This window comes from Microtetraspora malaysiensis (genome assembly GCF_001528665.1).
GTDB classification, from domain to species: domain Bacteria; phylum Actinomycetota; class Actinomycetes; order Streptosporangiales; family Streptosporangiaceae; genus Microtetraspora_A; species Microtetraspora_A malaysiensis.
In genome coordinates this window covers 56684-114354 of sequence record NZ_BBYJ01000006.1, presented here as the reverse complement: position 1 = coordinate 114354, position 57671 = coordinate 56684, and the positions used below count along the sequence as shown (strand labels likewise).

Sequence of the window (57671 nt, the reverse complement as noted above, 5' to 3'; positions counted from 1 at the left end):
CGTGCAGCAGCGCGGCGAGGACGGCGTCAGGCGTGTTGCTGACGTCGGTGCGCAACTCGTCGTCGCGGCCGACCATGAGCATGAGGTCGTAGAGACTGTGCGGGAACGCCTTGTCGATCGCGACGATCCGCTCCACATGACCCGGGACCGGGAACTCGCGGAGGATGAACCGCTGGTAGTGGTCCCGGTATCCGGTCAGGTTGCACTGTTCCTCGGGCGGCGCGGGCAGCCGAGGCGCGGGAAGCGCGGCGTTCACCGGCAGGTCCCATGCGTCGGCCGGGTAGAGGCTGTCGAGCGTGGCGGACTGGGAGCGAACCCAGTGGGATGTGGCGACGCTCATCGTGGTCACACCCCCGCAAAGTCGGCGCTGTTGATGGCGCGGCCTGCGGCGATACCCATCATCGCGGCCTGCACGATCCCCTGGGCGATACCGGCGGAGTCGCCGACCACGTACACCGGCAGGTCCGGCACCTTGCAGTCGGCGTCGATCTCCGGCTTCTCCCAGAGGAACTCCATCTCCGGGCCAACGACGAGAACCTCGTCCAGCACGTCGTCCACCGTCAGGCCCACCCCGGAGTGGGTGAGGATCGCGCCCATGAACCGGCGGAATCCGGCGGTGAGGCTGGCGTGCTCGGCGTTGGTGAACAGCCGGTCGACCCGGCCGGCGGACAGGTCCTGGATGGACGGCTGGAAGGGCATCCGGGCGTCCAGCGTCCGCCAGGTGCCGGGATCGCCTGTCCGGTCCAGGAACGCCCGAAGACTCTGGGCGAACGGTCGGCCCCGGTTCCTCTCCCGGTAGGTGGCGATGAACGAGTCTCGCGCCTCCAGCGCGTTACCGCGTCCCTGCACCTGGCACAGCAGGCCGAAGTTCGACGCCAGGGGCCGGCCGCCGCATGGCCGCTCCGTGGTCTCGTGCCCGTCGAGGGTGATCACGGGCTCTCCGAAGGCCGACTGGTAGTTCGTCAGCTTGATCCTTCCGCCGTTCGGACCGCCGCAGAAGCAGAACGACTTGATCTTCTGCGCGTGGTCGAGCTGGCTGACCTTCAGATCGGGGTGTTCCTCCCCGATGGCGGCGAGCAAGTCGACCGCCATCTCCAGCCGCACTCCGACCGAGATATCGGGCAGCTCCGTGCGCACCCCGAGGCTTTGCAGCAGGGAGGTGGTGGAGGTGACGCCGCGACGCCCGGTGGCGAGGACCAGGTGGTCGGTGGTGATGTGCTGCTCTCGGCGAGCAGTCCGCACCGTCAGCCGGAGCCCGCTACCGTGCGGCTCGGCACCGACCAGTTCGGCGGTGTGCCACAGGTTCAGCGCGGGCACCAGGTCGCTGTACCAGCCTTCGATGACGGCGCGGAGATCGCTCTCGCCCAGGACCGCGACCGGGTACTCGCGGATCTGGAGCTTGTTGGTGGCGAACGCGTTCAGCGCGTCCTCGGACAGGTGCTCCCCCTGCAGGACCGGCTTGGCGGGAAGCGGAGCGGTCAGCCACTCGAACGCGGTGGCGCACAGCTCCTGGGCGTTCTCCTCTCCCAGGTGCGGAACCAGCCGACGCCCGGAGGGAAGCAGGCTCAGCTTGGCGCCATCCCCCCAGTGCATCGATCCGCCGAAGCCGCTGACGACGTTGCAGACACCAGCGCAGCCCGTGCATCTGAGGCCACGGTCCACGGGGCAGGGGCGGCGCCGGTACGGGCGGCCGGCCTCCAGAAGGAGGACGTTCAGGTCGGGCCGCTCGTTCAGGATGGCTCGGGCGCAGGCGAGCCCGGCCGGGCCTGCGCCTGCGATGACGACGTGCGGGTGCATCGGAACCCCCAAGGTGAAGTGATCGTTCCGGCCGTCATCAGCACACCGTGCGAAGGAGATCTCCGGAAGGACATGGGCGTTGCCTTGCGTTGCCGCTTCGTTGCTTCGTGTTGCCTTCTCGCACGTCGTCGTTCACAGCGCGCGGTTGATGGATCACACTGAGGTCCAACCCTTTGGATCAGAGGGGGACGCGTGGATACCGCAACCGAGCGCCATCCGCTCAGCATTTTGCTCGCCCGGCAAGGCTGGACCGCCGAGGGTTTCTTGTGCCGCGTCGCCGCCCGCCACCGCGACCTCGGGTACGGCACTATCGCTACGCGGCGCGAGAAGGTCTCCCGCTGGATAGCACGAACCGCCGTGCCGGGGTACACCACCCAGCTCGCTATAGCTGCCCTGGTCGGAGTCCAGGCCGAGGAGGTCCGTCATCGTGCCTGGCCCGATTGGCTATTGCTCGCCATTCGGGACGACTGCACCGTTTTGGAATCACCCTGGACGCCGATGGGTACGGTCAAGGCACTGCAAGATGTGGGAGGGCCAGTGGACCGACGCGGCTTCTTGATCGCATCGACGAGCGCTCTGGCTGCCATCGCCTCCCAATGGGCCACCGCCGCGCATGCGACAGCCACCTTGTCCGCAGGCCGCCGCATCGGCGAACACGTCGCAGACCTCTGCGACGCCCGCCTGGACGCTCTGCGCCACCTCGACGATGAGGTCGGCTCTGCGCAGACCTACGATGCCGCCACGGTCGAACTTCGTCTCATAACGCGCCTGCTGTCTGACGCCTCCTACACGGAACGCGTCGGCCGCCGCTTGTACGCCTCCGCGGCCGAGGCAGCACGGCTCGCGGGCTGGTGCGCCTACGATGCTGGCCACCACGCCGCTGCCGAGCGGCACTTCGTCGCCGCGCTCCGCGCCGCCGCAAGCGCAGGCGATCACACCACAGGTGCGACGGTTCTCGCGTTCTGGGCCAACCTCCGGTATGCGGCTCCTGGGTGCGACACAGCCGGCGCTCTCGGGCTCATCGACGCGGCGCTGGCGGACTCGCACAGGATCGGATCGCCGCGTGTGCTGGCCATGCTGCACGTCCGGCGTGCCCGCGCCCATTCCATGGCCAGGGAACCGGCGGCCGCCTACCGGGCGATGGACGACGCCTTCCGCGCCTACGACCGTTCCGGCCCCGTCACCGAGGACAGGCCCGGCATGTACTGGCTGACCGCGGGCGAGCTGCATCAGTCCACAGCCAGCGCGGCCCTCACCATCGGCGAGCCTCGACGAGCACTCCAGCACTTCGACGCCGCGATCCGCCATCACGACCCCTACGACGTCGACAAAGAAGCACGAGGGGCGGTCATCTATCTCGCGCGCCGAGCCGAGGCGCATCTCGCCCTCGGAGATGTCGACGCCGCAGTGGGGACCGCGCACGAGGTCCTGGTTCGCATGGGCGGTGTCGAGTCAGCGCGAGCCACCGGCACGATCGCCGAGCTGCGTAGCCGCCTCAATGCTCACCAGCAGGTGCCTGCCGTGCGGGACTTCCTTGAAATGACCGTCTGAACGACGAAAACTCCCGCTCCTTCCCGGAGGAGGAAGGAGCTGGGGCTCTCATGAACACGGATTCCGCGCGCCTGTACCCAGCCGCGGCGCAACGGTCCGCGGGCCGAGAAGGAGAACCGGCCCAGAGCGGGCAGTGCTCCCCCGGCTCGACGGCGGACCACCGTTCCACGACGCGCGACGGCCCGTGACCGCCCCGCTCTCGCGGGGGCCACGGGCCGTCGGACGTGGGTCGCCGCGCCGCGGACTCAGCCGCGCGGAACGATCCAGGTGGCCTTGGCGGCCGCGACCAGGGTGCCGTCGACCTCGTAGACGGCGCTCTCACCGAAGAGCTTGCGGCCGTCGCGGCCGGAGACGCGGCCGACCACGGAGTAGCGGCCGAGCGGGTAGACCCGGCGGTAGACCTGCGCGGTCAGCCGGCCGAGAAGCGCGGACTGGCCGGGCTGCGGCTGCGGCTCGGCGGGCGCGCCGGGGCCGCCGAAGTGCGCCCAGAAGGTCACGCAGTCGAGTGCGGCCCAGACGATCGACTCGGGGACGACGCCGTCCTCGTCGGTCACGTTGGCCGGGACCCGCCAGCCCGCCGCCACCGCGCCCGCCTCCGGCACCGGGCCGGGGAAGATGCGCAGGCCGTCGCCCGGCTCGCGCAGGCCGCACGCGAAGCACCCGGCGATCGCGTGCCCGCGCAGGCCCGCGAACCCGGCCTCGGCCCGCGCGGCGTCCGTGAACGGCACGAACGGGGGCGGGGTCAGGGACTCGGCGACCGGGATGGCCTCGGCGAGATGCCGATCGCCGTCGCCGAGAGCGAGGGTGTTGCCGACGTGGGCGACCCCCAGCTCCTTCTCCAGCGGGACGGGTTTATGCAGGGTGACTTCGACGGCCGAACCGTCACTCGCACCGGTCAGAACGCCGGCCAGTGTGCCCGAGATCCACCCGCCGTTGGCGGTTCCCTCGGGCCCCCGGAAGCGCTCCGGAACGGTCAGAACGGTCTGCAGCCCGGCAGCCGTCGTCATGCAACACCCTCCAACGTCACGCCCAATTGCGGCCCATCCGCATCAGTCGTAACCAACCCTCCGATTTTACGCTTCTCCGCTTAAGGGAAGTTAAACAGACCCGGATGTCAGCCATTCTCACTATGTGTAACGGAGCAATTACATTCCTCACGGGCCGGAACGGCCCGCCCCGAGCCAGACGTGAGCGCCATCGATCGCTACGACGCCGAGCCGCGCGAGCGGAGCGAGCGCAAATAGACACGGGTCACAGGATCGGGAGGTAGCGCCCCAGCTCGAACTCGGTGACCTGGCGACGGTACTCGCGCCACTCGGTCCGCTTGTTGCGCAGGAAGAAGTCGAAGACGTGCTCGCCCAGCGTCTCGGCGACCAGCTCGCTGCGCTCCATCACGCTTATCGCCTCGTCGAGCGACTGCGGCAGCGGCTGGATGCCGAGCGCCCGGCGCTCCCCGCTGGTCAGCGCCCAGACGTCGTCCTCCGCGCCGGGCGGCATCTCGTACCCCTGCTCGATGCCCTTCAGACCGGCGGCGAGGATCACCGCGAACGCGAGGTAGGGGTTGCACGAGGAGTCCAGCGAACGGAACTCGATGCGGGTCGAGCCGCCCTTGTGCGGCTTGTACATCGGGACCCGGACCAGCGCGGATCGGTTGTTGTGGCCCCAGCAGATGTAGGAGGGGGCCTCGCCGCCCTGCCCGGCGATCGCCTCGGCGCCGCCCCACAGCCGCTTGTACGAGTTCACCCACTGGTTGCAGACCGCCGTGATCTCGGCGGCGTGCCGCAGCAGGCCGCCGATGAACGACCGGCCGACCTTGGAGAGCTGGTAGTCGGCGCCCGGCTCGTAGAAGGCGTTCCGGTCGCCCTCGAAGAGCGACATGTGGGTGTGCATGCCCGAGCCGGGGTACTCGGTGAACGGCTTGGGCATGAAGGACGCCCAGATGCCCTGCTCCAGGGCGACCTCCTTCATCACCAGCCGGAAGGTCATGATGTTGTCGGCGGTCGTCAGCGCGTCGGCGTAGCGCAGGTCGATCTCCTGCTGGCCGGGGGCGCCCTCGTGGTGGCTGTACTCCACCGAGATGCCCATCGACTCCAGCATCATGATCGCCTGTCGGCGGAAGTCGTGGCCCGCGCTGTGCGGCGTGTGGTCGAAGTAGCCGCCCTCGTCGATCGGGCTGGGCCGCTCCCCGCGCTCGGGCCGGTCACGCAGCAGGAAGAACTCCACCTCGGGGTGGGTGTAGAAGGTGAACCCCATCTCCGCCGCCCTGGCCAGGGTGCGCTTGAGCACCCAGCGCGGGTCGGCGTGCGACGGCGAGCCGTCCGGCATGAGGATGTCGCAGAACATGCGGGCCGCGCCCGGCGACTCGCTGCGCCACGGCAGGATCTGGAACGTGGACGGGTCCGGCTTGGCCAGCATGTCGGACTCGTAGACGCGGGAGAAGCCCTCGATCGCCGACCCGTCGAACCCGATGCCTTCGGCGAAGGCCCCTTCGAGCTCCGCGGGCGCCACGGCCACCGACTTGAGGAAGCCGAGTACGTCGGTGAACCACAGCCGGATGAACCGGATGTCGCGCTCTTCGAGCGTTCGGAGAACGAATTCCTGCTGGCGGTCCACGGCGTACCTCTCGGGAACTACACGTCTGGTCTCGTACCAGTGTGCCCTCTGCGTGTTTCACCTGCATTACGAGGGAACGCGTCCTCCGTGACCGGACAGGGACGGCCGTCACGCCCCGCTGACCAGCGCGTCCCCCATGGAGGTGCGCCGGTAGAGCACCTCCCTGCCCATCCGCTGCCGGGCGACGAGCCCGCCGCCGGACAGCACGGTCAGATGCTGGCTCACCGCTCCCGGGGTGAGATCCATCCGGCGGGCCAGCCCGGAGGTCGAGGCGGGCTCCTCCAGCGCGGTGAGGATGCCCGCCCTGGTACGGCCGATGAGCGCGCTGAGCCCGCCGGAGGTGCACGGCCGTCCCGTCGTCCACAGCGTGCCGACGCCGTGCGCCGGATAGCACAGCAGCGGCTGGTACGGCTCGCACACGACCGCGACGTCGGGCCAGTGGAACGCGCTGGGCACGAGCAGCAGGCCGTCCCCCGTGATCGGTCCGGAGTGGTTCCACTCCTTGGCCGTGACGAGCCGGTCTCCGTGCCAGGTCACGGAGTCGTGCAGGTCGGTGAACACCGCCTGCACTCCTCCGGTCGCGAGGATGCGGGAACGCCGCATGACGTCGGCCTCCAGCACGCCGTAGACCTGCGGCCAGAACTCTTCCATGGCGACGGTCCACAGGTTCCACAGCGTGTCGGACACGCGGCGGATGCCGGCCTCCGGGTCGTCGGCGAACCTGCGCTGCGCCTCCGGGTCGGGGGAGCGCACGTGAGCCGCCTCTTCCCGCGCCGTCTCGGGCCGTGTGTGCCGCACTCTTTCCAGCTCGGCCGCGAAGTCCGGAAGCGTCGTGTCCGGCGGCGGCGTCAGGAAGTCGGGGAGGTAACCCCGCATCGGGACGAGCGCGTACAGCTCGGCGAGGTCGAGCCCGGCCACCCGGGGCCGCACGGCGCGCAGCCATGGCAGGTGGACCGAGTGCCGCCCGGGCTGCCGCAGCACGCGCAGGCTCGACACCAGCTCCCACAGCGGCGAGAACGCGAACCGCAGCCGGGCCACGTCACCGGGGGCGAACCACCACTCGATGCTCACCGGCCCTCCTTTCCCCGCAGGAGCTTTTAGCGACAGCTAAATCGTTCGCATCGTAGCGAACACCTGTCCGAAGCTTTCCCCGTGACAAGCACGACCATCGCCAGAACTGGCTTCCTCCGGTCACGGATCGGCGGCCTCCCCCGCCCCTTCTGGGCCCTCTTCGGCGGCACCCTCGTCAACCGTCTCGGCACCATGGTGGACCCGTTCATCGGCGTCTACCTGACCCAGTCGCGCGGGATGTCGCTCGCGGCGACCGGCCTGGTGCTCACCGTCTACGGCGCGGGGTCGCTGGCGTCCCAGCCGGTCGCGGGCTGGATGGCCGACCGCTTCGGGCGACGGGTGACGCTGGCCGGATCGATGCTCTTGACGGCGGTCGCGTTCATCGCGCTCGGGTATACGACGAGCATCCCGGGGATCGTCGTCGGCATGTTCGTGCTCGGGATCGTGATCGACGCCTACCGCCCCGCCTCCCATGCGCTGGTGGCCGACCTGGTCTCCCCCGAGGATCGGCCCCGCGCGTACGGCCTGATCTACTGGGCGCTCAACCTGGGCTTCTCCGTCGCGATGATCGCCGGCGGCTGGCTGGCCAAGGGCGGCTTCACCACGCTGTTCTGGATCGACGCGATCACCTGCGCCGCCTTCGCCGTCCTGGTGTGGCGGGCGATCCCCGAGACCCGCCCGGCCAAGAGCGAGGTGTCCGAGGGCGGGTTCGGCGACGTGCTGCGCGACCGGCTGATGGTCGCCTTCACGCTGGTCAACCTCGTGTACGCGTTCGTCTACCTCCAGGGGTTCACCACGCTGCCGCTGGCGATGGCCGGTCAGGGCCTCCCGACCAGCGCGTACGGCAGCGCGATGGCGGTGAACGGCGTGCTGATCGTGGTCATCCAGCCGCTGACGAACGCATGGCTCGCCCACCGCGACCCGAGCCGCCTGCTGGCCCTCGGCTTCGTCGTCGTGGGCGGAGGGTTCGCGCTCACCACCCTGATGTCGTCGGCCCTCGGCCACGGCGCCGCGATCGCCGTCTGGACGCTCGGCGAGATCGCCCTGGCGGGCATCCCCGGCACGATCGTCGCCGCGCTCGCCCCGCCCCACCTGCGGGGCCGCTACGCCGGCCTGAACGGCTTCGCCTGGTCGGCCGCCTCGCTGCTCGCGCCGCTGCTCGGCACCCGGCTGCTGGATGTGGGCGCGCCGGTGCTGTGGATCACCTGCGGCGTGCTGGGAGCGCTGGCCGCCGCGGCGATGCTCGCCATCGCCCCGGCGATCCGCCGCCGGGCTGGCGCCGAGGCCCCCTTGCCGACATAATCCCCATTCACTATGAACGAACGACGCGGCCAGGCGGTCGCCGCCGTCATGGCGGTCGCGTCGGTCGCCCTGACGGCAATCGGCCTGCTGGTCCAGCTCCGGCTCCCTCCTGACTGGCAGCCCGGCTTCCCGGTCTCCCCGGACCTCGGCGTCGGCCTCGCCTTCGCGCCCGTCGGCGCCTTCCTGGTCGCGCAGCGCCCGCGGCTGAGCCTCGCCTGGCTGATGTGCGCGGGCGGGCTGCTCGGCGCGGGCAACGTGATCGGCGGCGCGCTGCTCCTTCACACCGCCTCGCGGGGCGACCTCGACGTCGCCGGGGTGCTGCGCTGGCTGGAGGTGACGTGCTGGGCCGTCGCGGGGCTGCTGCTCGCGATCGTGCTGCCCCTCTACTCGCCGACCGGCCGGCTGCCCTCGCGCCGGTGGCGGCCGGTGGTCGTGGCCGGCGTCCTGGCGACGCTCGCGGAGATCGTTGTGATCGTCGCCCGCCCCACTCCGGACCCGGCGCGCTACCGCCTGCCCGCCGTCATCCCCAACCCGCTGGCGATCGAGGCGCTCGCGCCGTACTACGACCAGGTCGTCTCGGCGCTGGCGTACGCCATCGCGGTGTGCGTGGTCGCCGCGCTGCTCTCGCTGGTGCTGCGGCTGCGCGGGGCCGACCCGGTCACCCGGCGGCAGATCGCCTGGCCGCTCATCGCCTTCGCCGGATATGTCGTCTTCTATCTGTCGGGCCCGTCCATGGTGGTGCCGGCGTCGGCGTGGACGGCCGCCATCCCCATCGCAATCCTCTTCTCGGCGCTGCGCTACCGGCTGTACGGCATCGACACGGTCATCAGCAGGACCTTCGTGGCGGCGGGCCTGCTCGCCGTGGTCGGCGGCGTCTACTTCGGGGCGAGCGGGCTGGCCGGCCTGCTGGCGTCGGGATACCACCAGGTCGCCGGGGTCGCGGCGGCGGTGCTGTCCGGCGCGTTCTTCCAGCCGCTGCGCGGCGCCCTCCAGCGCGCGATCGACCGGATGCTCTACGGCCCGGTCGGCGATCCCGCGGTCCTCGCCGACCGGCTCACCCAGGAGGTGCGCCTGGCCGGTCCCGCCGACGCGCTCGCCTCCGTCGTCGCGGTCGTGCGGGACGGCCTGGCCGTCGGTGGCGCCGCCGTCGAGGTGACCGGCGGGCGGCCCGGCTACGTCGCGCGCGGCGACGTCGGCGGCTCCCCCAGGAAGATCGCCCTGGTCTGGCACGGCGAGCCGGTGGGCCGCCTGCTGATCGGCGAGCCGGGGCCACGGCGGTTCGCCGCCGCTCACGACGAGCGGGTCATCGCCACGCTGCTGCCCCACGTCGCCGACGTGGCGCACGCCGTGCGCATGGCCTCGGACCTGCAGCGGTCCCGGGAGCGGATCCTCGCCGCCCGTGAGGAGGAGCGCCGCCGGCTGCGCCGCGACCTGCACGACGGCCTCGGCCAGACCCTGTCCGCCATGGCGATGACCGTCAACATGGCGCGGTACAGCCTCACGCGCTCCCGCTCCACGGCCGACGAACTACTCCGCGACCTGCACGCCGGCATGGACGCCGTCACCGGCGACATCCGCCGGCTCGTGTACGGCCTGCGGCCCCCGGCGCTCGACGACCTCGGCCTGGCGGGAGCCGTACGGGCCCTGGCGGAGGAGGCGCCGCCGCCCGCGGAGGTCGTCGTCGAGGGCGAGGCGTCGGGGCTGCCCGCCGCGGTGGAGGTGGCGGCGTACCGCATCGTGCAGGAGGCGCTGACCAACGTCCGCAGGCACGCCCGAGCCGAGCGCGTGAGCGTGACGCTCTCCCGGGACGCCGAGCTGCGGGTCACCGTCACCGACGACGGGATCGGCCTGCCGGAGGACCGACGGGCCGGGGTCGGGACGTCGTCGATGCGGGAACGCGCCGCCGAGCTGGGCGGGAGCTGCGTCATCGCCGCCGCTCCCGGCGGGGGCACCACGGTGGAGGCCCGGTTCCCGCTCGCCTCCCCCGGCGAGCCGCCCGCGCCGGACGACTCCGCGGCCGGGTCCACCCCGGCCATCCCGACCGGCCCCGCTCCGGATTCCCCCACCGACTCCGCCACGAGCGCCTCCCCCGACCCCGCTCCCGGCCGCTGACCCTCTCCCGCCGGTCCCGGCCCGCACCGCGCCGGTCGCCCGGCGGGGAAGAACGCGGCGAGGACGGACGGCGGGAGACAGCTCGGATCGGGCACTGCTCTGGCGCATCGGATAGCCCTACGCTTACCAGTGCGATGGTGAAATTTCGTGCTCTCGGACCGTTCCAGGCGGAATCGGATGGTCAGGTCCTCGACCTGGGAGGTCAGCGGCAGCAGGCCGTGCTGGCCCGGCTGGTCGTCGCGGGCGGCCGGGCCGTACCCGTCGGCGTGCTCATCGACGAGCTGTGGCCGGGCGAGCCGCCCGGCCAGGCGCTCTCGACCATCCAGGGATACGTGTCGCGGCTGCGCCGCGCGCTCGAACCGCGCCGCGCGCCCCGCGAGCAGGCCGGGATCCTGGTCTCGGCTCCCCCGGGGTACGCGCTGCGCGCCACGGTGGAGCAGGTCGACTCCTGGTGGTTCGAGAAGCTCGTCAAGAGCGACCAGGACGACGATCCGGCACACACGCTGGAGCGGATGGAGACCGCGCTCGGCCTGTGGCGCGGTCCCGCGCTGGCCGAGTTCCTCGACCTGCCGTGGGCGGTGGCCGAGGGGCTGCGGCTGGAGGAGCTGCGCCTGCTCGCGGTCGAACGCCGAGGTGACGCGGCCATCCGGCTGGGCCGGGCCGGCGCGCTGGTCCCCGATCTGGAGGCCCACGCGTCGACGTACCCGCTGCGTGAGGAGGCCTGGCGGCTGCTCGCACTGGCGCTGTACCGGGAGGGACGGCAGGGGGACGCGCTCGGCGCCCTGCGGCGGGCGCGCGAGGCCCTCCGCGAGGAGCTGGGCCTGGACCTGGGGCCCGCCCTGCAGCGGCTGGAGCAGGACATCTTCTCGCAGGCGCCGCACCTGGACGGCCCGAAGCCCCGCGGCTCGGGCGCGCCGACGGCCGGGCCGGCGTCGTACGCCCCTCCGGCGGCGATCCGCGTCCTGGTCGCCGATGATCAGGCGCTGGTACGCGCCGGCCTGAAGATGGTCCTGGACTCGGAGCCCGGCCTGGAGTTCGCCGGCGCGGCCGAGAACGGCGAGCAGGCGATCGCCCTCGTCCGGGCGGCGCGGCCGGACGTGGTCCTGATGGACATCCAGATGCCCCGGCTCGACGGCCTGGCCGCGGCGCGGCGGATCCTCGCGGACGGCGACCCGCCGAAGGTGATCATGATGACGACCTTCGGGACCGACGAGAACCTCTACGCCGCGCTGCGCGCGGGGGTGAGCGGCTTCGTGCTCAAGACCTCCCCGCCGGAGCAGCTCATCGCGGCGATCCGGGCCGCGGTCGCGGGCGACGCCCTGCTCGACCCGGCGGTCACCACGCATCTGATCGCGGCTTTCGCCGGGCGGCGCGACCCGGCCGCCCCCGCCGGGCTCTCGGACTCCGACCTCGACCTGGTCAAGCTGGTGGCGCGCGGCTTCACCAACCGGCAGATCGCCGTCACCCTGGCCGTGCCGGAAAGCGAGGTGGCCGAGGAGGTGGCCGCGCTGCTCGACCGGCTGGAGCTGCTCGACCGGGCGCAGCTCGTGGTCCTCGCGTACGAGAGCGGCCTGGTCAGTCCCGGGTCCTCCGAACGATGACTTATCGTCGCTTTGACGACAAATAACGCGGGGTTCTACGCTGGGCCTGTGGCACAACTGCGTATCGCCCTGGCCCAGACCAACCCCGTCGTCGGCGACCTCGCCGGGAACGCGAACCGGCTCGTCGAGTGGACCCACCGCGCCGCCCACGAGGGCGCGCACCTGGTGGTCTTCACGGAGATGTTCCTGACCGGATATCCCGTCGAGGACCTGGTGCTCCGCTCCTCGTTCGTGGACGCCTCCATCGCGACCCTCGAGGCCGTGGCGCGCCGTCTCGCCGACGAGGGGCTCGGCGAGCTTCCCGTCATCACCGGCTACGTCGACCGGGCCGACCTCGAACCCCGGGCCGGCCAGCCGAAGGGCGCGCCCCTCGACGCCGTGGCCGTGCTGTACGGCGGGCGCGTGGTCGCACGCAGCGCCAAGCACCACCTGCCCAACTACGGCGTCTTCGACGAGTACCGCTACTTCGTACGCGGCGACCGGATGCCCATCGTGCGGGTGCGCGGCGTGGACGTCGCCATCGCCGTCTGCGAGGACCTCTGGCAGGACGGCGGGCCGGTCTCCACGGTCGCCCGGGCCGGCGCCGGCCTGCTCGTCGTCCCCAACGCCTCGCCGTACGAGGTGGAGAAGGACGACGTGCGACGGGAGCTGGTCGAGAGGCGGGCCCGGGAAGCGGGCTGCGCCCTCGCCTACGTCAACCAGGTCGGCGGGCAGGACGAGCTCGTCTTCGACGGCGACTCGATCGTGGTGGACGCCTCCGGCGCCCTGATCGCGCGCGCCTCGCAGTTCAAGGAGGAGCTGCTCGTCACCGACCTCGACCTGCCGCTCGGCACCGGCGAGCCCGGCGAGTTCCCCGTGGACGCACAGGACGGCACCACCATCACCGTCGAACGGCTGGAGCTCACGGGCGGGCCGGTCGAGCCGTACGCGCCCGTGCCGCCCGTCATGGCCCCGCGGCTGGACGACCTCGCCGAGATCTACCACGCCCTCGTCCTCGGCGTGCGCGACTACGTCACCAAGAACGGCTTCCGCTCGGTGATCCTCGGCCTGTCCGGCGGCATCGACTCCGCCCTCGCCACGACGATCGCGTCCGACGCCATCGGGCCGGAGCGGGTGAACGTCGTGCTGATGCCCTCGCGCTACTCGTCCGAGCACTCGGTCGGTGACGCGGAGGAGCTGGTACGGCGGCAGGGCGTCACCGCGCGGACCGTCCCGATCGCCGACATCGTCACCGCGTTCGAGAAGGAGATCGACCTGGACGGCCTGGCCGCCGAGAACCTCCAGGCCCGCGTGCGCGGCATGCTGCTGATGAGCCTGTCGAACGAGCACGGCCACCTGGTGCTGACCACCGGCAACAAGAGCGAGCTGGCCACCGGCTACTCCACCCTCTACGGCGACTCGGCGGGCGGGTTCGCCCCCATCAAGGACGTGCCGAAGACCCTGGTCTGGGAGCTGTCCACGTGGCGCAACGCCCACGGCCCGGACGACTTCTTCCTGCTCCGCACGGACGGGCCGCCGATCCCGGAGAACTCGATCACCAAGGAGCCCAGCGCCGAGCTGCGGCCCGACCAGCGCGACACCGACTCGCTCCCGCCGTACGACGTGCTCGACCGGCTGCTGGACGAGTACGTGGAGAAGGACATGGGCGCCCCGGAGCTGGTGGCGGCCGGGCACGACAGCGAGCTGGTGAGCCGGATCATCCGGCTGGTGGACCTCGCGGAGTACAAGCGGCGCCAGTACCCGCCGGGGCCGAAGATCACGCCGAAGAACTTCGGCCGCGACCGGCGGCTGCCGATCACGAACCGGTGGCGGGAGACCACCCGCTGACCGTCCGGCGCCGACCCGGCTTCGCCCTCAGCGAGGGATGGCAGCCGGGCGGCGCCTCGTCGTCCGACATGGGCGGAAGCCGGACAGTGCCCGCGTTCGGCGCGGGCGGAAGCCGGACAGTGCCCGCGTTCAGCGGGGGCAGAAGCCGCGCAGTGCCTCGTCCACGATCCGCTCGGCCAGGTCGTCGGGCAGATCGGTGGCGCGCTGCGACCACTTGGTGTGCCACAGCATCGCGCCGGTCAGTATGGCCATCGCCATCTCGACGTCGAGGTCGGGGCGCAGCTCCCCGCGCTCGACACCGCGCCGCAGCACCTCCGCCATGACGGCGCGGCGCGGCTGGATGGCCAGCTCATCGAAGCGGGCGGCCAGGCGGGGGTGCCGGTCGGAGTCGCTCATCGCGATGTTCATGATGCAGCGCGTGCGGCTGTGGCGGGACTCGTCCTGGATGACTCTGAGATAGGCGACCAGGTCGTCCCGGACGGAGTCCCCCCGCAGCGGCGGGAGCGGCGGTTTCAACGTCGCCAGGGCGTCGACGACGAGATCTTCCTTGTTGGACCAGCGGCGATAGATCGTCGTCTTGCCGACACCCGCCCGGGATGCGATGCCCTCGATGGACAGCTCGGACACCGCGATGCCCTCGCCGATCATTTCGAGAGTGGCCTCGATGATCGACTTCTCCGCCTTCTCACTGCGGGGGCGCCCCGCGGCGCGAGCCGCCCCTTCCGCCATCTGCCGCGTCATCATCGTGCGCTCACACTACCGCCGCTTCCTTTTCCACCTCCGGCATACCGTCCGGAGCGGCCGGAACGGGCTTTCCCGGCATCCAGCGGGCCATCAGGAGGGCGCCGACCAGCGCGACCGCGGCCGAGCCGAGGGCCGCCCAGTGGATGCCGCCGACGAACGCCTCGCCGGCCGCCTTCATCAGCCCGGCGCCCTGCGCGCCGAGACTCTCGGCGACACCGGCGGCGCCGGAGATCGACTCGGTCACGACGTGGTGGAGCTGTTCCGGGACGCCGGTCACCTTGCCCTCCATGCCGTCGCGGTACACGGCGGAGAGCACCGCGCCGAGGATGGCGATGCCGAGGGTGCCGCCGACCTGGCGCACGACGTTGCTCATCGAGGAGCCGACGCCGGCCTTCTCACGGGGCAGCGCGTTCATGATCGCGGTGGTCGCGGGCGGCATGATGTGGGCCATCGCCGCCCCCTGGACGAACGTGAGGACCAGCAGGATCCAGATGGGCGTGTCCACACCGACGAGGGAGTAGGCCGCGAGGCAGGCGGTGATCACAAACATGCCGACCGTGCCGACCGCCTTGGCGCCGTACTTCTCGACGACCTTGGAGCTGCGCGGCGCGAAGATGAGCTGGGCCACCGCGAACGGCAGCACCAGGGCGCCCGACTGGAGCGGCGAGTATCCCCGGACGATCTGCCAGTAGAAGGCCATGAAGAACATCACGCCCATCGCCGCGAAGAAGACCAGGCCGACGCTGGCGATCGCGGTGGAGAAGGCGGCGTTCCTGAAGTGGCGCACGTCGAAGGCCGGGTGGTCGATGCGCCGCTCGTACCAGAAGAACACGCCGAGGATGGCGAGGCCGAGCAGCGACGGGACGACGACCGAGACGTCGGCGACGGTGCCGAGGTCGCTGATCCGCACGATGCCGTAGACCAGGGCCACCAGGCCGACGATCGACAGCAGCACGCCGACCGGGTCGAGGCCGGTCTTGCCGGGGTCCTTGGAGTCGGGCACCACGGTCCCGATCAACACCAGGCCGATCAGCACGATCGGGATGTTGACCAGGAAGACCGAGCCCCACCAGAAGTGCTCAAGGAGCAGGCCGCCGGTGATCGGGCCGATCGCGACGGCGATGCCGACGCCGCCCGCCCAGATGCCGATCGCCTTGCCCCGCTCGTGGATCGGGAAGACGTTCGAGATGATCGCCAGCGTGGCCGGCATGATGGCCGCGCCGCCGAGACCCATCAGCGCGCGGGCCATGATGAGCTGCATCGGGTCCTGCGCGTACGCGCTGACCAGCGACGCGATACCGAAGATGACCATGCCGACCAGCAGCATCTTCTTACGGCCGTACCTGTCGCCCAGCACGCCGAAGGTGAACAGCAGCCCCGCGAAGACGAGCGTGTAGGAGTTCATCGCCCACTCGAGCTCGCTCTGGGTGGCCCCCAGCCCCTGCACCGGGTCGGCGATCGTCTTGATCGCGACGTTGAGAATGGTGTTGTCGAGCACGACGGCCAGCAGGCTGAACACCATGACGCCGAGAATCTGCCATCGGCGTGGGTGCCCGGTATGCGCGTCCAAAGGGTCCCCCAGTGAAGTTTCGATACGCATGAGTTTCGGAACGGTACCGTAGCGGAAGCAGATTCGATACGCAACCGTCTCGTTTCATAATGTGGACGGCCAGGCCCCCAGCCGTCAGGCCCGGCCACGCCGCGCTCACGCCCGGATGACGGATGGGGCGGCCCGGCCGTGGATACGGCAACGCCGCCCCCGTCCCCGTGCCTCCTCGAAGGCGAACACCGGACAGCCTCGCAGCGTTCCCGGAACGACCTCAGAACGACCTCGGAACGCCCCCGGGACGGCCTCGGAACGTTCCCCGAACAGCCTCGGAACGTTCCGGAAACGAAACCCGGCGGATCAGCGCGTCAGAGCGACGCCGACACCGACGCCGACACCGGCTCGGCGGCCGCCGGCCGCCTGGCGTCCCGCCAGAACGGGAAGGCGATCAGGACCAGCACCAGCCCGAGGCAGCCCGCGGCCGCGAACGCCCAGACCGGACCGTGCGCGTCGACCACCGCCCCGGCCGCCGGGCCGGCGCAGGCGCCACCGATCAGCAGCGCGGTGCCGTGCAGGCCCATCGCCTCGCCGCGCGCGCCCGCGGGCACCCGCCCTTGGATCGCTCCCACGGTGGCCGACATCGCGGGCGCGCACAGCAGGCCGGCCGGGACCAGCGCCAGGCAGAGCCACCACCACCCGCCGCCGACGAGGCCGATCGGCACGGTGAACACACACATGGCGCCGGTGAGGAGCAGGGGCGAGAACCCCCGGGGCAGCCCGCCGTACACGAACCCGCCGATGAGGGAGTATCCGCACCAGACCCCGATCACCAGCCCGGTCCACTGGGTGGCCGCCCCCGCCTTGAGCATGGCGACGACCGACAGCTCGGTGGTGGTGAGGACGAAGGTGAGCGACGACGCGACTCCGAGCAGCGTGAATAGCCCGGGCCCGAGCCAGCTGCGCCGCGGCACCCTCTCGGGGCTCACCTCGCCCGGGGACTGTGTCGGCGGGTTCAGCGCGTACAGGGCGACGCCGGTGCCGACCAGTCCGACGCCCACCGCGTACATCGTCACGGTGGTGCCGAACCCGGTCGAGAGGGCGACCGCCAGGGCCGGGCCCACCATGTACGACAGCTCGACGGCCATGGAGTCCAGCGCGAAGGCCGACTGGTGGCGCTCCGCGGGGACCATCGCGCCCAGGCACTGCCGGAGCGCGCCGAAGACGGGCTGGGCGAACAGCCCCGCGACGATCGCGCCCGGGATCAGCGCCTCGTACGGGAGCAGCGGAGCGGAGCACCAGAAGGCGAACTGGACCGCCGTGGTCACCGCGAGCACGGGACGCAGCCCGCGCCGGTCGACGAACCGCCCGGCGAGCGGCGAGCCGATCGCGGCCCCGATCAGGTTGCCCGTGCCGACCAGCCCGGCTTGCAGGAAGCCCATGCCGAGCCCGTTGACCACGTGCAGGGTGAGCGTGATGCCCGTGCCCGTCAGCGGGATCCTGGCGAGCATGCCGACCAGCAGCAACGTGCGGACTCCCGGCAGGGCGAGAACCCTCCGATAACGTTCGAGTGCCATTTTGGTGCGTACCTCCGGGAAGGCATTGTGCCGTGCCGCACCGACAGGATTTCCACCGGATTACGGTCCACCCTTCGGGTGTTCTATTTGCGGGCACCATGCGATGATCTGACTGTCCGGGGACGCCACAGGGGCGCCACGAGACCTGGAGGTAGCCATGTCCTCTGTTTCCGCTGCACCCACCGCTCTTTACGGCGGCACGTCGGGGCGCAGGGTGACCGTCCGCGATCTCGCGGCAGCGAAGGAACGCCACGAGAAGTGGCCGATGGTCACCGCGTACGACGCGATGACGGCGAAGATCTTCGACGAGGCGGGCATCCCCGTCCTGCTCGTCGGCGACTCGGCCGCGATGGTCGTCTACGGGTACGACTCGACCTTGCCGGTCACGGTCGACGACCTCATTCCGCTCACCGCCGCCGTGGTACGCGGCTCCAGCCGCGCGATGGTGGTCGCCGACCTGCCGTTCGCGTCCTACCAGGCGTCGCCGCAGCAGGCGCTGGAGACGGCGGCCCGGTTCATGAAGGAGGCCGGGGCCCACGCCGTGAAGCTGGAGGGCGGCCGTCGCGTGCTGTCGCAGGCCGAGATGCTCGTGTCGGCCGGCGTGCCGGTCATGGCGCACATCGGCCTGACCCCGCAGTCGGTGAACGTCCTCGGCGGCTACCGCGTTCAGGGCCGGGGCCAGTCGGGCGACGAGCTGATGGCCGACGCCAAGGCCCTTGAGCACGCCGGCGCGTTCGCCGTCGTGCTGGAGTGCGTCCCGGCCGAGCTGGCGGAGCGGGTGACCGCGTCACTGAGCATCCCCACCATCGGCATCGGAGCGGGCGGGGGCACCGACGCCCAGGTCCTCGTCTGGCAGGACCTGATGGGTCTCACCCCGCGCCCGGCGAAGTTCGTGAAGAAGTACTTCGACCTCGCGGGCGAGATGAGCCAGGCCGTCCGGGCGTACGCCGACGAGGTCGTCTCCGGCGTCTTCCCCGCCCCCGAGCACAGCTACCACTGACCGCGACCGCGGATCGGCCCCGTGTCCCGCGGGGCCGGGTCCGCCGGTGAACGGCGTCAGCCGAGCGCCTGCGCGAAGTCGGCCCACAGGTCTTCCGGGTGCTCGATGCCGACGGACACCCGGACCGTCCCCTCGCCGATCCCCGCGGCGGCCAGCCCGGCCGCGTCGAGCGACCGGTGCGACGTCGTGGCCGGGTGCAGGATCAGCGTCTCGACGCCGCCGAGCGAGGGCGCGAGCAGCGCGAGCCGTACGGAGCTCATGAACGCCTCGCCGGCCGCGCGGCCCCCGTGCAGGTCGAACGAGAACACCCCGCCGAAGTCCGGCAGCAGCTTGGCCGCCACGTCGTACGACGGGTGCGACGGCAGGCCGGGCCAGTGCACGGCCGCCACGGCGGGGTGCTCGGCGAGGCGGGTGGCCAGCAGGCGCGTGTTGGCGCAGTGGCGCTCCATGCGCAGCGGCAGGGTCTGGATGCCGCGCAGGGTGAGCCAGGCGGCGAACGGGTCCGCCGTGGCGCCCAGCTCGATCGCGTACGACCAGACCTTGCGATGCAGCTCGGCGGAGGCGAAGACCGCGACGCCGCCGAGGACGTCGGTGTGGCCGGAGAGGTACTTCGTGGTGGAGTGCACCACCACGTCCGCCCCGTGCTCGATCGGCCGGCACAGGACGGGTGAGGCGAACGTGTTGTCCACGACGGTCAGCACCCCCGCCTCGCGCGCGGCGGACGCCATCCCGGGCAGGTCGGCGACCTGGGTCATCGGGTTGGCGATCGTCTCCAGGTAGAGCAGCTTCGTCTCCGGCCGCGCGGCCGCGCGCACCGCCGCCGGGTCCGCCTCGTGGACGTACGTCACCTCGACGCCGAACCGCGCGGTCAGGTCGGCCAGCATGTGGGCGGTGCCGCCGTACAGCGGGCGCTGGGCGATCACGTGGTCGCCCGGGCTCAGCAGCGCGAGCAGCACCGAGTTGATGGCCCCCATGCCGGAGCCGGTGGCCACGGCCGCCTGTCCGCCCTCCAGTCCGGCGACGGCCTCCTCCAGCGCGCGCACGGTGGGGTTGGAGAGCCGCCCGTAGACGAAGGCGCCGTCCGGGCGCCCCATCCCGTCGGCGAAGACCTCCGGGCTGTCGAACGCGAAGCCCGACGTCTGGTAGATGGGGATCGTGATCGGCGTGCTGCCGTTCAGATCGGGTCGGGGCAGGTGGACGGCTCGCGTCTCCGGGCGCAGGGTCATGCCCACAAGGATTACCCGGCCGGCCCCCGGATGTCAGATCCAGGGGCCGCCATAAACCCGTACAAAGCGTCAGAAATCAGCCGCCACTCTCGCTGACAGCCTGAGCGCGGGTGACCGCCGTCGGACGACGCCGTGCCTCCCGCGCCCCGGACCGCGTCAGACGTCGGTGACCCGGAACCCGGCGTGGGCCTTGTACCGGCGGTTGATCGCGATCAGGTTGGCGGTCAGCGCCTCGACCTGGCCCGCGTTGCGCAGCCGTCCGCCGTAGATGCCCCGCATTCCCGAGATGCGCGACGCGAGCGCCTGGACGATGTCCGTGGCCTCCCGGTCGTCGCCGAGAACGAGGACGTCCAGGCCGACCTCGGCCACCTCCGGATCGAGCAGGATGACCGCGGACACGTGGTGGAACGCCGCGACGACGCGGCTGTCCGGAAGGACGGCCGCCGCCTGCTGGGCCGCGCTGCCCTCCTCTACCGGCAGCGCGTACGGGCCCTGCTTGTCGAACCCGAGCGGGTTCACGCAGTCGACGACGATCTTCCCGGCCAGCTCGCCGCGCAGGGACTCCAGGGTCGCCTTGTGTCCTTCCCACGGCACGGCCACGATCACGATGTCCGCCTCGGCGGCGACGACGGCGTTCTCTGCGCCGCGTACGCCGATGCTCTCGGCGGCCTCGCGGGCGCGCTCGATGTTGCGCGAGCCGATCAGCACGGTGTGCCCGGCGAGGGCGAACCTGCGCGCCAGGCCCTTGCCCTGGTCGCCGGTGCCGCCGAGGATGCCGATGGAGAGGCCGGAAACGTCCGGAAGGTCTTTCAGCTCAGCCATAGGCAGATCATGCCAGGGCGCCGCAGGCACGCCACCGCCTGGGGCGGCGCCTGCCGTACCGGCCGGGCGGCCACGCTCCGGGGTTCCCCGTGGCTGAAGAGCGACATCACGTGTGGCAGACATCACGTGTGGCAGACATCACGTGTGGCAGACATCACGTATGGCGACGGCGGGGTGTCCCGGCGGGTCAGGAGCGACATTCGCCGGACCGCGCGCGGACATGTCAGGCACGATGGGGCGCATGGATGCTGACTCGGTGAGCCTCCTCCGCGAGGTGCTCGCCTCGACCGACTGGCTGGAGCGCACCCGAGAGCTGGGACGGGCGCTGCGTACGACCCGGTCTCCCGGAGGGCTGCTCCTGGTGGGGACACCCGACGACGAACCCTGGCACCTGACCGCCCACCTGTCGGACGAGGCGCGGCTGTCCGGACTCTCCCAGCTCACCCCGACCCTGCTGCGCTGGTCACCGCCCGCGAACGCGCCCACCCACCTGCGGGTCGGGCTCGACCGGCTGCGCGAGGCCCGGCGCGGAGAGACGCTCTTCGTGGTCGCCGAGGAGCAGGCCCCCGTGCCGCTGCTGGAACGCGTCGACGACGCACGGCGGACCGGGGCCACGATCCTCGCCCTCGACGGCGGCGACCCCTCCCTGGAGTCGCTGGCCCACGACGCGCTGGCCATCCCGCGCCTGGACGGCCCGCTCAGCTTCGACGGCGCCCAGCACCTGGTGAGCAGCGCGGCGGGCGACGTCCGGCGGCTCAGCCTGCGTGAGCGCCTGGCCCGCCTCGTGGACCGGGTCAGCGGGCCGCGCGTTACCGACTGACGCGCGCACACGGGGCGCCGGACACCGGGGGCACCGCGACGCCGGTGCGGCCGGCCGCCCGCGATTCCTACGCTCTCGCGTCGTGGTCGTTCTCGTGAGTGAGGTCGTAGCCGTCGCCGATGACCCGCCACCCGCGCAGCACGTTGCTGTGCGGGACGGCGGTGAACCAGCGGACGCCCGCCTCGGCGGCGGCGCGGCCCAGCCCGGTGCCGCGGGCGTCGATCACGGCCCGGTCCGCGTGGCGGGCGGCGCGGCTCAGCGCCATCGTGACCGCGACGCCGGTGTCACCTTCGGTGAGCACGGCGAAGTCCGTGGGCCGCCCGTCCACGAGGGCATCCGGACGGCTGGCCCGAGACGGGACGCCGGGACGCCGCTCGCTGACGGGGGCCACGGCGACGACACGATGCCCCTCGGCCGCCAGCAGTGCCGCGACCCTGCGCTCCGGACCGGACAGGCGACGGGCGCGTTCGTCCACGCCGCTCAGGGCTCCCGGCTCGCCGAGGTCCATCATGAGTCACCTCCCGCCCTAGGCCAGCTTCGCAGGCCACCGGCGGGCGTGTCCCCCAATATCAGGTCAAGGCGCTACTCGTCCCATTCCTCGTCCTGGACCTGCCACGCCTCGTTCCGATCGGAGGCGGTCTGCAGCGCGTGCGCCGCCTCCGCCTCCGTCGCGTACGGACCCATCCGATCCTTGTCGGGACAGCCCTTCTCCGGCTCGACGCGCATGTGTTTCAGACAGAACCACCATTGACCGCTCACGGGCTAATCCTCCCCCTCCAGACCGCATCTAGACTTGGCCGCATGACAACACTCCTCCGGCCAGGGCGAGTGTCGCCCATGCGTAAGGTCCCCGCCCACATCGAACGCCCGGAGTACGTGGGGAAGGCCGCCCCGAAGAAGGGCGCCACCGACGTCCAGACGCCGGAGACGATCGAGAAGATGCGGATCGCGGGCCGGATCGCCGCCCAGGCCCTCGAGGAGGTCGGCCGGCACGTCGCGCCCGGTGTCACCACCGACGAGCTCGACCGTATCGGCCACGAGTTCCTCTGCGACCACGACGCCTACCCCTCGACCCTGGGCTACCGCGGATATCCCAAGTCGCTGTGCACCTCGATCAACGAGGTGATCTGCCACGGCATCCCCGACGACACGGTGCTGAACGACGGCGACATCGTCAACGTCGACATCACCGCGTACATCGGGGGCGTCCACGGGGACACCGACGCGACGTACCTCGTCGGCGAGGTGGACGAGGAGTCCCGGCTGCTGGTCGAGCGCACCCGTGAGGCCACCATGCGCGCGATCCGGGCGGTCGCGCCCGGGCGCCAGCTCAACGTGGTCGGCCGGGTGATCGAGGCGTACGCGAAGCGGTTCGGCTACGGCGTCGTCCGCGACTTCACCGGTCACGGCATCAGCACGTCGTTCCACTCCGGCCTGGTCGTTCCGCACTACGACGACCCCTCGCTCGCGGTCACGCTCGTGCCCGGCATGACGTTCACGATCGAGCCCATGCTCACGCTGGGGACGATCGACTACGACATCTGGCCGGACAACTGGACCGCCGTGACCAAAGACCGCAAGCGTACGGCCCAGTTCGAGCACACGATCCTGGTCACCGACTCGGGCCACGAGATCCTGACGCTCCCCTAGGGTCGCGCCCGCTGCGTCGCCCGGTGGGCGTCAGCGGGAGCGGATCACTCCGGTGACGGTCGTCCCGCCGCCGGGGACACTGTTGATCGTCAACGTGCCCCCGGCCTCGGCGAAGCGGGCCCGCATGGCGGCCAGTCCCCGCCCCGAGCCGGGTGCGACCTCGTCCACGCCGAACCCGGCTCCGTCGTCGCTCACGGTCATTCGCAGGCCCGCCTTCCCGACGGTGACGGCGACGGAGACCTGCCGCGCGCGGCTGTGCCGTTCGACATTGGACAGCGCCTCGACGAAGGTGGCGTACACGACCTGCGCGACCCGCCGCGACACGGCCGCGGCAGGCAGCGCCCAGATCTCGACGGCGACGCCGCAGCGCCCGGACCACTCCGCGAGGTAGCCCTCCAGGGCCGCGGCCAGATCGCCGTTCGGCCGGATCCGCAGTTCCTCCGCCACCCCGCCCCTCCTCAATCGTCGCGCCGCCTTCCGGCGGACGGGCGACGCGGACGCCGGCGGCACGGGCTTCGAACAGGTTCGCCACCGTGACCCGCCCCGCTCCCGGGGCGGGCGTCACCTGCGGTTATGCCCACCGCCCGGCAGGTCACGCGCTTCCACCGTACCCGCGGGCGGCGTCGCCGGGCGGGTCATCGCGCGACTCCGCTCCGCCCGTCCCGGCGGCCCTTTCCGGTGAACAGCCGGTACGGCACGACGAGCGGAACGCCGTCCACGCCGAGCGGCCGGACCGCTCGCGTCTCTTCGGCGAGCGGGTCCGGAGCCGCTCACTGGGCGGTGTCGCGCTTGTTCAGCTTGGCGAGGTAGTCGTTGTAGGCGTCCATTTCGGCGTCGCCGGTGCCGCCCACCTTCGCGGCCCGCTGCTCGGCCCGGCGGTCGGCGCGGCGGGCCTGCCGGTCGTCGGCCCGCCACCACTGCAGCGCCAGCGCGAGGACCACGATCAGGGTCGGGATCTCGCCGAACCCCCAGGCGATCGCCCCTCCGGTCTGCTGGTCTGACACCGACGACGCGCCCCAGGTGCGGCCGAGCTGGCCGTACCACTCGGGGGCGAGGATCGTGGTCATGCTCATCAGCGCGATGCCGAAGAACGCGTGGAACGGCATGGTGATGAACAGCAGCAGCAACCGGCCGACGTGGGGCAGCCGGTGCGGCCCCGGGTCCACCCCGATGATCACCCAGAAGAACAGGCAGCCGCTCACCAGGAAGTGGACCGTCATCGCGATGTGCCCGAGGTGCTCCTCCATCGCCGCCGCGAACAGCGGGGTGAAGTACAGCGCGTACGTCGACACGATGAAGATCGCGGTCGCGATCGCGGGGTGCGCGATGAACCTGGCGTAGCGGCTGTGCAGGAGCACGGTCAGCCACTCGCGGGGGCCCCGGTCGCCGCGTCGTACGGCGGGCTTGAGCGCACGCAGCGCGAGGGTGATGGGCGCGCCGAGCACGAGCAGGATCGGCACCAGCATGGCGAGCACCATGTGCTCGGACATGTGGACGCTGAACAGCACCGGCGCGTACTTGGCGACGCCGCTCTGGGTGGCGATGACGAGGACGATGACGCCGAGGAACCAGGCGGCGGTCCGGCCGTGCGACCAGGCGTCGCCCCGGCGGGCCAGCCGTACCAGACCGGCCGCGTAGAGGCCGGCGAGGGCGGCGGCGACGATCGCGAAGAACAGGTCGAACCACCACAGCGTCACCAGGTTGCCCACCGAGATCGGCGGCGGCACGAGGTAGCCGAGCAGCTCGTAGGCGCGGTCGATCGGCCCCTTGATCACCGGCGGGGCGGTGCGCGCGAGGGCGACGGCCAGGCCGATCGTCGCGGCCATGAGCAGGATCTCGCCGAGGGCGAGGCGCAGGAACGCCCCGGGCTTCCCGGCGGCCAGCGCGGGCACCGTGCGGCCGCGGTGCCACCAGCCGATCACGCCGAGCCCGGCGAACGCCACCGTCTTGGCCACGATCAGCAGGCCGTACGACGTGGTGAACAGCTCCTCGACCGACGCGAGCCGGGCGAGGACGCTCGCGACGCCGGACAGCCCGACGCCGGCGAAGCACCAGAGGGCCATCCGGGAGAAGCGCGCGGCGGCGACGTCGAGCCGGTCGCCGCCGCGGTAGGCGTGCACGCACAGCACGCCGAGGCCGCCCACCCACAGCGCCAGGAAGATCACGTGAAAGGCGACCGAGGTGGTGGCGAGGCTGTGGTTGGGCGAGGAGGACGAGTGGCCGGTCAGCGCCGGCGGCAGCAGCGTCGCCACCGCGAAGAGCAGCAGCCCCGCCGCCGCGCCGACGGTGATCGCGCCGCGCGCGAACAACGCGACGGCGACCGCGAAGAGCACGACCAGCGTGAGCGAGATGCCCTGCGGGACCTGGCTGGCGTAGCTGGTCAGCTCGTTGCCGCCGAGGACGTCCGCGACCGGCATGCCGAGCGCGTCGGACAGGTTGAAGACGAGGGCGGCCGCGGCCGCGGCCGCCCAGACCAGCGCCGACCAGGAAGCGGCCTTGACGTATTCCTGGGCGGGCTTGCCGAGCACTCCCTTGTCGCTCGGGAGGAACGCGACGCTCATCACGAGCAGGCCGATCGTGACGAGGCCCGCGCCGTCCATGGCGAGCTTGGACAGCGGGAGCATCCACCGGGTGAACGCGCCCTCGTCGGGCAGCCCGGGGATGATGCGCGGGCTGGCCGCGCCTCCGGCCACCATCGCGATCACCAGCGCGACGACCGCCGCGCAGACGGCGGCGATGCCCAGACGCGCGGCGCGGCTCATGGCTTCTTCCGCATGCTGATGGCCATCCCGATGCCGACGCCCCCGATGCCGAAGACCACGATCCACACCCAGGCCGGGACGCCGCCCTTGCCCGCGTCCGCTTCGGCCTGATCGTCCGCCGCCGCCGTCGCCGCGGCCGGCGCGGCGCTCTGCTCGGGGGCCGGCGTGCCATCGGAGGCGGCCGGGGTGGAAGGCGCCACGGCGGCGGCTTCGGTTCCGTCCTGGCCGGCCGCGGCGGAGCCGGTCACCGTGAACGGGATCTCTCCCTCGATCGGGTGACCGTCACTGGAGACGACCCGCCAGGCGACGCTGTACTTTCCGGCGGGCAGGGAGCCGGACACGGCCTGGGTCACCTCCGAGCCGTGGACGGCCGGGGTGCCCGACTCGTACTGCCGGCCGTCCGGGCCGCGTACCAGCACGACCGGGTAGCGGACCGATTCCGAGAAGGTCAGGTTCACCTTCGTGAGTGCGTCGACCCGGGAGTTCTCCTTCGGGTCGCTGCTCCGGAGCGAGGTGTGGGCCAGCGCGGGCATGGCGAGAGCCGTGCCGAGCAGGAGGGTCACAACGAAGGCGACGACGGCCGCAAGCGGGGATTTTCTCATGGCAGCAACAAGGCTACCGACGCATGTGCCCGGTCCTTACCCCGCGTGAGGCACCGGGCCGGGACACTTCGGTAACTCCATGTGACGGCCGCCGCAGGGGGCTCGGCGGCCCCACACGTCCGGCGCACCGGGGGCGGTTCCGCGCCGCCGCCCGCCCCCGGAAGGAGGCGGGCGCTCGGCGCGCTCTGGCGCGGGGCTACAGGCCGACGCAGGCGAGCGCGCGCTGGTAGGCGGCGGTGCTCGCGGAGCCGTCCTCGATGCGCTGGAACGCCTCGGCGGCCTCCATCCAGCCCTGCGCGGCAATCCTGATCTTGGGGGAGCGCTCCAGCCACTCGCCGGCCGCGGCCAGCTCGGCCGCCGCCTCCTCGCGCCTGCCGAGCTGCTCGTACGCCTGGCCGAGCACGAGGTGCGCCTCGGAGCGCAGCTCGCCGTGCGGCTCCTCCATCAGGTCCTTGGCGGCGAGGGCGTGCTCGGCGGCCTCCTCCGGGCGGCCCAGGGCCAGCTCGGTGCGGGCCAGGAAGACCGAGCAGCGGGCGATGTCGGCCCTGCTCGCCGCCGACTCGCCGAGCTCCCGGTGGGTGCGCGCCAGCAGGTCGCGGGCCGTCTCCAGGTCGTCCGGGCGGACCCGGAGCAGCAGGATCGCGTACGCGAGGCGGAGCCGGGCGAGGTTGCGCGAGTCGCCGTTCTCGCTCTGTACGGCCAGGGCACGCTCGGCCAGCGCGATCGACTCCTCGCCCCGGCCGGTCAGCTCGGCGATCCTGGCGGCGTTCCAGTTCGCGGCGACGGTCGCGCGCGGCGTGCCGAGCAGGTCGGCGGCGGCGAGCAGCTCGTTCGCGAACTGGGTGGCGCGCAGCAGGTCGCCGCGCACGCCGTACGCGGCGAGCAGGGTCGCGGCGAGCTCGATCAGGTCGTCGGTCCAGGTGGTCCGGTTCATGTCCTTGAGCATCGTCTCGCCCACCTCGACGGCGGGTCCGAGGTCGCCCTTCTCGCGGTAGCACCGGCACAGCGCGACGGCGATCGCCACCCGACGGTCCTCGGGCATGATCCCGGCCTCGGTGTCGAGCAGGCGGTTGAGGATCGCGATGGCCTCGCCGCGGTGGCCGCACGCCTCGGCGGCGAGCGCGTAGCCGAACTCGGCGTCCTGGTGGAGCTGGGAGAGCCCGATCAGGCTCCGGTCCGCCAGCAGCTCGCCGAAGCGGCGCCGGGCCTCCTCGACCTCGCCGTTGTCCAGGGCGAGCCGGGCGAAGCGCAGACCGAGCTCCAGCTCCTCCATCTGCTCGGCGGTCACTCCATTGATCAGATAAGTGAGCGAACAATCGAGCTTCTGAGCGAGCAGTTCCAAAACTGCCGGAGTGGGCGTCCGCTTTCCACTCTCGATCAGCGAGACATAGCTGTCCGAAAGCTCCGGATGTGCGAGCTGAGCTTGGGAAAGACCACGTTGACGGCGAATCATCTTGATGCGCTGGCCTACTAGATCTTGACTCGTCACGGGCTCCCCCTGCAAGAATGGTGTAAATCAGACGATTTTCCGACAGGAGCTGATCATGCGCCGCCGACTCATCGTCTCTGCCTTGGCTGTTCTCTTCTCAACCAGTGTGGTTCTTGCGACAAATGCTACGGCCGTGAACGCCGCCACGTCTTCCCCCGGGCAGGCACTCCGCGACTGGTGCTGCTGAGTCGTTATCTGTCCCCGGCCCCATCCGCTTCGAGCCCATCTGTCCCCCCGGCGGGCTCATCCGCCCGCAGCGCGAGGTAACAGATCCACCCGGTCCGCCATCGAGGAGAGATCCGCTGAGCTCCTCGATGCGGCGGATCCGGAACCGCACCGTGTTGACGTGGACGTACGGCCACTTATCGCACGCGTTCCACGAACGGTCCGAGAACATGCCGCAGGTCCGCGGCAGCTCCCCCTGGTGGCGCCGGTGGTAGCCCACGAGCGGGTCGAGCGACCGGCTCCCGCACTTCCCGCGTACGCCGTCCGGCACCGTCGTCGACGGCGGCCCGTACGCACATAACTCAGCTCCGTCTCGTCGCCGGAGAACCCCGCCTCCGCACGGCTCCGCCGTTCGCGGCTTCTCTCCGGCCAGTGGATCCCGTAGAAGCGTGCAGATCGCATTATTTGGGGAGATCTCCACTCGACATCCCGCGGACGTGCGGAAGTGGGGAGCGACCGTTGAAGACCGAGACCCGCACCAGCCTGGGCGTCGGCGCGAGCGCCCCGCGCCCCGACGGCGCGTTGAAGGTGGCCGGCGCGTTCGCCTACGCCTCGGACCTGTGGCTCGACGGGATGTTGTGGGGCGCGACGCTGCGCAGCCCGCACCCGTCGGCCTGGATCCGTTCGATCGACGTCGGCCCGGCCCTCGCCCTGCCGGGGGTATTCGCCGTGCTGACGCACGAGGACGTGCCCGGCGCGAAGTTCTACGGCCTGGAGCACGCCGACCAGCCGGTGCTCGCCGTGGACCAGGTCCGCTACCAGGGCGAGCCGGTGGCGATCGTCGCGGCCGACCATCCGGAGACGGCCCGCAGGGCGGCCGCCGCCGTCGTCGTCGAGTACGAGGTCCGCGCGGCGGTCACCGACGCCCGCCGCGCCGCCCTCGATCCCGCCTGTCCCCTCGTGCACCCCGGCGGCAACGTCGTACGGCACCAGCCGGTACGGGCCGGATCGGCCGGATCCGGGGCCGAGGTCGTCGTCACCGGCGAGTACGAGGTCGGGATGCAGGACCAGGCGTTCCTCGGCCCCGAGGCCGGCCTCGCCGTACCGGCGGACGACGGAGGCGTGGATCTCTACGTCGCCACCCAGTGGCTGCACGTGGACCGGGACCAGATCGCGCCCTGCCTCGCCCTGCCCGAGGACAAGGTACGGCTCACGCTGGCCGGCGTCGGCGGCGCCTTCGGCGCCCGCGAGGACCTGTCGATGCAGATCCACGCCTCGATGCTGGCGCTGCGCACCGGCCGCCCCGTGAAGATCGTGTACGGCCGGGAGGAGTCGTTCTTCGGGCACGTCCACCGGCACCCGGCGTGGATGCGCTACGAGCACGGGGCGACCGCCGACGGGCGGCTCGTCTACGTGAAGGCCGAGATCGTGCTCGACGGCGGCGCCTACTGCTCCTCCTCCCCCGCCGTCGTCGGCAACGCCGCCTCGCTCGGCGTCGGGCCGTACGAGGTGGAGAACGTGTGGATCGACGCCTACGCCGCCTACACCAACAACCCGCCGTGCGGCGCGATGCGGGGGTTCGGCGCCGTCCAGGCGTGCTACGCGTACGAGTCGCAGATGGACCGGCTCGCGGCGGCGTGCGGCCTCTCACCGGTCGAGATCCGCGTGCGCAACGCCGTGTCGCAGGGGTCCCGGCTGGCGACCGGGCAGGTCATCGACTCTCCGGCGCCGCTCGCCGCGATGCTCGGCGAGCTCGCCGCGATGCCCCTCCCCGGCCCCCCGGCGTACGCGCCGTCCGGTTCGCGCCGGCAGGGCGGGAGCGGGGCGCGTGCGAGGGGGATGATCGGCACGCGGGAGGAGCCCGACCCCCGGCGGCTGCCGGGCGGCGTCGGCCGGACCACGCGCGGCGAAGGCGTGCGGCGCGGGGTCGGCTACGGCGTCGGCATCAAGAACATCTGCTTCTCCGAGGGCTTCGACGACTACTCGACGGCCCGGGTCCGGGTCGAGCTCCTCGGCGGCGAGCCGCACGCGCTCGTCCACACGGCGGCGGCCGAGGTCGGGCAGGGTCTCGTCGCGGTCCAGGCCCAGATCGCCCGCACCGAGCTGGGAGTCGACCGGGTCACCGTGGCCCCGGCGGACACCTCCGTCGGGTCGGCCGGATCCTCCTCCGCCTCCCGCCAGTCCTACGTCACAGGAGGGGCGGTCAAGGCGGCGTGCGAGGCCGTGCGGCGACGCCTGGAGGCGCTCGCCGCCGCCGACCCCGGGCTCTCGCTCGGGGAGCTGCTCGACCGGTACGGCCCGGTGGAGGAGACACGGGAGTACCGCCACCGGCCGACGGTCCCGCTGGACCCGGTGACCGGCCAGGGCGACTCGCACACCCAGCTCGCGCTGTGCGTCCACCGGGCCGTCGTGGACGTGGACGTGGAGCTCGGGCTGGTCAAGGTCGTCGAACTCGCCGCCGTCCAGGACGTCGGCCGGATCTTGAACCCGCTCGCGCTGGAGGGGCAGATCCACGGCGGTTCGGCGCAGGGCCTCGGCCTCGCCCTCCTGGAGGAGATCCAGATGCGCGACGGCAGGGTGCTCAACCCCTCGTTCACCGACTATCTGATCCCGACCATCCTCGACATGCCGCCGATGCGGCTGTCGATCCTGGAGAATCCGGACCCCAACGCCCCTTACGGCCTGCGCGGCGCCGGGGAGCCGCCCACGCTGTCCTCCACGCCCGCCGTGGCGGCGGCCGTCCGCGCGGCTACGGGCCTCGCGCTGCCGCGCGTCCCCATCCGCCCCGAAGACATCGCCCTCGCCCACACCGGCTGATCGGGGGCCACGCCCGGCGCCCGGCGAATGCCGTCGTGCAGTTTGATCAGCTCGTCGCCCCAGGCGACGATGCGCTGTTCGTCCGTCATGCCAGTTCCTTTCGCGAGAGATTCCCATAGACGGCGGCGAAGAGCGCTGCCAGCAGGGCCGCGCCGGCCGCGACGCCGAAGGTCCACACGGCGCCTCCGCTCGACAGCAGCGCCGCGCCCACCGCCCCCGCCACGCTGCTGCCCACCAGCCTGACCAGCGCGTTCACACCGCCGGCCGCCGCGGTCTTGGCGGGCTCCACGTGCTCGACGGCCATCGTCCCGAGCGCCGCGTAGCCGAGGCCGACGCCCAGCCCCAGCAACGTCGCGGCCCCGTACAGGTCCGCGCCCGAGGAGCTGGACACCGCCAGCCACAGGGCGGCGGCCGTCACCAGGGCCGAACCGGCCACCACGAGCGCGGACGCGGTGAAGCGGCGCATCAGGGAGCCTGCGAGCACGGACACCACAAGCATCAGCACCGTCGTCGGCAGCAGGTAGATCCCGACCTGCAGCACCGAGGCCCGGAGCGCGCCCTGGGCCACCGCCGACACCGTGGTGATGGCCGCGAACAGGGCGAACCCCAGCAGGAACGACGCCACGGTCGCCCCCACCGTCGCCCGGTGCAGCAGCATGGGGATCTCGATCAGCGGCGACGCGGTACGGCGGGCGGTCGCGACCCACACCGCCGCCACCACCACCGCCGTGGCGAACAGGCCCAGCGTCAGCGGCGAGGTCCAGCCCCAGGCCGCGCCCTTGCTGATCGCCAGCAGCAGGCAGCCGAGCCACACCGCGACCAGCACCGCCCCGGCCAGGTCCGGCCGTCCCGACCCGCGCGCGGGCGCATCCCGGACCACGGCCGCCACCAGGACGAAGCTCAGCGCGGCCAGCCCGGCCAGCGTCCAGAACACCGTCCGGTGGTTCCCGTCCAGGAGCCCGGCGAGGATCATGCCGCCGCCGCTCCCGACGCCGATGGTGGCGCTCAGCACCCCGATCGCGCTTGGCAGCCGGTGATCGGGCACCACCTGCCTGACCAGCCCCATGGCCAGTGGGAGCAGCGGCGCCGCCGCTCCCTGCAGCACCCGGCCGACGATGAGCAAAGGCAGCGTGCCCGCCACGGCGCTGAGCGCCGAACCGGTGATGAGCAGTCCGATCGCGACCAGCGACACCGTGCGCCGCCCGTACATGTCGCCGAGCCGGGCCAGCAGCGGTATCGAGACCGCGCCCGACAGCAGTCCGGCGGTGAGCGTCCACGAAACGGTGGTGGACGAGGCGTGGAGCTGCCGTTCGAGGCCCGGCAGCAGTGGTACGACGACGGTCATCTGGAGGGTCCCCACGGCCACCGCGAACGCGAGCACGGCTACGACCCATAAGTTTTTATACACGTATAGAAAGTAACATGGCAGGATGCCGACGCGTACAGGAAGACCGCCCAAGATCTCCCGGGCGGAGATCATGGCCGCCGCCCTCCGGGTGATCGAGGAAGAGGGAGTGGGCGGGCTCACCATGCGCAGGCTGGCCAGGGAGGTCGGCAGCACGGCGATGGCGATCTATCACCACGTGCGCGACAAGGAGGAGCTGCTCCTGCTGCTACTGGACGACTACGCGGCCGGGATCCCGCGGCCCGAGCTGCCGGAGGAGCCGGGCGAGCGCATGGTGGCCGCCGCCACGGCGATGCGCGAGGCGGTGTCCGGGTGCGCGTGGGCCGTGGACGTACTCAGGGCCGACGACCTGATGTCGGTGGGGGCGCTGTGGTATCCGGAGCGGATCGTCGACGCCGCCGTACGCGCGGGGCTCACTTTGGAGGAGGCCGTGGACGCGTACCGGATCATCTGGCACTACACGGCGGGCGAGATCGGCGGCCGGGCGGCGGCGCGCAAGCGGCGCCAGGAGGGTGGGGACACCCATCGGGAACGGGTGTTCGCCGAGCTGGACGCCGAGGAGTTTCCCCGGCTGAGCGAGGTGGCCGGGCGCTGGGAGGAGCTGACCGCCCGCGACACCTACGCCAAGGGCGTGCGCGCCATCGTGAACGGGCTCCTCCCGTGAAGCGGTGACCTCCGGGGACGATCCGTCGTGGTCAGGCGGCGTGGCCCGGGGTCAGAGGTCGCCTGAGTCGCAGGCGACGCCGTTCTGGTTGACGTCGACATACCAGGCGTATTCCTTGTGGACGCCCCGGGTGTACGGCCCGTAGCCGGCCTCCCGGGCCTCCTTGCAGGTCGCGAACCGGCCGGGTTCGGTCGGCTGGGTGCCGCTCCGCGTGGTGACGGCCCCGCCGGTGGCACCCGTACCCGTCGCGCCCCCGGTGGTGCCGGTCGCGCCACCCGTCGTGCCGCCGGTGGTCCCCGTCGTACCACCCGTCGTGTCCGTGTCGGTCGTGCCCCCGGTGGTCCCGCCGGTGGTGCCGGTCGTGTCTCCCGTGCCGCCCGTGGTGCCTGTGGTGGTGTCGGTCGTGCCGCCTGTACCGCCCGTGGTGTCGGTCGTCCCGGCGGGATTACCCGTGGTGTCACCGCCGGTCGGGCCGGTGCCGCCGTCACCCGCGCCGCTGCCGAGGAGGCGGGCGATCAGGGCGTCGGCGTTGGGCTCGGTGAAGCCCGCGATGCTGAGGCTGTCCTGGGTGATCTCCTGCGCCACCCGCGGCGCGGCGATGACCTGGTCCCCGACGACGATGGCGAGCTGCTGCTTCACCGTCTCCCGGGTCAGGTCGGCGACCTGCTCCCGCGTGGCGGGCGCCAGGACGACCCGGACGGAGAAGGTGCCGTTCTGCTCGGCCACCCGCTCGATCTTCTGGACACTGGTGACCGTGACCCCGGGATCGAGCTGATAGCAGGTGGTCCCGGCGTCGTCGGGCACCGCGTCGGTTCCCGTGCAGGGCGCGGCGCGCACACCGATGACCGGCGCGAAGTGAATGGACGTCCGCAGGGTGCGGAGCGGCGCGCGGGAGAGCGGAGGAGAGTCCGGATCGCGGGTCATCAACACGGCGACCGCGCCCAGCACCCCGGTCATGACGACGACGAGGACGAGCGCCACCGCCAGGACGATCGTGGTGCCGCGCGTCGCCTGCGGCGGCCCCGGAGGCGTGACCGGACCGGACGCGGGGCCCGAGGAGCCGGCGCCGGAGGCGCCCGCCGCAGCCGCGGCGTCCGCGGGCGCGGGAGCCGAAGAGTCCGGCGCGCCGGACGAGGAAGCCGCCGGACCGGCCGCGCCTGCTGGACCTGCCGAACCTGGGGTACCTGCCGAGCCAGGTCCACCTGCTGAACCTGGGAGCCCGGCCGGACCGGGGGCGCCCGCCGCCGGTGCGGCTCCGGAGCCTTCCGCCCCGCGATCGGATCCCTGGCCACCTGGAACCGGCGTGTTCTGCATCCCGACCTCGATCCCTGACATCGCCGCAGAGCCTATCGAGCTATGCCATGCCGAGGTAATCGGAAGATCAGTGACTTCCCCTCGACAGGCATTGATCACAATTTGTCACGAATGACAGGCAATTGGTTGCATCTGGGGCCCTCCCGTCCGCGCTCCCCCGAAAGGAGAGTGAAGGGATGAAGGTCGGAGTCCCGCGCGAGATCAAGAGCCAGGAGTACCGCGTCGCCCTCACTCCCGCCGGCGCCCACGAGCTGGTACTGCACGGCCACGAGGTGCTCGTCGAGAAGGGGGCCGGGGTCGGGTCGGCCATCACGGACGACGACTTCACCGCGGCGGGCGCGCGGATCGTGGAGTCGGCCGAGGAGATCTGGGCCCGCTCCGAACTCGTCCTCAAGGTCAAGGAGCCGGTCCCCCAGGAGTACCACTGGATGCGCAAGGGGCAGGTGCTGTTCACCTACCTGCACCTGGCCGCGTCGGAGCCCTGCACCAGGGCGATCCTGAACTCGGGCGTCACCGCCATCGCGTACGAGACCGTGCAGACGGAGATCGGGGCGCTGCCGCTGCTGGCGCCGATGTCGGAGGTCGCCGGACGGCTCGCGCCCCAGGTCGGCGCGTACCACCTGATGCGCCAGGGCGGCGGGCGCGGGGTGCTGATGGGCGGCGCCTCGGGCGTCTACGCGGCCAAGGTGGTGGTGATCGGCGCGGGCGTCACCGGCATGAACGCCGCCGCGATCGCGGTCGGGATGCAGGCCGAGGTCCTGCTGCTGGACGTGAACATCGACCGGCTCCGCCAGGCCGACATCATCTATCAGGGGCACTGCCAGACCGTGGCGTCCAACGCGTACGAGATCGAGCGGGCGGTGCTCGACGCGGACCTGGTCATCGGCGCGGTGCTGCTGCCGGGGGCCAAGGCGCCCACGCTGATCACCAACGACCTGGTGGCGCGGATGCAGACCGGTTCCGTCCTGGTCGACATCGCGATCGACCAGGGCGGCTGCTTCGAGGACTCGCGGCCGACGACGCACGCGAACCCGGTCTACCGGGTGCACGACTCGGTGTTCTACTGCGTGGCGAACATGCCGGGCGCGGTGCCGCACACCTCGACGTTCGCCCTGACCAACGCGACGGTGCCGTACGCGCTGGCGATCGCCGATCTCGGCTGGCGGGAGGCCCTGCTCGCCGACCCCGCGCTGGCCAGGGGGCTCAACGCGCACGAGGGGCACCTGACCAGCCGGCCCGTGGCCGAGGCGCACGGGCTGGAGGCGGTGCCCCTGGAGCGGGCGCTCGCCTGACGCGGAAGCCGCGGCACGGAACCGGTCAGGACGCGGCCGGGCTGGGCGTGGCGTCCGGCCCGACCGTGAACTGGGTGGAGGGCTGCGGCGTGGGCACCGCCGACGCCTCGGCGTGCGGGTCGAGCTCGGGGTCGGGGGTCGGGAGCGGCTGCTGGCCCGCGGTGGTGCCGACGCCCCGGTCGCAGGCGGAGCCGAACTCAGGGGTGAAGGTCGGGTTCTGCTTGTACTTCTTGATGTACGCGGGGAGCCGGGGGTCGTCGGCGCCGTTGAGGACGAGCTGGTGGTTCCACGAGCTGACCATGACGTCGGCCTTCAGCCCCTCGTACGGGCTGAGCAGCATGAAGTCGCTCGACGCGAGAGTCTTCAGCTTGTCCACGTCGGCCTTGGGCAGGCTCGGGCGGTAGGTGATCCACACGGCCCCGTGTTCGAGCGAGTGCACGCCGTGCTCGCTGTGGATCGGCTGGTCATAGATGCCGCAGTTCTGCCAGTAGTAGTTGTGCGGGCCGCCCGTCGGGGGCGCCTCCTTGTACGCGACCTTGTCCCAGGTGTGCTCCGACCCCTTGTAGGCGAAGGTCTGCACGCCGTCCAGCGACTTCTGCGACCGGTCGTTGATCACGTAGAACCCGACGAGGCCGACGAGCACGACGATGACCAGGCCGCCGATGCCCCACATGAGCAGCCCGGCGCGCCGCTCCTTACGCTTCTGCTCCGCCCTCATGCGGGCGAGGTGCTCGCGCCGCGCCTGCGCCTTTTCCTTGCTCATCGGTCCTCCAGCGACTGGTCACCAAACTCCCCGCATTGCGTATGGAGAATAGTGGGTTCGTCCGTAAAGACGACGTTCGCACGATGGCCCTTTCCGGCCACGAGGCCAGTAGCCTGGGTGGCGATGAGCACCGAGACCGTTCCCTCCGCCGCCGAGCCCATCGGCGAGGTGGCGGCGCCTCCTCGGCGGGGCGCCCTCCTGGTCGGCCTGATCGCCCTCGCGGTCGCGGCGGCCGCGTTCCTCCTGCTGGTCGTGGCGCGACCGGGGACGCCCGGCGACACCTCTCCCGAGGCCGGGTTCGCCCGGGACATGGCCGTCCATCACGCGCAGGCGGTCGAGATGGCGTTCGCGGTGCGCGACGCGAGCACCGACGGCCCGATCCGCAATTTGGCGTACGACATCATCACCACGCAGTCCACCCAGCGCGGGATCTTCATGGGCTGGCTGCAGCAGTGGGGCCTCGACCAGGCGTCCGACCGTCCGCCGATGGCGTGGATGGCCGGTCACGGCCACGGCGGCCCGAGCACGGGCGCGGCCACCGGGACGCAGGGCGTGATGCCGGGGATGGCCACGCCCGAGGAGATGGACCGGCTGCGTGCCGCCAAGGGGCGGGACGCCGAGATCCTCTTCCTCCAGTTGATGATCCGTCATCATGAGGGCGGCGTGGACATGGCCAGGGGCGCGGTGCGACTGTCGGACCGCGTCGAGGTCCGCGAGCTGGCCCAGCACATCGTCGACGGCCAGACCGCCGAGATCACGTTGATGAAGGGCTTCCTCCAGGCGCGCGGTGGGCAGCCGCTCCCGTCGATCCTCACCCAGTGAACTGGCTTCCGGTGCGCACCCCCTCATTCGCACCGTGTCCTAGTGCGCGGAAACGCGCCTGCCAGGGCAACATGAGGGGAAGTGTCCGGAGGAGAGGCGAACATTGATTGACGAGCCGGAGAGCCGCCTTGAGGTGACCATCTCACCTGAGGTGGAGGCGGGGCAGTACGCCAATTTCGCCTCGGTGTGGCACACCCGTGATGGGTTCATCCTGGATTTCGCAGTGATCACCCGGCCCCCGGCCATGGCGGACGACCCTCAGTCGGGCACGCAGTACGTGAGCGTCCCGACGCGGATCGTCAGCCGGGTCCGGATCCCTCCCGCTCAGGTCTTCGAGCTGATGAAGGCGCTGGAGCAGCAGCTGACCGCGTTCGAGAAGGAGACCGGTCACAAGCTCTGAGCCGCCCTTCCCGGACGACAGGTGCCCGGCCGGCGTGCCGGGCACCGCGTACGCCGGCCGGAGCTGTCGGACGCCTCTCTCAGGCGTGCATCTCGGCGGCGAGGGCGGCCGCGAAGGCGTCCACGTCGGCCTCGGTGGTGTCGAAGGCGCACATCCAGCGGACCTCGACCCGGCCGCCGCCGACCTGCTCGTTCCAGTTGTAGAAGCGGTAGCGCTTGCGCAGCCGGTCCGCCGCGTCGGCGGGCAGGATCGCGAACACCGCGTTCGCCTCGACCGGCCGCGGCACCTCCACGCCGGGGATCTCGCGTACGGCGCTCGCCAGCCGGGCCGCCATCGTGTTCGCCTGGCGGGCGTTGCGCAGCCACAGGTCGCCCGCGAGGAGCGCCTCGAACTGCACCGAGACGAACCGCATCTTGGAGGCGAGCTGCATGCTGGTCTTCCGGAGGTACGGCAGGCCGCGCACGGCCGCGGGGTTGAGGACGACCACCGCCTCCCCCAGCAGCAAGCCGATCTTGGTGCCGCCGAACGAGAGCACGTCCACCCCGGCGTCGGTGGTGAGCGCGCGCAGCGGCACGTCCAGGGCGGCCGCCGCGTTCGTGATGCGGGAGCCGTCCAGGTGGACGATCATGCCCAGCTCGTGGGCGTGGTCGCAGATCGCCTTGATCTCGGCGGGCGTGTAGAGCGTGCCCAGCTCGGTGGCGTTGGAGATGGAGACGACCCGCGGCTGCGCCCGGTGCACGTCGCCGAAGCCCCACGCCTGCCGGTCGATCAGCTCCGGCGTGAGCTTGCCGTCCGGGGTCGGCACCGTCAGCAGCTTGAGCCCGCCGGTCACCTCGGGCGCGCCGCCCTCGTCGGTGTTGATGTGCGCGCTCTCCGCGCACACCACGGCCTCCCAGGGGGCGCACATCGAGCGCAGCGAGATGACGTTGGCCGCCGTGCCGTTGAAGACCGGCCACGCCTCCGCCCGCTCACCGAAGTGCCCGCGGAAGATCTCCTGAATCGCCTCCGTGTAGACGTCGTCGCCGTAGGAGATCTGGTGACCTCCGTTCGCGAGGGCGACGGCCTCCAGGATCTCGGGATGCACGCCCGCGTAGTTGTCGCTCGCGAACGTCTTGATCTCGGGATCGTGGCGCCGAACGGCATCCGTGGTCACGGAAGCTCCCCCATGTTTCTCGTCGTGATAGTCCAGCCGGGCCCCGGGCCGGTCTCCCGGCCCGGCACCCGGGTCACCGTTCAGCTCGCCGTGAGGTCGATCCGCTGCCCGTTGACCTCCTCGGGGCGGCGGCCCCACAGGTCGGAGACGGCCTGAGCCAGGGTAGCGACGTCGGTGTACCCCTTGAACGGCCGCTCCGGGCTGGCCGCCCGCATCGCGTCGTTGACCAGGGCCATCACCACCAGGATCGTCGCCGCGGACGCCGTGCCCTTCAGGGCGTCGGCGAACGCGAGGGTCCACGCCTCCGCGGCGGCCTTCGCCGTCGCGTACGCCGCGTTGCCCTGGGTGGGCTTCTGCGCCGCCTTGGCCGAGACGATCACGAACCGGCCGTCCTCGCTGGCCCGCAGCAGCGGCTCGAACGCGAGCGAGACGTGCTGGAGCGTGCGGACCAGCAGGTCGTGCAGCAGGTCCCAGTCGGCGAGCGAGGTCTCGGCGAAGGTCTTGGACCCGCGCCAGCCGCCGACGAGGTGGACGATGCCGTCCACCCGGCCGTGCTCCTCACCGATCCGCTCGGCCAGGTCGCGTACGGCCTGCTCGTCGAGCAGGTCGACCGGGAGGCAGCCGTCGGCTCCGGTCCGGTCGACGCCGATCACCGTGTCGCCGAGCTCCTCGAACCGGCGGACGACGGCCTGCCCGGCGGGTCCCGCCGCACCGGCGACAAGGATCACTCTGCTCATCGATCACTCACTCTCTCGCGTACGGCTCGTGTGGCTGGACGGGGTCACGCCCTGATCCCACGAGTGGACTCGACGACATCGGTGAGCTTACGGCGCAGCGCCTCGTAGAACATGCTCAGGGGGAACTCGTCCGACAGGACGGCGTCCACGACGGCCTTGGGGAAGCCCTCGACCGGCAGCGCGTCCGCGCCCTTGTGCCAGACCGAGGCCGGGTGGGGCTCGACGTAGGCGGCCACGAGCTGGTGCGCGGCGAGCCAGTGGGCGAGCTTGGCCCGGTCGATGCCGTCGCGGTAGAGCTTCTCGACCTCGCCGCGCAGGTCGGCGATGCCGTCGGCGATGCGCTCCCAGTCGACGGTGAGCCGGTTGTCGGTCCAGCGCACGATGTCGTTCCGGTGCAGGTACGCGAAGAGGAGCTGGCCGCCGAGCCCGTCGTAGTTGCGCACCCGGTCACCGGTGATCGGGAAGCGGAACAGCCGGTCGAACAGGATCGCGTACTGGACGTACTTGGCCTGCGGAACGCCGGCCTCCTCCAGCTTCACCGCCTCGCCGAACGCCGTCAGGTCGCAGCGCAGCTCCTCCAGGGCGTACAGCCAGTACGGCATCCGCTGCTTGATCATGAAGGGGTCGAACGGCAGGTCGCCGTGGCTGTGCGTCCGGTCGTGGATCAGGTCCCACATCACGAACGTGTCCTGGGCGAGCTGCTGGGAGGCGATCAGCCGGGCCGCGTCCGGCGGCAGGGCCAGCTTCAGCGTCGCGGCCGCGGCGCCGCTGACGACGCGGAACCGGGCGGCCTCGCGGTCGCAGAAGATGCCGCCCCAGGTGAACGCGGGCGGCGTCCGCCGCACGGCGACGGTCTCGGGGAACAGCACCGCCGAGTTGGTGTCGTAGCCCGAGGTGAAGTCCACGAACGCGATCGGGACGAACATCGGGTTGTCGTAGCCGCCGCGCTCCAGCTCGGCCAGCCACTCCGGCCAGACGGTGCGGATCCAGACGGCCTCGATGTTGCGGTCCAGGTTGCCGTTCTGGGTGTACATCGGGAAGACGACGAGGTGCTCCAGCCCGTCCACCCGCTGGGTGTCGGGGTGGAAGGCGTCGAGGGAGTCGAGGAAGTCGGGCACGCCGAGCCCGTCGGCCACCCACTTGCGGAAGTCGGCGACGACCGCGTCCAGGTACGCGCGGTCGTGCGGGAAGCGCGGCGCGAGCCGTACGACGTGGTCCACGATGTCGCCGACGAGCGCGACGGCGCGGTCGCGGTCGCCGGTCACGGAGCCGTCCTTGGCCTGGAGGCCGCGCAGTTCCTCGACGGCCGCCTTGAGCCCGGCGAACACCCGGACGTACTCCTCCTCCTGGGCGTCCTGCGCGCCGGCCACGTGGGAGGCGCGCTCCCCGGCGGCGTCGGCGGGGTCGCGGGCGACCCAGGTGACGAGGTTCTCCCAGAGGCGCTCGTGGTCGTAGTCGCCGATCGAGTCGTCGCCGAAGAGGTCGGAGTCGGCGAGGACGACGATCCGGCCCCGGCCGTGCCGTACGGCGAGGGCGAGGGGGCGGCGGGCGGGGTCGGCGGTGCCCGAGGTCGCGAAGAGCACGGTCGCGCCGTCCGGCGGGACGAGCGTGCCGGAGCGGTAGAAGCAGGCCTGGCGGGCGCCGGCGAGCAGGTCCTGCGCGGGGGCGGCGTCCGTGCCCGCGACCGCGGCGCCGGGCACGACCGCGGTCTGCGGAGCGCCGAGGACCCAGGTCGCGACCTTGTTGTGGCAGTTGGCCGGGTCCTGGACGGTGAGGTGCTCCACGCCGACGCCGAAGCGGGCCAGCAGCTCGGTCAGGTTGCTCCCGTACTTCTCCTGCTCGCACTCGGCCAGCACGATCAGCCCGCCGCCGTCGGCGACGTACGCCTCGATCGCGTCCAGCTCCTCGACCGGGAAGACGGGGCTGCCCAGGCCGGTGGTCCGCTCCCACAGCTCCGCCGACGGGTGCGCGACGACGAAGACGTCGTGGGCGCTCAGCAATGACGGCGTGATCGGTCCTTCGGTGTGGGCGGCGACCGCGTGGCCGAGCGCGCGCAGCGCTCCCGCCGCCCTGGCGTAGCTGTTGTCGTCAGGATGCGCCGGGTTCATGGCCTCAGCGACGTCGCGCCGGATGGTCCATGCCTCGCTGTGTGCCTCGTCGAACAGGATCGAGGGGAACGTCGTCATGAAATATCTCCCGATTCAGGACCTATCTGCCGAAAAATATACACACAGGACGGCCTGTTACCACAAGTCCCCCAAGCGGTGGATGGCGAATCAGCCCGGCGGCGGACGTGCGCCCACACGCGAACCGCCTAGGGTCCAGCGCGATCGAAGAACGATCGGAAGGCCCCGATGTGAGGGAAATCCCATGCTCAGGAAAACGACCAGGTTCAGGCGCGTCGCCACCGGCACGCCGCTGACCGTCGCCCCTGGTGCTCCGGATGGGCGACGGCGCGTGGGCCGCCTACTACCCCGCCGCCCCCGGCCTCACCACGCCCGACTCGTACGCGAAGACGACCGCCTGAGCGCGGTCGCGGAGGTTCAGCTTCATGAGCACCCGCGCCACATGGGTCTTCACCGTGGCCTCGCCCACGAAGAGCTCCCCGGCGATCTCGGCGTTGGTGAGGCCGCGGGCGAGCGTCCGGAGCACCTCCAGCTCGCGCGGCGTCAGCTCGGCGAGCTGCGGCGGGCGGACCGGCTCGTGCCGTCCCGCGAAGGACGCGATCACGCGCGTGGTCACCGCGGGGTCGAGCAGCCCGTCGCCTCCGGCCACCACCCTGATGGCCTCGACGAGCTGCTCCGGCGGCGACACCTTCAGCAGGAAGCCGCTCGTCCCGGCGCGCAGCGCGGCGTACAGGTTCTCGTCGGTGTCGAACGTCGTCAGCACGACGATCTTCGGCGGGTGCGGGGCGTCGAGCAGCCGCCTGGCCGCGGTCAGGCCGTCCATGCGGGGCATCGAGATGTCCATGAGGACGACGTCCGGCCGGCACCGCCGGACCACGGCGACCGCCTCCACACCGTCGGCGGCCTCGCCGACGACCTCCATACCGGGCTCGCTCTCCACGACCATGCGCAGCCCCACGCGGATCATGGCCTGGTCGTCGGCGACGACGACGCGGATCGTGGACGCCTCACTCATCACGCGTGCTCGCTCATGGAGACTCCCTGGAACAGCAGCACCCCGGCCTGCATGACCATCATGCTCACGCTGTGCGCGACCACGTCGTGCAGCTCCCTGGCGATGCGGGTGCGCTCGGCGGCGACCGCCTCCGCGGCCCGGCGCTCGCGCTCCAGCTCCAGGCGGGCCGCCCGCTCGGCCATCCGCTGCGCGCGCATCTGGTAGCCGCGCAGCGCCAGCCCGGTCAGGTACGCGGAGCCGAAGACGACGGTGAGGAAGATGACCTCGTCCAGCGGACGGTGGTCCACCGCCCCCGAGTCGAAGATGAGGATGCCTGCGATCACCCACGCCGCCCCCGGCTTCGGCGGCAGCTTCGCGCCGATCGTGTGGAAGACGATGAGCAGCGAGGCGAGCTGCCACACGGGACAGCCCTCGTTGCCCTGCCGGTGCCAGGCGTACTGCGCGAGCAGCATCAGGATGAAGACCGCCACCGGGAACCTACGGCGGTAGAGGACCAGCACGCCGGTGACGACCGCCTGGGCCACCCACCAGAACTGCGGGTTCCGCGCCGACCCGTAGGACGTCGCGCCCGTCATCGCCTCGAGCGTGCCGAGGGTGATCACGGCGGCGCCGATCAGCACGTCCACCAAAGGGAGTGATCGGAAATGGCGCGTCAGGGAGGTCATGACGCGCACATTAATATGCCGCTCCGGAGAGTGGCACCGTCCCGACCGGGGCCTCAATCAGACGACAAGTGGATGACAAGTGAGCGCGCGACCCGGCGCCGGTATCAAGTGGATGTCGGTCACCGTACCGGCTCTTGAACATCACTCTCCGCGCTGGGACTCTTGGACTGTTCCCACCGGGTCGTAGGAGGCGGCGATGCCCTCCCTGCACTCCCTCATTGCGGGGCTGGGCGCCCTCGGCCTGCTCTCGCTGCCATTCCACCCCCACCCCAGCGGCTCCACCGACCGGGTCACTCCCGGTGTCGTACGGGTCGAGTCCACCTCACACGTGTCGATCACCCTGCTCGACGACCGCAGCGTCATCCAGCAGGCCGTCCGCGAGTACGACGTCGACCTGGCCGAGGGCAGCGGGTTCACCGTCACCCCCGACGGCGTGGTCGTCACCGCGACCGGCGTGGTGCAGGCGAGCCGCGACCCCCGGATCCACGCCGCGAACCGGATCTTCTCCGAATACTTCAAGGTCAAGATCCCGGCGGACTTCTCCCGGCACACCCTCGACGACCCCGACCTCAACCGGCGATTACAGGCCTGCTATCCCCCACAGGGACAGAACTCGACCTGCATCGCGACGGTCACCACCGACGTCACCGTCTTCCCCAATCTCGATCCCCCGCTGCCGGACGGGCTGCCCGCCCAGATCCTCACCACCGGCGCCTCCCCCGCCGCCCCCGCCGTACTGAAGGTCACCAAGGGCGGCGAGAAGCAGACCCTCCCCACCGTGCCGGTGGGCGTCTCGCTCGGCCCGTCCGTCGTCGCCCTCGACGTGATCTCGTTCGCCGGCCGCCCGTCGGCCAAGCAGCCCGCCAAGGCCGACACCGCCCACCTGGACCCGCCGGGCACCCGCACGTTCAAGCAGGAGGACCGCGACAAGCTCGCGAAGCTGCTCAAGAACGGCGCGACCGGCGGCGCGCTCATCGACGACGACAAGAGCGAGGTCGTCGGACTGCTGGCCGGCGACTCTGGCACGCCGCTGACGATCACGCCCGCGGACGAGATCCGCACCTCCCTGGTCGCCGCCGGTGTCACGCCGCGCCGCGGCCCGGTGGACGTCGTGTACGAGAGCGCGCTGGCGTCCTACCACAACAAGCTGTACGCCGAAGCGGTCCCGGTGCTGCTCCAGGTGCTCAACCTGCGGCCGGACCAGGCGGTCGCGCTCGACCACCTCAAGGTCGCCAGAGCCAAGACGGGGACCGGCGAGGACGCGGGCGCCCGGGCCACGGCCTCGCCGGTGGCCGTGGCGAAGAAATCCTCGGCGATCTCGCCGCTGCTCTGGCTGGGCGGCGGAGCGGCGGTCGTGATCGTGATCGCGGCGGGAGCCGTACTGGCCCTGGCCCGCCGTCGGCGGCGGCGATCCGGCGTGGAAGGCGGGAGCGCCGCCGAGCACGCGCACGATCCGGCCCCCGACGGGGTGGCCTCCGGGCCGGCGGTCGCCTCCTGGCCGCCCGCCGCGACCCAGGTGTTCGAGGCCGCGCCGTACGAGCCTCCTGTCTCCCCCGAGCGGGACGTCACCAGGGAAGCCGGGACGGCCGCTCCGGCAGCCGCCGCGCCGCCCGCGCCGGACCCCTCGCCGCCGCGCGGGCAGGCGCAGCTCAAGTTCTGCACGCAGTGCGGGATGCGGCTCGGGCCGGGCCACCGGTTCTGCGGCTTCTGCGGGCATCCGGCGGACCCGCGATGAGCGAGGGAGCGCAGACGCCGTCCGGGCTGGTCGGCCGCACGCTGGGCGACTACACGATCGAGGCCGTCGTCGGACGCGGCGGCATGGCGACCGTGTACCGCGCGCGCGACCGGCGGCTCGGCCGCGCCGTCGCACTGAAGATCCTCGCCCCGCAGCTCACCCACGACCACCGGTTCCGCGAGCGGTTCGTCCGCGAGTCCCGGATGGTCGCGAGCATCGACCACCCGAACATCATCCCGATCTACGAGGCGGGCGAGCGGGACGAGCTGCTGTTCATCGCCATGCGGTACGTCGAGGGCAGCGACCTGCGCCGCCTCCTGCTGTCGGCCGGGCCGCTGCCGGTGGCGCGGGCGTACCGGCTGTTCGCGCAGATCGCCTCGGCGCTGGACGCGGCGCACGCCGACGGGCTGGTCCACCGCGACGTGAAACCGGCCAACATCCTGGTGGCGGACGGCGACCACGTCTACCTCACCGACTTCGGGCTCACCAAGAGCTCGTCGGCGGAGGCGGGGCTGACCAGCCACGGCCACTTCATGGGCACGCCCCGCTACGTCGCCCCGGAGCAGATCCGCGGCCTGCCCGTGGACGGTCGCAGCGACCTGTACGCCTTCGCCTGCGTGGCGTACGAGGCGCTCACCGGGCTGCCGCCGTTCCAGCGGGACAGCGAGCTGGCGCTGCTGTACGCGCACGTCTCGCACGAGCCGCCGCCGGTCACGCCGTACCGGCCGGACCTGCCGCACGCGGTCAACCACGTCATGGCGCGGGCGCTGGCCAAGTCACCGGACGAGCGCTATCCGACCTGCCAGGCGTTCGTGGCCGCGTTGCGCGACGCGATCAGCGGGCACGGCGCGGAGATCGGCGGCGGTGGCGGTGCCGGCGGCACGCCCACGCCGGTGGCACCTCCCCCGCCGCACCCCGGCGGGCGTCCCGCGCCGGTTCCGGGAGCGGGGCCGGCCGGATCCGGCACTCCCACGTCGTATCCCCCGACGCCCGCTCCGGCCTCGAATCCCCCGGGGTACGCCGCGTCCTCCGGTCCGACCTCGAATCCGCCCGGGTACGGCGCGCCGTCCGGACCGACCTCATACCCCCCGGCCCCCGGGCGCGCCGCGCCCCGGACGCCGGAGCCTGCTCGTTCCCCTGAGGCGACCGTCGTCGGCGCCGGGCGACGCCGGCGGCTGCCGCTCGGGCCGCTGATCGGCGGCTGTGCCGTACTGGTGTCCGTCGTGGTGGCGGCCGTGCTGATCCTCACCCGGGGCGGCGATACGGCGGCGACCTGGAACACCTATCCGGGATCCGTCGCGGCGCCCTTCACGATCGCCTACCCCTCGACCTGGGGGACCGCGAAGACCAACGGCGACCAGTGGATGATCGCCACACCCGCGACCGACGACTTCAACGCCCTGTTCGCCATCCCGGGGAACACCGACTGGTCCAAGGTCAACCCGGTCATCAACGGGCAGCCGGAGCGCGCCTCGGGGATCTTCGCCCAGGTCAACAACGCGCTGAGCACGTCGGACTCCCCCGTGGAACTCCAGCAGAGCCTGCCGTCCGCGCTGCCGGGCACCGTCGCCTTCACCGGCGCACCGATGGCGGTCACGGTAGGAGGCCGCCCCGCCGTCAAGCTGTCCGGCGTGGCGGGCGACCCCGGGCAGGGCGGCCGCCTCGACTTCTCCGCCTACGTCGTACGGCAGGGCTCCGGAGAGTCGTCGGTGTTGATCACGTTCTTCTGCGCGAAGTGCGATTCCGACCTGATCGACCACATGATCAACACCGTGCGGTTCACCTCCTAGCAGCGCCCGGCGAGCCGCCACGGGCTCGACGAGACGGAGCGGCGCCTCCCGTTTAGGTGGTCATGCGCACAGCTGACCACGCCGCGCTCCCGCCAACGTGCACGTCCCCGTTCTCGGTGGTTTCTCGTCCCAAGGCGCGATCCCGGGGGTTCCCCGTCCCCGGGATCGCGAACGCCCCTGATGGCAGGGGCAGCCCGGTTGCCTACTGGAGAGCGGGAACCGACGGCTTGTCGTCGGTCCAGCCGACCTGGAGCACGGTCTCGGTCCAGGTCTTGTCCAGGAACGGCTTGCCGTTGATCGTGGTCGTCAGGCTGTCGGCCAGCAGCAGCATCGTGTCGGTGTCGACGATGAGCTCGGTCGTGGACGCGATCGTGCCGAACTTCTGGCGGGTCCGCCCGTGGCCGACGGACAGGCCCTCGCCGGCCCTGCCCTGGGAGTCCTTGACCGCCCCCAGGGAGCGGACGCCGGGCATCGTCGGCAGCGCCTTGTACGCGGAGGCGCGGACCTCCTTCGGCGCCGGAAGGTCACTCAGCAGGGTGGTCAGCGCCTGGGTCACGTAACCGGCGACGACGTCATCGGCAACCTTGGCGGCGCGCGCGGCCTTCTCGAGCCAGGTCTTCAACCCCGCCGCGTCCGCGGGCAACTCCTGGAGCTGCTCGTAGGACAGCCGCTGCCCGGCCAGCGAGAACGTGGCCGGGGCCTTCACGGGAAAGACCCTGCCTTTGTCCGGCTCGCTGGACAGCGACACGGCCGAGCCGTTCGCCGCGCGCTTCCACGTGGCCGGGGAGCCGTCGCGACGCCACGCCTCCTCGTCCGCCGCGCTCTTGGGGTGGACCCCCAGGTTCCGCTGCCCCACCCAGGCCTTGCCATCGGGCGAGGTCCACTGCTCAAAGACTCGCTGGTCCTCCAGCCAGTAGCGGTTCGTCCCCTTCCCGAACTGCCAGGGGTGGGTGGCCGTCCGCAGCATCTTGGTATGCCAGTAAGCGCCTTGCGCGGGAGCCGTCGCCGACCGGGTGGCGGCGGTGAGCCGCAGGTTCAGCGTGTCCGCCGCGGCCGGCAGAGCCATGGCGCCCACTGTGGCCAGGCCGAGCCCGAGCGCGATCAGCGACCGGGCAGAGGTGGTCACGAACTTCATCTGGTTCCTCCGGAACGTCCGATTGTGTGCCCCCTAATACGGCTGGGCCGCCTGACGGGTTGCCCGCCTACGCCCCGGGGTTCCGGACAAAGCGCGGGCTCGTTGCCACTTTCCTCCCGGCTTTCGGGGTTCCAGGAAACGTGGGGGTCGTCCACGGGTGTGGGCAACGCGTGGGAAGCCCCATACGTATTAGGGGTCATGGAACTGGACGAACCGGCGTGAGCAGCGCCGAAGACGACGAGTTCGCCGCGTTCGTGGCCGCCCGCGGCACGAGTCTGCTGCGGGTCGCCTACCTCACGAGCGGCAACGAGGGGGAGGCCGAAGACCTGCTGCAGACGGCGCTGGAGCGCGCGTATCGGAACTGGGACCGGGTGCGGTACGACAATCCCGAGCCCTACGTCCGCCGCATCATCGTCAACACCTCCATCGACCGTGCCCGGCGCCGGGCGATCCTGCGGATCATCCCGATGCACACTCCTCCCGAGCCGTCGCCGCACGAGACAGACGTCGACCTGCGCCACGTGCTCATGGACACCCTGCGCGCCCTGCCTCCCCGGCAGCGCGCGGTGATCGTCCTGCGCTACTGGGAGGACCTCAGCGAGGCGCAGACCGCGGAGATCCTCGGCTGCTCGGCAGGCACGGTGAAAAGCCAGGCATCGAAAGCGCTCGCCAAACTCCGTACGGCGCTCGGCGGGCGATCATCGGAAGGAATGATCAGGAATGTCCATGCCTGAAGACGACATCCGCCAGATCATGGCGGACGAGACCGCGCGGCTGTACGCCCCGCCGGACCTGGTGAACCGGGTCATCCGCTCCACACGGCGCAGGAAGACGAACCGAATCAGGCTCGCCACGCTGGCCACCGCGGTGGCTGTCGCGGGCGTCGCCGCCCCCGCGTACCTGATCCTCAGCCCGGGCTCCGCCTCCCTGCAGGGATCCGGGGTCGGCGCGCCCGGCGACGTCTCCGCGACCTCGCAGCCGGACACCACCGATCAGGCCGCGCAGGAGCCCCCCGCCATCGTCGTCCCCGCCGACGACGATCCCGCGCCGGAGGAACGTGACCTCGGGGACCTGGGCGACGGGAAGGCCTTCGGACACGTCAGGGTGGGCTACCTGCCCGACGGCCTGCAGTGGTCCCACTGGTCGCTGGACTTCGGCGACAAGTACACGACCTCGTGGAACTACGACGGCGACAAGAACGGCTTCTACTGCGTCCAGATCTACGTCCATGAAGGCCCGGAGGCCGTCCAGGAGGTCGACGAGCGCCAGCGCGCCTACCGGGAGGAAGGGAAAGGCAAGGAGGTGACCATCGGCGACCGGACCGGCTACCTGGTCACCCAGTGGGTCGGCGAGGACGGCATGAAGGGCACCCCGACCCTCATCCTGAACATGGGCGAGAAGCGACGTGCCGAGATCATGTTCAGTCCCGTCTACGCCAAGAAGTTCACCGGCGCCAAGGCGATCGACGCCGAACTGAAGAAGATCGCCGAAGGGCTCACCGCCGACAACTGAACCCGCTCGTCACGCGCGCCCACGCCTCCCCCGCCCCTCGGCCGGCAACCCGATACGGCGATCCGGTCACGGGGCGGGGGCCAGGCCCCGGCCTTGACCGCCCAGATGGGGCACTTGCCGACTTGCAGAACTTTCTGCATGCCGTGATCAAGGGAGCTGAAAGCGCCCGGTCGTTTCCTGAACGCACACCGCAGGGAAGCACCCCGTCAGGAGATCACCATGAAGCGCACCACGCTCGGCCTGGCCGCCGCCGCGATCGCCGGCCTCTCCCTCGCCGTCCCCGCGACGATCCTCGCCGCGCCCGCGTCCGCCGCCGCCCCCGACCCCGGTCCCGAGACCTGCCTTCAGGGCTACGTGTGGCGGGAGGCGCGCCCCTCGGACCTGGTCTGCGTCACGCCCGAGGTGCGCACCCGGACCGCTCAGGAGAACCGCACCAAAGCCGCCCGCTGGACCGACGGCGCGTACGGCCCGCACACCTGCCTGACCGGTTTGGTCTGGCGCGAGGCGTTCACCGGAGACGACGTCTGCGTCTCCCCCGAACTCCGCGACGAGACGCTGGACGCCAACAAGACCTCCTCCGACCGCAAGGTCCTGGCCCGCCTCTGGATCAGCACGTACCGGCCGAACGGGCCGGGGACCATCCCGCGCATCCAGGTCAACGGCGACCACTACAACTTCGGCACCGTCTCGATCGTCTTCCGCTTCAACAACGGGCAGATCCACAAGAGCGGTTACGTGAAGGCCGTCGCCAACGCCGATTACGCCGGGGGAAGCTTCGGCAAGAAGCTCGACCTCCTCTACTGCTCCGGGTCCGGGAAGCCGAACGGCTATGTCCAGGCGTACGACCTGAAGTCCGGCCGCGCGTCGGCGCGCGTCCCGGTCAACGTCGGATGCGCCACCTACTGACGGCTCCGACGCACGTCCCTGTCCCCCCGCGACGGCCGCCGTCCGGGCGCAGCGGGCCGACGGCCATCGACAGCGTGGTGGTCCTGCCGACGCCCTCCTTACATCCCTTGCCGGGCGGCGTCGATCTCCCACCACGCCACGCGCGGCGGCCGCCCTGCCACATTTCGGTAATGGTCCTCCTGGAGACGGGTGATCGCCAGGACGACCGCGACGGCCAGGGCGGCCGCGCCAATGGAGAGCGCGTTGCCGACGATGTCGAAAACGGCCGCATTCCGTAAGTCCGGCAGCTCTTCGACATTCACGTATTCGCGGCCCACCAGCTTTGTGACCCACGCGGTGACCAGCCACGCCAGCCACCAGGCCCAGATCAGGCCGGAACGGCGGGCGGTCGCGAAGTTTCCGGTCTCCGCCAGGGCGCCAGTCTTTGAAGACGTCCAGATGTCATCGACGATTTGCTTCGGGAACCACCAGCTGACGATGGGGACGAACCATCCGAAGATCAGCCATGGCCTGGCACGTCGATGCGGCCACGGGCTCAGCACCTCCGCGTTCGTCCGGGCGCGAAACAGCCAGATCAGGAACATGACAGCTGTGGCGACATAGACGATGATCTCCACCAGGCCGGACCCGGCATTAAGCGCGTCACTGGCCTCGACCTCGCTCATGGAGACGGAGTCGCTGTCGGCCAGCATCCTGTCGATGAGAATGACCCTTTGCGCGCTTATGACGGACGCGATCACGCTCACCAGAGAATCGACGGCCAGCATCACGACGGCCGCCGTCCCCAGGCCACGTATCGGCCGCAGAGGCGTAGGCGATCCGGTGGGATACATGAGACTCCTCGAAGCAGGGCGAGGAGTCATCTTCTAATGCCGGCACAGGGCACCATTGTTCACGTTTCCCACTTGGAATTGATCCGTGATCATGCCGGGACCGGTGATTCGAATGCCCCAGTTCGCGAAGCAATGGATTCTCCTCGGACCGTCACCCGCGTCTTCGCCCGCCACCGGCCCCACGCTCCGAACCCCTGGCCTCGGACTCGACCGGGGGCGGCAAGATCAGCGCTCGGCTACATGCTCCAGCGCGTCACCGAGGGTGATGCTTCGAGACGGTCCAGCCACGCCCCGCGGCGCCCAGGACCTTGGCGGTGATCGGAGGCGAGAGCAGGGACAGCCCGCGCGCGGCGAGATCCCGGCCCGCCATGTCTGACTTCCGATTTGTCGCCTCGTCATGAACTGCTTACATTGGCTTTATAGTCGATCACGATACTTTTGCGACACCCGGGTAGCCGCAGTTCTGGAGGTTTCCCCCAAAGAGGCGCCCAAGGAGGAGCGTGTTCCACTCACTTAGGTCGAGGACATCCCTGTGCGGTACGACCAGGACCTGAGCTTGGAACACGTCGACGGCCATCTGATGCATTGGCATCGCCCAGTGGAACGCGGGAGTCCCGCGAAAGCGTGACCGGGCAAGGATAACGCGGAGTAGTGCCCTCTCAAAGGTTGCCGAGGCCCCCGTCACGGCAGTTTCGGCCGCACGGCTCCACCGCCCGGGCGACGCTCACGCTTCAGCGGTTTTCGTCGCGATGAGCCGCCCGGGGGCCCTGTCCTGCGCGAGTTCTCTCCTTTTCCGTGTGACGCCCGGACGCGGTTAAAGGGACCGAACTTTCCCACGCGGCCGCCAGGATCTCTCTTTCCCCCGCACCAGGAGACCGATGTCTTTCGCTTCGCCGATTTTCCTCTGGCTCTTCATGCCGGTCACGCTCACTGCATACTGGCTGCTCCCCGGCCGGTGGCGTAACGCATTGGTGGCCGTGGTCAGCCTGGTCTTCTATACCTGGGGTGCGGGCGCCTACACAGGTCTCCTGTTATCCGCCATCGCGGTGAACTACGCCGTCGGCATCGCGATCGACTCCGATCGGCTACGGGAACGCTCCCGATTACGCCTGTATCTACTGATCACGACCGTGCTGTGGAATCTGACGATCCTGGCCGTCTGGAAATACGCTGGATTCGCCAGTCACCAGATCGACGCGCTGTCGAGCGCGCTGGGACTGGGACACACCCCGATCATCGGTCTCGCCCTGCCGATCGGCATCTCCTTCTACACCTTTCACCATCTGTCCTATGTGGTGGACGTCTATCGGCGCAGCCGGCCCGCGCAGAAGAGCCCGGTTCAGTTCGTGACCTATATCGCGATGTTCCCGCAGCTCGTGGCCGGACCGATCGTCCGCTACCACGAGATCTCCGAGCAACTCGCCGACACCCGCCGCAGGAAACTGGACGACCTGGCCGTGGGCTTTCCCCGCTTCGCCCTCGGGCTGGCCAAGAAGGTGATCGTGGCGGACTCGATCGCACCGGTCGCGGACGCGGCCTTCGCTCATCCGGGCGGGCAGATGACCACGGCGACAGCGTGGCTCGGGGCGCTCGCCTACACCATCCAGATCTACTTCGACTTCTCCGGATACTCGGACATGGCCATCGGCCTCGGCGTCATGCTCGGGTTCCGGCTACCGGGCAACTTCGACCGCCCGTACTCGGCATACTCCATCACCGACTTCTGGCGCCGTTGGCACATGTCGCTGTCCCGCTGGTTCCGCGATTACGTGTACATCCCTCTCGGTGGGAACCGCGGAGGCCGGTTGGCCACCTACCGGAACCTGTGCATCATCTTCGTACTCTGCGGCTTCTGGCACGGCGCCGACTGGACGTTCCTCACCTGGGGCCTTTATCACGGCGCCCTGCTCGTATTCGAGCGAGCATCCGGATTCGACCGGATGCCGGGGAACGTCATCGTCCTGGTCGCGCGCCGGGCCGCGACCTTCCTCCTGGTGGTGGTCGGGTGGGTGTTCTTCCGGGCGGAGAACATGACGGAGGCCGTGCACATGCTCGGCGCGATGTTCAGCTGGCAGCCGGGCGCTCCCGATGAGTTCGTCGTGTTCGCGCTCGACCATCAGCGGTCCCTCGTCCTTGTCCTCGCACTGACCGTCGTACTGCTCCCCTCCTCGTTCTCGCTCGGCCGGTTGGTCGAGTCCGGACAGGGGCCCGCGGCGAAAGCGGCGCGGGCGGTGATGACGTGGGTGGCGGCCCCGTACGCCGGGGTGCTCGTCGCCGCCGGCACGTTCAGCCCGTTCCTCTACTACCAGTTTTGAAAGAGACGACAGATGACGTCGACCGACAGCACGCGGCGCCGCGAGAACGCCGGCTTTCGCCGGGTACGAGGCCGGCGTGCGGCCGCCGTTCTCGCCGCGGGACTGCTCTTCTTCGGCCCCATGGTGGCGTTCGCCGCAGGCGAGCGGGCCATCGAACTGGAGAACCGGAGACTCCCCGACTTCCCGGACCTCGCCGAGGGGTGGGCGTTCATCCCCAAGCTCGAATCCTGGGCGATCGCCCATCTGCCGCTGCGGCAGCATGCGGTGAGCGGGAACGCCGCGCTTTCCCAACTGCTCTTCCAGCAGCCTCCGACGTACCACACCGGCAGAGAACCGACGTACCCGCGAGTGATCGAAGGTCGGGACGGGTGGCTCTACTTCGGGGACGACGTGGCCGAGGCGTGCCGGCCGGAGTGGTCGATCGACGAGACGCTGGACCGTGTCCGCCGCCTCGCGAGAATGGTCCGGAAGTCCGGCAAGAGGTTCCTGTTCACTGTGGCTCCCGACAAGACCACCATCCATCCTGAGCATCTGCCGGAGCGGTTCCTCGGCGAGGACTGTCTGGAGAGGCGGAAGCGGGAGTTCTGGGCCGCGCTGGCACAGGCCGATCTGGACGGGTACATCGATCTCCGCTCGGCCCTGCTGAAATTACGGAACGAGGCAGGGAAAGCGGTCTACTGGAGTACCGACAGCCATTGGAACGACCGCTCCTCCGCCCTGTACGGCATGCTGCTCGCCGAGGCCGTCCAACCGGGTCTCACCGAAAGTAGCGATCTCACCCGAACGGGAAGCCAGACCAGGACGGGAGATCTCGGCCCACTGCTGGGCACCCCTCGGGAGGAGATCGTCGAGCAGTGGAGTCTGAAGCGGGAAGGGGTCCGCCAGCTCAGGCGGGACGACAGCGGGACGCCCCTGTGGTTCAGGGTCACCAACACCTCTGGGAAGGCGCCGCTGTTCACACCGAGGACCATCCTCATCGGCGACTCGTTCACCCGAACCTCCGTCCCATGGACCACGCCGTACTTCGCGGATCTGACCGTTATGCGTAGCGACGCGCCAGCCAGGGCGGGAGCACGGCAGGTGGCCGATCAGATCGCGGCGAGCGACGTGGTGGTGTTCGAAATGGTGGAGCGCTATTTCGTCGGGGGCCACGGCGAGATGCTGGACGACGCCACGCTCCAGGCCGTTGAGAAGGCACTGCAGGAAGGAGCTCGGTAGAGGTACCCGCGCGACGCCAACCCGGCGACGTCGCCGCGCTCTTCGGCTGTTCGGTCCGCGCTTGGGCCGCCTCACCAAGAGATGCCACGTGGCCAAGCACGCCCACAGCGCACAGTGAGGGTTGTGAAGGGCGTTCGCCATTTCCGGGATCAGCGCGACCACACACCGAGCCCTTGCCGAAACAGCGGAGCTCCTCTTCTGGCGCTATCTCGTTGCGAACGCTATCGGCAAGTCGGCATCGCAGGGAGCCGATGAAGCGACGCCAGGACCGCTCACCTTGGGCCGATTCCCGGTAGTTTCGATCTTGTTTCGATATCATCGCCGGGCAACCTGACGGAGGATCCCAGGAGATGGAAATGGGCGGCGACGGACTGTTTCACATCGACGAGGCAGGTCGTCTTGTGGCGATGCGGGTGGCGCCTTACGAAGCTGAAGAAGTACTCCAGGACTTGCTCGCCACTCACCCGGACCTGCTCGCCGGCGGGCAGATGACACCCGACGCTCCTCGCCGGTGGCTGTTGGTGCGGCGTGAATTCGGCATCCCCGACCGTGACGGCGGCAGCGGTCGGTGGAGTCTGGATCATCTCTTCGTCGATCAGGATGGCATTCCCACCCTGGTCGAGGTGAAACGCTCAAGCGACTCTCGAATACGCCGCGAAGTCGTCGGCCAGATGCTCGATTACGCCGCCAATGGCGTTCGCTATTGGCCGTCCCAGGATCTGCGTGTGCACTTTGAGCAGACGCAGCGTGAAGCAGGCCAGGACCCACAGGAAATGATCAGCCAGCTCTGCGGTGACGAGATGGTCACGGTGGAGGAGTTCTTCGCCAAAGTCGCGGAGAATCTGCGTACGGGCCGGATCCGCATGGTCTTCGTCGCTGACGTCATCCCCGATGATCTCCGCTGCATCGTGGAATTCCTCAACGAGCAGATGAACCCTGGAGAGGTTCTTGCCGTAGAGGTCAAGCAGTACCTTGCCGAGGGCTATCCGGGGAAGACACTCGTCCCAGTTGTATACGGACGCACCGCCGCCGCTTCTGCGAAGACTGCTACGAAACGGCCTGACCTGCGGGAAGTTCGACAGAACGCCGATGACCACGTTCGCACACTGTGGGACCTGCTCGAACGATGGACGCAGCGGCAGGGGGTCGCACTTCAAAGTGCCCCGAGCGGGATCCGCGTCTTGAGCCGGAGCGACCTGAGAGTAGCTCAGCTGTATCCCTCGGATCGGGTTCTCTGCTTCAATCTTGATCCCATGCGAAAGCGTGGACACGAATCGCTGGCCGCATCTTGCCTTGAATCTTTGCGCCCCCTTACCACGAAGGCTCTTACGTCGGCCTATCCGAGCCTGCCGGCCGGCGATGCCGTGGCCCGATGGGATGACGTCGAGACTATTCTTGACCGGCTCGTCCATGTTTAGGCGCCGCGTAAGCAAGCATACATTCGTCGCCTCTGCAAACTGACGCTCGCATGTGCTTCGGCGATAGATGCAGGGGGCGAGATTGATTCGGTCGGCACTCATCTTGCTTCGCGATGGCCGTCATGCTCTGCCCGGCCTGGTCGGCTGCGACAGCTGGTTGTGGTTCAGCGCAGCAGCATTCTCGATTCGACTCCAGCCGGGATGGCACAATGATGTACATGATTGATAAAGCTTCACCGAAGCAGCTGCTGAATTCACTTCGCCTCTACGCCACCGTCGAACGGCAAGTATTCGACGGCCAGGATCTCGCCTCGCTGCGACCGCGGCAGCTGTGGTTCGTGCGCTGCTCGTTCGTCGGGGTAGACCTACGTCACTCCGTCTTGGATGGCTGCTCCTTTAAGCTGTGCGACCTCAGCATGGCGCAACTTCGCGGCGCATCACTCAGAGGTGTTAGCCTGGCCGGCTGTAACCTGCGGGCGGCCGACCTGCGAGACACCGACCTGACCGCGACACAATTCAGCAGGGTCAACACGGGCACCCCGCCGCACGGCCTAACCGATGTCACTGACGCCAAGTTCGATAACGCCATCACTCGTGACATGCAACTCGAGCAAGTAATCGGTATTCCTTCGTGGTTTATCTAGATTCCTGCCCTGACGTTCGTCGGCAATATCGGGTGATGGATTCGACGACCGCCTCCAGTTCGATCAGTAATCCAGCCCAGCCGGCGTTCTCCCTCGCCTACAGCCCTGCCCCGATGCCGTTGGCGCCCAACGATGCCACTACCAGCGCCGACGGCTCAGAGATCACTAAATGCAGCTGGAGTCCTAGATCTCCCTTCTCGCCTGCTCGATTTGCCGCACGATGGCATGGGCACCATGCGCCTGTGCGATGGCGTGCGCCTCGTCGAGTGCAGCGAGCGCGTCCGCCCGCCGGTCCTGGGCGGCGGCGATGTAGGCCAGCCCGACCATGTTGGCGGCCACGCCCGGCAAGGCCCCGGCCTCCCGGCGCAGCCGCGACGACTCCTCCAGCCGCTCGCGCGCTTCGTCCAGCCGACCGGCCATGTGTGCCGCGATGCCCAAGTGCCGCAGGGCCTCGGACTGGGTCGGCTTGTCGCCGACCTGCGCCGCCAGCCGGCAGGACTGCTCCAGTTCCGGAACCGCAGTCTCGTTGTCACGCCGGATGACCTGATGGAGGCAGCCGATCCAGAACAACGCCTCGGCCTCGCCGCGCGCGTCGCCCAGCGCCCGGTACAGCTGGAGCGCGCGCTCAAACAATGGCAGTTCAGCCGGGTCCTCGACGGGTGACGAGCCAGCGCTGGCGCGCTCGTTGAGAAACCGCGCATGCAGGATCCGCCCACGG

49 protein-coding genes (2 of these 49 running past the window's edge) are annotated in these 57671 nt (G+C 70.7%); 22 read left to right on the top strand and 27 right to left on the bottom strand.

The annotated features are described in order from the left end of the window. Both AWQ71_RS05935 and AWQ71_RS05930 read right to left on the bottom strand, forming a co-directional pair. Window positions 1–340, bottom strand: partial view of a hypothetical protein gene (locus tag AWQ71_RS05935; protein ID WP_067128873.1) — the beginning only. The gene continues 938 nt to the left of window position 1, outside the view; 340 of the gene's 1278 nt are visible here — the first part of the coding sequence; it begins with the start codon at window positions 338–340; its stop codon lies beyond the left edge, outside the window. A 5-nt stretch (window positions 341–345) separates the two neighbouring features. Beyond that, window positions 346–1797: a DNA polymerase subunit beta gene (locus AWQ71_RS05930; protein WP_084258616.1), complete on the bottom strand. Its 1452-nt coding sequence runs from the start codon at window positions 1795–1797 to the stop codon at window positions 346–348. A gap of 192 nt (window positions 1798–1989) precedes the next feature. Between AWQ71_RS05930 and AWQ71_RS05925 the strand changes: the two genes are divergently transcribed. Further along, window positions 1990–3348 carry an NsdA family TPR-like regulatory protein gene (locus AWQ71_RS05925; RefSeq protein ID WP_067127943.1) on the top strand — a complete coding sequence of 453 codons (1359 nt, stop codon included), beginning with the start codon at window positions 1990–1992 and terminating at the stop codon, window positions 3346–3348. A gap of 245 nt (window positions 3349–3593) precedes the next feature. Here the strand turns inward: AWQ71_RS05925 and AWQ71_RS05920 are convergent, their stop codons facing one another. The 3 genes from AWQ71_RS05920 to AWQ71_RS05910 form a co-directional block, all read right to left on the bottom strand. Further along, the gene (locus AWQ71_RS05920) at window positions 3594–4355 is read right to left on the bottom strand and encodes a hypothetical protein (protein WP_067127940.1); all 762 of its coding nucleotides are present in this window, start codon (window positions 4353–4355) and stop codon (window positions 3594–3596) included. 244 nt (window positions 4356–4599) lie between these two features. Continuing rightward, the gene (gene glnA2 / locus AWQ71_RS05915; RefSeq protein WP_067127938.1) at window positions 4600–5961 is read right to left on the bottom strand and encodes a gamma-glutamylpolyamine synthetase GlnA2; all 1362 of its coding nucleotides are present in this window, start codon (window positions 5959–5961) and stop codon (window positions 4600–4602) included. 108 nt (window positions 5962–6069) lie between these two features. Then, complete coding sequence (locus AWQ71_RS05910) at window positions 6070–7032, bottom strand: DUF5937 family protein (RefSeq protein ID WP_067127935.1); 963 nt, start codon at window positions 7030–7032, stop codon at window positions 6070–6072. A gap of 81 nt (window positions 7033–7113) precedes the next feature. On the opposite strand from AWQ71_RS05910, the gene AWQ71_RS05905 reads away from it, so the two are divergent. The 4 genes from AWQ71_RS05905 to AWQ71_RS05890 all read left to right on the top strand — a co-directional run bounded on the left by AWQ71_RS05905 (window position 7114) and on the right by AWQ71_RS05890 (window position 13874). Then, complete coding sequence (locus tag AWQ71_RS05905) at window positions 7114–8334, top strand: MDR family MFS transporter (protein ID WP_067127932.1); 1221 nt, start codon at window positions 7114–7116, stop codon at window positions 8332–8334. Between the two features lie 12 nt (window positions 8335–8346). After that, window positions 8347–10446 carry a sensor histidine kinase gene (locus tag AWQ71_RS05900; protein ID WP_067127929.1) on the top strand — a complete coding sequence of 700 codons (2100 nt, stop codon included), beginning with the start codon at window positions 8347–8349 and terminating at the stop codon, window positions 10444–10446. A gap of 134 nt (window positions 10447–10580) precedes the next feature. Then, entirely contained in the window at window positions 10581–12047 is a 1467-nt protein-coding gene (locus tag AWQ71_RS44590; RefSeq protein ID WP_067127927.1) for a BTAD domain-containing putative transcriptional regulator, read from the top strand. A gap of 48 nt (window positions 12048–12095) precedes the next feature. Then, window positions 12096–13874 (top strand): NAD+ synthase, encoded by a 1779-nt coding sequence (locus tag AWQ71_RS05890; protein ID WP_084258615.1) that lies wholly within the window; start codon window positions 12096–12098, stop codon window positions 13872–13874. Window positions 13875–14003: 129 nt separating this feature from the next. Here the strand turns inward: AWQ71_RS05890 and AWQ71_RS05885 are convergent, their stop codons facing one another. The 3 genes from AWQ71_RS05885 to AWQ71_RS05875 form a co-directional block, all read right to left on the bottom strand. Continuing rightward, on the bottom strand, window positions 14004–14618 hold the full coding sequence (locus AWQ71_RS05885; RefSeq protein WP_067127925.1) for a TetR/AcrR family transcriptional regulator: 615 nt from the start codon (window positions 14616–14618) through the stop codon (window positions 14004–14006). A 7-nt stretch (window positions 14619–14625) separates the two neighbouring features. Continuing rightward, window positions 14626–16140, bottom strand: a complete 1515-nt coding sequence (locus tag AWQ71_RS05880; RefSeq protein ID WP_174550681.1) for an MFS transporter — start codon at window positions 16138–16140, stop codon at window positions 14626–14628. A gap of 392 nt (window positions 16141–16532) precedes the next feature. Further along, window positions 16533–17738 carry an MFS transporter gene (locus AWQ71_RS05875; RefSeq protein ID WP_067127919.1) on the bottom strand — a complete coding sequence of 402 codons (1206 nt, stop codon included), beginning with the start codon at window positions 17736–17738 and terminating at the stop codon, window positions 16533–16535. Between the two features lie 157 nt (window positions 17739–17895). On the opposite strand from AWQ71_RS05875, the gene panB reads away from it, so the two are divergent. Next, window positions 17896–18738 carry a 3-methyl-2-oxobutanoate hydroxymethyltransferase gene (gene panB, locus AWQ71_RS05870; RefSeq protein WP_067127916.1) on the top strand — a complete coding sequence of 281 codons (843 nt, stop codon included), beginning with the start codon at window positions 17896–17898 and terminating at the stop codon, window positions 18736–18738. Window positions 18739–18794: 56 nt separating this feature from the next. On the opposite strand, the gene AWQ71_RS05865 is transcribed toward panB, so the two are convergent. Then, window positions 18795–19964, bottom strand: coding sequence for a trans-sulfuration enzyme family protein (locus AWQ71_RS05865; RefSeq protein WP_067128864.1), 1170 nt, complete (start codon window positions 19962–19964; stop codon window positions 18795–18797). A 156-nt stretch (window positions 19965–20120) separates the two neighbouring features. Next, on the bottom strand, window positions 20121–20786 hold the full coding sequence (npdG, locus tag AWQ71_RS05860) for an NADPH-dependent F420 reductase (RefSeq protein WP_067127913.1): 666 nt from the start codon (window positions 20784–20786) through the stop codon (window positions 20121–20123). Between the two features lie 241 nt (window positions 20787–21027). Here npdG and AWQ71_RS05855 point away from each other — a divergent pair, with 241 nt between their 5' ends. Continuing rightward, entirely contained in the window at window positions 21028–21606 is a 579-nt protein-coding gene (locus AWQ71_RS05855) for a hypothetical protein (RefSeq protein WP_174550680.1), read from the top strand. Window positions 21607–21673: 67 nt separating this feature from the next. Here the strand turns inward: AWQ71_RS05855 and AWQ71_RS05850 are convergent, their stop codons facing one another. Then, window positions 21674–22117: a CdiA C-terminal domain-containing protein gene (locus tag AWQ71_RS05850; protein WP_067127910.1), complete on the bottom strand. Its 444-nt coding sequence runs from the start codon at window positions 22115–22117 to the stop codon at window positions 21674–21676. 71 nt (window positions 22118–22188) lie between these two features. Further along, entirely contained in the window at window positions 22189–22365 is a 177-nt protein-coding gene (locus AWQ71_RS41395) for a hypothetical protein (RefSeq protein WP_157570206.1), read from the bottom strand. A gap of 42 nt (window positions 22366–22407) precedes the next feature. On the opposite strand from AWQ71_RS41395, the gene map reads away from it, so the two are divergent. Then, window positions 22408–23256 (top strand): type I methionyl aminopeptidase, encoded by an 849-nt coding sequence (gene map / locus AWQ71_RS05845; RefSeq protein ID WP_067127906.1) that lies wholly within the window; start codon window positions 22408–22410, stop codon window positions 23254–23256. 30 nt (window positions 23257–23286) lie between these two features. Here map and AWQ71_RS05840 read toward each other — a convergent pair whose 3' ends face one another. The 4 genes from AWQ71_RS05840 to AWQ71_RS05825 all read right to left on the bottom strand — a co-directional run bounded on the left by AWQ71_RS05840 (window position 23287) and on the right by AWQ71_RS05825 (window position 28109). Next, window positions 23287–23703, bottom strand: coding sequence for a sensor histidine kinase (locus tag AWQ71_RS05840; protein ID WP_067127903.1), 417 nt, complete (start codon window positions 23701–23703; stop codon window positions 23287–23289). 323 nt (window positions 23704–24026) lie between these two features. Then, a complete protein-coding gene (locus AWQ71_RS05835) occupies window positions 24027–26018 on the bottom strand; it encodes a bifunctional copper resistance protein CopD/cytochrome c oxidase assembly protein (protein WP_067127900.1) in 1992 nt (663 codons plus the stop codon). Next, a complete protein-coding gene (locus AWQ71_RS05830) occupies window positions 26015–26620 on the bottom strand; it encodes a copper resistance CopC family protein (RefSeq protein ID WP_084258613.1) in 606 nt (201 codons plus the stop codon). Before AWQ71_RS05830 ends, AWQ71_RS05835 begins: the two co-directional genes overlap by 4 nt. Before the next feature lie 196 nt (window positions 26621–26816). Beyond that, the gene (locus tag AWQ71_RS05825) at window positions 26817–28109 is read right to left on the bottom strand and encodes a helix-turn-helix domain-containing protein (RefSeq protein ID WP_084258612.1); all 1293 of its coding nucleotides are present in this window, start codon (window positions 28107–28109) and stop codon (window positions 26817–26819) included. 684 nt (window positions 28110–28793) lie between these two features. Between AWQ71_RS05825 and AWQ71_RS05820 the strand changes: the two genes are divergently transcribed. Beyond that, a complete protein-coding gene (locus tag AWQ71_RS05820) occupies window positions 28794–31091 on the top strand; it encodes a molybdopterin cofactor-binding domain-containing protein (protein ID WP_084258611.1) in 2298 nt (765 codons plus the stop codon). Window positions 31092–31176: 85 nt separating this feature from the next. Here AWQ71_RS05820 and AWQ71_RS05815 read toward each other — a convergent pair whose 3' ends face one another. Continuing rightward, entirely contained in the window at window positions 31177–32499 is a 1323-nt protein-coding gene (locus tag AWQ71_RS05815) for an MFS transporter (protein WP_067127891.1), read from the bottom strand. 22 nt (window positions 32500–32521) lie between these two features. Here AWQ71_RS05815 and AWQ71_RS05810 point away from each other — a divergent pair, with 22 nt between their 5' ends. Further along, window positions 32522–33160 carry a TetR/AcrR family transcriptional regulator gene (locus AWQ71_RS05810; RefSeq protein ID WP_067127888.1) on the top strand — a complete coding sequence of 213 codons (639 nt, stop codon included), beginning with the start codon at window positions 32522–32524 and terminating at the stop codon, window positions 33158–33160. 51 nt (window positions 33161–33211) lie between these two features. Here the strand turns inward: AWQ71_RS05810 and AWQ71_RS44290 are convergent, their stop codons facing one another. Beyond that, window positions 33212–34141, bottom strand: coding sequence for a SecDF P1 head subdomain-containing protein (locus AWQ71_RS44290; protein ID WP_067127885.1), 930 nt, complete (start codon window positions 34139–34141; stop codon window positions 33212–33214). A gap of 509 nt (window positions 34142–34650) precedes the next feature. Here AWQ71_RS44290 and ald point away from each other — a divergent pair. Next, a complete protein-coding gene (gene ald, locus AWQ71_RS05800) occupies window positions 34651–35766 on the top strand; it encodes an alanine dehydrogenase (RefSeq protein ID WP_067127882.1) in 1116 nt (371 codons plus the stop codon). Between the two features lie 25 nt (window positions 35767–35791). Here ald and AWQ71_RS05795 read toward each other — a convergent pair whose 3' ends face one another. Beyond that, complete coding sequence (locus AWQ71_RS05795; RefSeq protein WP_067127879.1) at window positions 35792–36529, bottom strand: thioredoxin-like domain-containing protein; 738 nt, start codon at window positions 36527–36529, stop codon at window positions 35792–35794. A gap of 123 nt (window positions 36530–36652) precedes the next feature. Between AWQ71_RS05795 and AWQ71_RS05790 the strand changes: the two genes are divergently transcribed. Both AWQ71_RS05790 and AWQ71_RS05785 read left to right on the top strand, forming a co-directional pair. Further along, complete coding sequence (locus AWQ71_RS05790) at window positions 36653–37351, top strand: DUF305 domain-containing protein (protein WP_084258675.1); 699 nt, start codon at window positions 36653–36655, stop codon at window positions 37349–37351. 103 nt (window positions 37352–37454) lie between these two features. Then, on the top strand, window positions 37455–37751 hold the full coding sequence (locus AWQ71_RS05785) for a DUF3467 domain-containing protein (RefSeq protein WP_067127876.1): 297 nt from the start codon (window positions 37455–37457) through the stop codon (window positions 37749–37751). Between the two features lie 79 nt (window positions 37752–37830). Here the strand turns inward: AWQ71_RS05785 and AWQ71_RS05780 are convergent, their stop codons facing one another. The 5 genes from AWQ71_RS05780 to AWQ71_RS05760 all read right to left on the bottom strand — a co-directional run bounded on the left by AWQ71_RS05780 (window position 37831) and on the right by AWQ71_RS05760 (window position 43447). Continuing rightward, on the bottom strand, window positions 37831–38904 hold the full coding sequence (locus AWQ71_RS05780) for a threonine aldolase family protein (protein ID WP_067127873.1): 1074 nt from the start codon (window positions 38902–38904) through the stop codon (window positions 37831–37833). Window positions 38905–38984: 80 nt separating this feature from the next. Next, window positions 38985–39641 carry an SDR family NAD(P)-dependent oxidoreductase gene (locus AWQ71_RS05775; protein ID WP_174550679.1) on the bottom strand — a complete coding sequence of 219 codons (657 nt, stop codon included), beginning with the start codon at window positions 39639–39641 and terminating at the stop codon, window positions 38985–38987. A 44-nt stretch (window positions 39642–39685) separates the two neighbouring features. Further along, on the bottom strand, window positions 39686–41827 hold the full coding sequence (locus AWQ71_RS05770) for a DUF6421 family protein (protein WP_067127867.1): 2142 nt from the start codon (window positions 41825–41827) through the stop codon (window positions 39686–39688). 283 nt (window positions 41828–42110) lie between these two features. Further along, window positions 42111–42782 (bottom strand): response regulator, encoded by a 672-nt coding sequence (locus AWQ71_RS05765; protein WP_084258610.1) that lies wholly within the window; start codon window positions 42780–42782, stop codon window positions 42111–42113. Then, window positions 42782–43447, bottom strand: coding sequence for a histidine kinase dimerization/phosphoacceptor domain-containing protein (locus AWQ71_RS05760; protein ID WP_084258609.1), 666 nt, complete (start codon window positions 43445–43447; stop codon window positions 42782–42784). Before AWQ71_RS05760 ends, AWQ71_RS05765 begins: the two co-directional genes overlap by 1 nt. Before the next feature lie 196 nt (window positions 43448–43643). On the opposite strand from AWQ71_RS05760, the gene AWQ71_RS05755 reads away from it, so the two are divergent. Beyond that, on the top strand, window positions 43644–45182 hold the full coding sequence (locus tag AWQ71_RS05755) for a zinc ribbon domain-containing protein (protein ID WP_067127862.1): 1539 nt from the start codon (window positions 43644–43646) through the stop codon (window positions 45180–45182). Further along, window positions 45179–46972, top strand: coding sequence for a serine/threonine-protein kinase (locus AWQ71_RS05750; RefSeq protein ID WP_067127860.1), 1794 nt, complete (start codon window positions 45179–45181; stop codon window positions 46970–46972). Before AWQ71_RS05755 ends, AWQ71_RS05750 begins: the two co-directional genes overlap by 4 nt. Before the next feature lie 202 nt (window positions 46973–47174). Here the strand turns inward: AWQ71_RS05750 and AWQ71_RS05745 are convergent, their stop codons facing one another. Next, window positions 47175–48107 carry a hypothetical protein gene (locus AWQ71_RS05745; protein WP_067127857.1) on the bottom strand — a complete coding sequence of 311 codons (933 nt, stop codon included), beginning with the start codon at window positions 48105–48107 and terminating at the stop codon, window positions 47175–47177. A 218-nt stretch (window positions 48108–48325) separates the two neighbouring features. On the opposite strand from AWQ71_RS05745, the gene AWQ71_RS05740 reads away from it, so the two are divergent. The 3 genes from AWQ71_RS05740 (at window position 48326) to AWQ71_RS05730 (ending at window position 50525) form a co-directional block, all read left to right on the top strand. Beyond that, window positions 48326–48841 (top strand): SigE family RNA polymerase sigma factor, encoded by a 516-nt coding sequence (locus AWQ71_RS05740; RefSeq protein WP_067127853.1) that lies wholly within the window; start codon window positions 48326–48328, stop codon window positions 48839–48841. Next, window positions 48834–49619 (top strand): hypothetical protein, encoded by a 786-nt coding sequence (locus AWQ71_RS05735; protein WP_245658132.1) that lies wholly within the window; start codon window positions 48834–48836, stop codon window positions 49617–49619. Before AWQ71_RS05740 ends, AWQ71_RS05735 begins: the two co-directional genes overlap by 8 nt. Window positions 49620–49838: 219 nt before the next feature. Beyond that, entirely contained in the window at window positions 49839–50525 is a 687-nt protein-coding gene (locus tag AWQ71_RS05730; protein WP_067127846.1) for a hypothetical protein, read from the top strand. A gap of 98 nt (window positions 50526–50623) precedes the next feature. Here AWQ71_RS05730 and AWQ71_RS05725 read toward each other — a convergent pair whose 3' ends face one another. Next, window positions 50624–51292: a DUF4328 domain-containing protein gene (locus AWQ71_RS05725; protein WP_245658163.1), complete on the bottom strand. Its 669-nt coding sequence runs from the start codon at window positions 51290–51292 to the stop codon at window positions 50624–50626. Between the two features lie 944 nt (window positions 51293–52236). On the opposite strand from AWQ71_RS05725, the gene AWQ71_RS05720 reads away from it, so the two are divergent. The 4 genes from AWQ71_RS05720 (at window position 52237) to AWQ71_RS05705 (ending at window position 56953) form a co-directional block, all read left to right on the top strand. Further along, window positions 52237–53673 (top strand): MBOAT family O-acyltransferase, encoded by a 1437-nt coding sequence (locus tag AWQ71_RS05720; protein WP_067127840.1) that lies wholly within the window; start codon window positions 52237–52239, stop codon window positions 53671–53673. Between the two features lie 12 nt (window positions 53674–53685). After that, the gene (locus AWQ71_RS05715) at window positions 53686–54891 is read left to right on the top strand and encodes an alginate O-acetyltransferase AlgX-related protein (protein ID WP_067127837.1); all 1206 of its coding nucleotides are present in this window, start codon (window positions 53686–53688) and stop codon (window positions 54889–54891) included. A gap of 350 nt (window positions 54892–55241) precedes the next feature. Next, a complete protein-coding gene (locus tag AWQ71_RS05710) occupies window positions 55242–56309 on the top strand; it encodes a PDDEXK family nuclease (protein WP_067127833.1) in 1068 nt (355 codons plus the stop codon). Window positions 56310–56422: 113 nt separating this feature from the next. Continuing rightward, window positions 56423–56953 (top strand): pentapeptide repeat-containing protein, encoded by a 531-nt coding sequence (locus AWQ71_RS05705; protein ID WP_218001684.1) that lies wholly within the window; start codon window positions 56423–56425, stop codon window positions 56951–56953. 183 nt (window positions 56954–57136) lie between these two features. Here AWQ71_RS05705 and AWQ71_RS05700 read toward each other — a convergent pair whose 3' ends face one another. Beyond that, on the bottom strand, window positions 57137–57671 hold the 3' portion of the coding sequence (locus tag AWQ71_RS05700; RefSeq protein WP_067127830.1) for a tetratricopeptide repeat protein. 128 nt of this gene lie beyond the right edge of the window; the window shows 535 of its 663 coding nt (coding positions 129–663); the start codon falls outside the window, past its right edge — the gene reads right to left on this strand; its stop codon occupies window positions 57137–57139.

Coding starts and splice junctions, on each gene's coding strand:
- AWQ71_RS05810 (WP_067127888.1), top strand. CDS start 32,522: ATGCCGACGCGTACAGGAAGACCGCCCAAGATCTCCCGGGCGGAGATC.
- AWQ71_RS05720 (WP_067127840.1), top strand. CDS start 52,237: ATGTCTTTCGCTTCGCCGATTTTCCTCTGGCTCTTCATGCCGGTCACG.
- AWQ71_RS05795 (WP_067127879.1), bottom strand. CDS start 36,529: ATGAGCAAGGAAAAGGCGCAGGCGCGGCGCGAGCACCTCGCCCGCATG.
- AWQ71_RS05850 (WP_067127910.1), bottom strand. CDS start 22,117: ATGATGGACCTCGGCGAGCCGGGAGCCCTGAGCGGCGTGGACGAACGC.
- AWQ71_RS05855 (WP_174550680.1), top strand. CDS start 21,028: ATGGATGCTGACTCGGTGAGCCTCCTCCGCGAGGTGCTCGCCTCGACC.
- AWQ71_RS05865 (WP_067128864.1), bottom strand. CDS start 19,964: ATGACCCTGCGCCCGGAGACGCGAGCCGTCCACCTGCCCCGACCCGAT.
- npdG (WP_067127913.1), bottom strand. CDS start 20,786: ATGGCTGAGCTGAAAGACCTTCCGGACGTTTCCGGCCTCTCCATCGGC.
- AWQ71_RS05755 (WP_067127862.1), top strand. CDS start 43,644: ATGCCCTCCCTGCACTCCCTCATTGCGGGGCTGGGCGCCCTCGGCCTG.
- AWQ71_RS05730 (WP_067127846.1), top strand. CDS start 49,839: ATGAAGCGCACCACGCTCGGCCTGGCCGCCGCCGCGATCGCCGGCCTC.
- ald (WP_067127882.1), top strand. CDS start 34,651: ATGAAGGTCGGAGTCCCGCGCGAGATCAAGAGCCAGGAGTACCGCGTC.
- AWQ71_RS05745 (WP_067127857.1), bottom strand. CDS start 48,107: ATGAAGTTCGTGACCACCTCTGCCCGGTCGCTGATCGCGCTCGGGCTC.
- panB (WP_067127916.1), top strand. CDS start 17,896: ATGTCCTCTGTTTCCGCTGCACCCACCGCTCTTTACGGCGGCACGTCG.
- AWQ71_RS05735 (WP_245658132.1), top strand. CDS start 48,834: ATGCCTGAAGACGACATCCGCCAGATCATGGCGGACGAGACCGCGCGG.
- AWQ71_RS05760 (WP_084258609.1), bottom strand. CDS start 43,447: ATGACCTCCCTGACGCGCCATTTCCGATCACTCCCTTTGGTGGACGTG.
- AWQ71_RS05835 (WP_067127900.1), bottom strand. CDS start 26,018: ATGAGCCGCGCCGCGCGTCTGGGCATCGCCGCCGTCTGCGCGGCGGTC.
- AWQ71_RS05885 (WP_067127925.1), bottom strand. CDS start 14,618: ATGATGACGCGGCAGATGGCGGAAGGGGCGGCTCGCGCCGCGGGGCGC.
- AWQ71_RS05790 (WP_084258675.1), top strand. CDS start 36,653: ATGAGCACCGAGACCGTTCCCTCCGCCGCCGAGCCCATCGGCGAGGTG.
- AWQ71_RS05775 (WP_174550679.1), bottom strand. CDS start 39,641: ATGAGCAGAGTGATCCTTGTCGCCGGTGCGGCGGGACCCGCCGGGCAG.
- AWQ71_RS05900 (WP_067127929.1), top strand. CDS start 8,347: ATGAACGAACGACGCGGCCAGGCGGTCGCCGCCGTCATGGCGGTCGCG.
- AWQ71_RS05930 (WP_084258616.1), bottom strand. CDS start 1,797: ATGCACCCGCACGTCGTCATCGCAGGCGCAGGCCCGGCCGGGCTCGCC.
- AWQ71_RS05710 (WP_067127833.1), top strand. CDS start 55,242: ATGGAAATGGGCGGCGACGGACTGTTTCACATCGACGAGGCAGGTCGT.
- AWQ71_RS05920 (WP_067127940.1), bottom strand. CDS start 4,355: ATGACGACGGCTGCCGGGCTGCAGACCGTTCTGACCGTTCCGGAGCGC.
- AWQ71_RS05725 (WP_245658163.1), bottom strand. CDS start 51,292: ATGCTGGCCGTCGATTCTCTGGTGAGCGTGATCGCGTCCGTCATAAGC.
- AWQ71_RS05705 (WP_218001684.1), top strand. CDS start 56,423: ATGGCCGTCATGCTCTGCCCGGCCTGGTCGGCTGCGACAGCTGGTTGT.
- AWQ71_RS05750 (WP_067127860.1), top strand. CDS start 45,179: ATGAGCGAGGGAGCGCAGACGCCGTCCGGGCTGGTCGGCCGCACGCTG.
- AWQ71_RS05880 (WP_174550681.1), bottom strand. CDS start 16,140: ATGGTGTTCAGCCTGCTGGCCGTCGTGCTCGACAACACCATTCTCAAC.
- AWQ71_RS44590 (WP_067127927.1), top strand. CDS start 10,581: ATGGTGAAATTTCGTGCTCTCGGACCGTTCCAGGCGGAATCGGATGGT.
- AWQ71_RS05770 (WP_067127867.1), bottom strand. CDS start 41,827: ATGACGACGTTCCCCTCGATCCTGTTCGACGAGGCACACAGCGAGGCA.
- AWQ71_RS05765 (WP_084258610.1), bottom strand. CDS start 42,782: ATGAGTGAGGCGTCCACGATCCGCGTCGTCGTCGCCGACGACCAGGCC.
- map (WP_067127906.1), top strand. CDS start 22,408: ATGACAACACTCCTCCGGCCAGGGCGAGTGTCGCCCATGCGTAAGGTC.
- AWQ71_RS05715 (WP_067127837.1), top strand. CDS start 53,686: ATGACGTCGACCGACAGCACGCGGCGCCGCGAGAACGCCGGCTTTCGC.
- AWQ71_RS05830 (WP_084258613.1), bottom strand. CDS start 26,620: ATGAGAAAATCCCCGCTTGCGGCCGTCGTCGCCTTCGTTGTGACCCTC.
- AWQ71_RS05875 (WP_067127919.1), bottom strand. CDS start 17,738: ATGGCACTCGAACGTTATCGGAGGGTTCTCGCCCTGCCGGGAGTCCGC.